Source organism: Microcoleus sp. PH2017_34_RAT_O_A (assembly GCF_020737885.1).
GTDB lineage: Bacteria > Cyanobacteriota > Cyanobacteriia > Cyanobacteriales > Microcoleaceae > Microcoleus.
Window position 1 is genome coordinate 1 of the sequence record NZ_JAEQDD010000005.1, and the last position, 57,671, is coordinate 57,671.

General features: G+C 45.1%; 53 protein-coding genes and 1 tRNA gene (1 of these 54 running past the window's edge). 33 read left to right on the plus strand and 21 right to left on the minus strand.

Features of this window, described 5'->3' with window-relative positions; genetic code table 11:
- The first annotated feature begins 154 nt into the window (after positions 1–154).
- Complete coding sequence (ndk, locus tag JGK11_RS03525) at positions 155–604, plus strand: nucleoside-diphosphate kinase (RefSeq protein WP_293182203.1); 450 nt, start codon at positions 155–157, stop codon at positions 602–604.
- A gap of 64 nt (positions 605–668) precedes the next feature.
- On the opposite strand, the gene JGK11_RS03530 is transcribed toward ndk, so the two are convergent.
- On the minus strand, positions 669–947 hold the full coding sequence (locus JGK11_RS03530; RefSeq protein ID WP_293210585.1) for a hypothetical protein: 279 nt from the start codon (positions 945–947) through the stop codon (positions 669–671).
- A 178-nt stretch (positions 948–1,125) separates the two neighbouring features.
- Positions 1,126–2,199 carry a radical SAM protein gene (locus JGK11_RS03535; protein WP_293182205.1) on the minus strand — a complete coding sequence of 358 codons (1,074 nt, stop codon included), beginning with the start codon at positions 2,197–2,199 and terminating at the stop codon, positions 1,126–1,128.
- A 461-nt stretch (positions 2,200–2,660) separates the two neighbouring features.
- On the opposite strand from JGK11_RS03535, the gene JGK11_RS03540 reads away from it, so the two are divergent.
- The 3 genes from JGK11_RS03540 to JGK11_RS03550 all read left to right on the plus strand — a co-directional run bounded on the left by JGK11_RS03540 (position 2,661) and on the right by JGK11_RS03550 (position 5,599).
- Positions 2,661–3,455: an ABC transporter permease gene (locus JGK11_RS03540; RefSeq protein WP_325315485.1), complete on the plus strand. Its 795-nt coding sequence runs from the start codon at positions 2,661–2,663 to the stop codon at positions 3,453–3,455.
- A gap of 429 nt (positions 3,456–3,884) precedes the next feature.
- Positions 3,885–4,748, plus strand: coding sequence for an aldo/keto reductase (locus tag JGK11_RS03545; RefSeq protein ID WP_293210588.1), 864 nt, complete (start codon positions 3,885–3,887; stop codon positions 4,746–4,748).
- 170 nt (positions 4,749–4,918) lie between these two features.
- Complete coding sequence (locus tag JGK11_RS03550) at positions 4,919–5,599, plus strand: GIY-YIG nuclease family protein (RefSeq protein WP_293207879.1); 681 nt, start codon at positions 4,919–4,921, stop codon at positions 5,597–5,599.
- A gap of 236 nt (positions 5,600–5,835) precedes the next feature.
- Here JGK11_RS03550 and JGK11_RS03555 read toward each other — a convergent pair whose 3' ends face one another.
- Positions 5,836–6,690, minus strand: coding sequence for a DUF3598 family protein (locus JGK11_RS03555; protein ID WP_293210590.1), 855 nt, complete (start codon positions 6,688–6,690; stop codon positions 5,836–5,838).
- An 18-nt stretch (positions 6,691–6,708) separates the two neighbouring features.
- Between JGK11_RS03555 and JGK11_RS03560 the strand changes: the two genes are divergently transcribed.
- On the plus strand, positions 6,709–7,557 hold the full coding sequence (locus JGK11_RS03560; protein ID WP_293210592.1) for an SAM-dependent chlorinase/fluorinase: 849 nt from the start codon (positions 6,709–6,711) through the stop codon (positions 7,555–7,557).
- 61 nt (positions 7,558–7,618) lie between these two features.
- Here the strand turns inward: JGK11_RS03560 and JGK11_RS03565 are convergent, their stop codons facing one another.
- Complete coding sequence (locus tag JGK11_RS03565; RefSeq protein ID WP_293210595.1) at positions 7,619–8,515, minus strand: alpha/beta fold hydrolase; 897 nt, start codon at positions 8,513–8,515, stop codon at positions 7,619–7,621.
- Positions 8,516–8,549: 34 nt separating this feature from the next.
- On the minus strand, positions 8,550–9,554 hold the full coding sequence (locus JGK11_RS03570; RefSeq protein WP_293193029.1) for a site-specific DNA-methyltransferase: 1,005 nt from the start codon (positions 9,552–9,554) through the stop codon (positions 8,550–8,552).
- A 183-nt stretch (positions 9,555–9,737) separates the two neighbouring features.
- On the opposite strand from JGK11_RS03570, the gene JGK11_RS03575 reads away from it, so the two are divergent.
- Positions 9,738–10,541, plus strand: coding sequence for a helix-turn-helix domain-containing protein (locus JGK11_RS03575; RefSeq protein ID WP_293175231.1), 804 nt, complete (start codon positions 9,738–9,740; stop codon positions 10,539–10,541).
- Positions 10,542–10,629: 88 nt separating this feature from the next.
- Here JGK11_RS03575 and leuS read toward each other — a convergent pair whose 3' ends face one another.
- The 3 genes from leuS to aat form a co-directional block, all read right to left on the minus strand.
- Positions 10,630–13,227 carry a leucine--tRNA ligase gene (gene leuS, locus JGK11_RS03580; protein WP_293210597.1) on the minus strand — a complete coding sequence of 866 codons (2,598 nt, stop codon included), beginning with the start codon at positions 13,225–13,227 and terminating at the stop codon, positions 10,630–10,632.
- A 435-nt stretch (positions 13,228–13,662) separates the two neighbouring features.
- A complete protein-coding gene (locus JGK11_RS03585) occupies positions 13,663–14,406 on the minus strand; it encodes a Uma2 family endonuclease (RefSeq protein WP_293210599.1) in 744 nt (247 codons plus the stop codon).
- A 104-nt stretch (positions 14,407–14,510) separates the two neighbouring features.
- Positions 14,511–15,089, minus strand: coding sequence for a leucyl/phenylalanyl-tRNA--protein transferase (gene aat / locus JGK11_RS03590; RefSeq protein ID WP_293193042.1), 579 nt, complete (start codon positions 15,087–15,089; stop codon positions 14,511–14,513).
- 65 nt (positions 15,090–15,154) lie between these two features.
- On the opposite strand from aat, the gene JGK11_RS03595 reads away from it, so the two are divergent.
- A complete protein-coding gene (locus JGK11_RS03595) occupies positions 15,155–15,484 on the plus strand; it encodes a hypothetical protein (RefSeq protein ID WP_293142731.1) in 330 nt (109 codons plus the stop codon).
- Between the two features lie 257 nt (positions 15,485–15,741).
- Here JGK11_RS03595 and rpsN read toward each other — a convergent pair whose 3' ends face one another.
- The 4 genes from rpsN to rseP form a co-directional block, all read right to left on the minus strand.
- The gene (gene rpsN / locus JGK11_RS03600) at positions 15,742–16,044 is read right to left on the minus strand and encodes a 30S ribosomal protein S14 (RefSeq protein ID WP_265235916.1); all 303 of its coding nucleotides are present in this window, start codon (positions 16,042–16,044) and stop codon (positions 15,742–15,744) included.
- A 378-nt stretch (positions 16,045–16,422) separates the two neighbouring features.
- Complete coding sequence (gene nth, locus JGK11_RS03605; RefSeq protein ID WP_293128024.1) at positions 16,423–17,067, minus strand: endonuclease III; 645 nt, start codon at positions 17,065–17,067, stop codon at positions 16,423–16,425.
- A 166-nt stretch (positions 17,068–17,233) separates the two neighbouring features.
- A complete protein-coding gene (locus JGK11_RS03610; protein WP_293175223.1) occupies positions 17,234–17,992 on the minus strand; it encodes a Uma2 family endonuclease in 759 nt (252 codons plus the stop codon).
- Positions 17,993–18,267: 275 nt separating this feature from the next.
- Positions 18,268–19,368, minus strand: coding sequence for an RIP metalloprotease RseP (gene rseP / locus JGK11_RS03615; RefSeq protein ID WP_293210601.1), 1,101 nt, complete (start codon positions 19,366–19,368; stop codon positions 18,268–18,270).
- A 305-nt stretch (positions 19,369–19,673) separates the two neighbouring features.
- Between rseP and JGK11_RS03620 the strand changes: the two genes are divergently transcribed.
- The 5 genes from JGK11_RS03620 to JGK11_RS03640 all read left to right on the plus strand — a co-directional run bounded on the left by JGK11_RS03620 (position 19,674) and on the right by JGK11_RS03640 (position 26,588).
- Positions 19,674–20,351: an ATP-dependent Zn protease gene (locus JGK11_RS03620; protein ID WP_293175219.1), complete on the plus strand. Its 678-nt coding sequence runs from the start codon at positions 19,674–19,676 to the stop codon at positions 20,349–20,351.
- A gap of 119 nt (positions 20,352–20,470) precedes the next feature.
- Positions 20,471–21,022: a hypothetical protein gene (locus JGK11_RS03625; RefSeq protein ID WP_293142754.1), complete on the plus strand. Its 552-nt coding sequence runs from the start codon at positions 20,471–20,473 to the stop codon at positions 21,020–21,022.
- A 535-nt stretch (positions 21,023–21,557) separates the two neighbouring features.
- Positions 21,558–22,985, plus strand: coding sequence for an MFS transporter (locus JGK11_RS03630; RefSeq protein WP_293210603.1), 1,428 nt, complete (start codon positions 21,558–21,560; stop codon positions 22,983–22,985).
- A 762-nt stretch (positions 22,986–23,747) separates the two neighbouring features.
- Complete coding sequence (locus JGK11_RS03635; protein ID WP_293175215.1) at positions 23,748–23,894, plus strand: hypothetical protein; 147 nt, start codon at positions 23,748–23,750, stop codon at positions 23,892–23,894.
- A 330-nt stretch (positions 23,895–24,224) separates the two neighbouring features.
- Positions 24,225–26,588 carry a tyrosine-protein kinase domain-containing protein gene (locus JGK11_RS03640; RefSeq protein WP_293210606.1) on the plus strand — a complete coding sequence of 788 codons (2,364 nt, stop codon included), beginning with the start codon at positions 24,225–24,227 and terminating at the stop codon, positions 26,586–26,588.
- 189 nt (positions 26,589–26,777) lie between these two features.
- Here the strand turns inward: JGK11_RS03640 and JGK11_RS03645 are convergent, their stop codons facing one another.
- The 3 genes from JGK11_RS03645 to JGK11_RS03655 all read right to left on the minus strand — a co-directional run bounded on the left by JGK11_RS03645 (position 26,778) and on the right by JGK11_RS03655 (position 30,532).
- Positions 26,778–29,237, minus strand: coding sequence for a CBS domain-containing protein (locus tag JGK11_RS03645; RefSeq protein WP_293193037.1), 2,460 nt, complete (start codon positions 29,235–29,237; stop codon positions 26,778–26,780).
- Positions 29,238–29,472: 235 nt separating this feature from the next.
- Positions 29,473–30,381: an RNA-guided endonuclease TnpB family protein gene (locus JGK11_RS03650; protein WP_366053373.1), complete on the minus strand. Its 909-nt coding sequence runs from the start codon at positions 30,379–30,381 to the stop codon at positions 29,473–29,475.
- Positions 30,338–30,532 (minus strand): helix-turn-helix domain-containing protein, encoded by a 195-nt coding sequence (locus tag JGK11_RS03655; protein ID WP_366053354.1) that lies wholly within the window; start codon positions 30,530–30,532, stop codon positions 30,338–30,340. Before JGK11_RS03655 ends, JGK11_RS03650 begins: the two co-directional genes overlap by 44 nt.
- Positions 30,533–30,816: 284 nt before the next feature.
- On the opposite strand from JGK11_RS03655, the gene JGK11_RS03660 reads away from it, so the two are divergent.
- The 20 genes from JGK11_RS03660 (at position 30,817) to urtE (ending at position 50,301) form a co-directional block, all read left to right on the plus strand.
- A complete protein-coding gene (locus JGK11_RS03660; protein ID WP_293142775.1) occupies positions 30,817–31,491 on the plus strand; it encodes a HEAT repeat domain-containing protein in 675 nt (224 codons plus the stop codon).
- A gap of 236 nt (positions 31,492–31,727) precedes the next feature.
- On the plus strand, positions 31,728–32,192 hold the full coding sequence (locus tag JGK11_RS03665) for a hypothetical protein (protein WP_293195973.1): 465 nt from the start codon (positions 31,728–31,730) through the stop codon (positions 32,190–32,192).
- 75 nt (positions 32,193–32,267) lie between these two features.
- On the plus strand, positions 32,268–32,396 hold the full coding sequence (locus JGK11_RS32805) for a hypothetical protein (protein WP_293206257.1): 129 nt from the start codon (positions 32,268–32,270) through the stop codon (positions 32,394–32,396).
- Positions 32,397–32,480: 84 nt separating this feature from the next.
- Positions 32,481–32,735, plus strand: coding sequence for a hypothetical protein (locus tag JGK11_RS03670; RefSeq protein ID WP_293175203.1), 255 nt, complete (start codon positions 32,481–32,483; stop codon positions 32,733–32,735).
- 316 nt (positions 32,736–33,051) lie between these two features.
- The gene (locus JGK11_RS03675) at positions 33,052–33,411 is read left to right on the plus strand and encodes a metalloregulator ArsR/SmtB family transcription factor (protein ID WP_293206260.1); all 360 of its coding nucleotides are present in this window, start codon (positions 33,052–33,054) and stop codon (positions 33,409–33,411) included.
- A 176-nt stretch (positions 33,412–33,587) separates the two neighbouring features.
- The gene (locus JGK11_RS03680; RefSeq protein ID WP_293175199.1) at positions 33,588–34,295 is read left to right on the plus strand and encodes an MIP/aquaporin family protein; all 708 of its coding nucleotides are present in this window, start codon (positions 33,588–33,590) and stop codon (positions 34,293–34,295) included.
- A gap of 7 nt (positions 34,296–34,302) precedes the next feature.
- Positions 34,303–34,956: an arsenical resistance protein ArsH gene (gene arsH, locus JGK11_RS03685; protein WP_293203300.1), complete on the plus strand. Its 654-nt coding sequence runs from the start codon at positions 34,303–34,305 to the stop codon at positions 34,954–34,956.
- Positions 34,957–35,224: 268 nt separating this feature from the next.
- Positions 35,225–35,620: an arsenate reductase, glutathione/glutaredoxin type gene (gene arsC, locus JGK11_RS03690; RefSeq protein WP_293191475.1), complete on the plus strand. Its 396-nt coding sequence runs from the start codon at positions 35,225–35,227 to the stop codon at positions 35,618–35,620.
- 279 nt (positions 35,621–35,899) lie between these two features.
- A complete protein-coding gene (gene arsS / locus JGK11_RS03695; protein ID WP_293210610.1) occupies positions 35,900–36,886 on the plus strand; it encodes an arsenosugar biosynthesis radical SAM (seleno)protein ArsS in 987 nt (328 codons plus the stop codon).
- 174 nt (positions 36,887–37,060) lie between these two features.
- Entirely contained in the window at positions 37,061–37,786 is a 726-nt protein-coding gene (locus JGK11_RS03700) for a TVP38/TMEM64 family protein (RefSeq protein ID WP_293175191.1), read from the plus strand.
- A gap of 696 nt (positions 37,787–38,482) precedes the next feature.
- Positions 38,483–40,975, plus strand: a complete 2,493-nt coding sequence (locus JGK11_RS03705) for an ATP-binding protein (protein ID WP_293210612.1) — start codon at positions 38,483–38,485, stop codon at positions 40,973–40,975.
- A gap of 56 nt (positions 40,976–41,031) precedes the next feature.
- Complete coding sequence (locus tag JGK11_RS03710) at positions 41,032–41,931, plus strand: class I SAM-dependent methyltransferase (protein WP_293175187.1); 900 nt, start codon at positions 41,032–41,034, stop codon at positions 41,929–41,931.
- A gap of 314 nt (positions 41,932–42,245) precedes the next feature.
- Positions 42,246–42,965, plus strand: a complete 720-nt coding sequence (locus tag JGK11_RS03715; RefSeq protein WP_293210614.1) for an HAD family phosphatase — start codon at positions 42,246–42,248, stop codon at positions 42,963–42,965.
- Positions 42,966–43,094: 129 nt separating this feature from the next.
- A tRNA-Ala gene (locus tag JGK11_RS03720) sits at positions 43,095–43,167 on the plus strand.
- Between the two features lie 342 nt (positions 43,168–43,509).
- Positions 43,510–44,838 carry an urea ABC transporter substrate-binding protein gene (gene urtA, locus JGK11_RS03725; RefSeq protein WP_293175183.1) on the plus strand — a complete coding sequence of 443 codons (1,329 nt, stop codon included), beginning with the start codon at positions 43,510–43,512 and terminating at the stop codon, positions 44,836–44,838.
- A gap of 256 nt (positions 44,839–45,094) precedes the next feature.
- A complete protein-coding gene (locus tag JGK11_RS03730) occupies positions 45,095–46,255 on the plus strand; it encodes an urea ABC transporter permease subunit UrtB (RefSeq protein WP_293195978.1) in 1,161 nt (386 codons plus the stop codon).
- Positions 46,256–46,281: 26 nt separating this feature from the next.
- A complete protein-coding gene (gene urtC / locus JGK11_RS03735; protein WP_293195980.1) occupies positions 46,282–47,424 on the plus strand; it encodes an urea ABC transporter permease subunit UrtC in 1,143 nt (380 codons plus the stop codon).
- Positions 47,425–47,631: 207 nt separating this feature from the next.
- A complete protein-coding gene (locus tag JGK11_RS03740; protein ID WP_293210617.1) occupies positions 47,632–48,378 on the plus strand; it encodes a TIGR00266 family protein in 747 nt (248 codons plus the stop codon).
- 407 nt (positions 48,379–48,785) lie between these two features.
- Positions 48,786–49,532, plus strand: coding sequence for an urea ABC transporter ATP-binding protein UrtD (gene urtD, locus JGK11_RS03745; RefSeq protein ID WP_293175173.1), 747 nt, complete (start codon positions 48,786–48,788; stop codon positions 49,530–49,532).
- A gap of 70 nt (positions 49,533–49,602) precedes the next feature.
- The gene (gene urtE, locus JGK11_RS03750) at positions 49,603–50,301 is read left to right on the plus strand and encodes an urea ABC transporter ATP-binding subunit UrtE (protein WP_293195982.1); all 699 of its coding nucleotides are present in this window, start codon (positions 49,603–49,605) and stop codon (positions 50,299–50,301) included.
- A 117-nt stretch (positions 50,302–50,418) separates the two neighbouring features.
- On the opposite strand, the gene JGK11_RS03755 is transcribed toward urtE, so the two are convergent.
- Entirely contained in the window at positions 50,419–51,123 is a 705-nt protein-coding gene (locus tag JGK11_RS03755; RefSeq protein ID WP_293175169.1) for a pentapeptide repeat-containing protein, read from the minus strand.
- A 148-nt stretch (positions 51,124–51,271) separates the two neighbouring features.
- Between JGK11_RS03755 and JGK11_RS03760 the strand changes: the two genes are divergently transcribed.
- The gene (locus JGK11_RS03760; RefSeq protein ID WP_293175167.1) at positions 51,272–51,877 is read left to right on the plus strand and encodes a hypothetical protein; all 606 of its coding nucleotides are present in this window, start codon (positions 51,272–51,274) and stop codon (positions 51,875–51,877) included.
- 3 nt (positions 51,878–51,880) lie between these two features.
- Here JGK11_RS03760 and JGK11_RS03765 read toward each other — a convergent pair whose 3' ends face one another.
- The 5 genes from JGK11_RS03765 to JGK11_RS03785 all read right to left on the minus strand — a co-directional run.
- Positions 51,881–52,357 carry a chemotaxis protein CheW gene (locus JGK11_RS03765; RefSeq protein ID WP_293175165.1) on the minus strand — a complete coding sequence of 159 codons (477 nt, stop codon included), beginning with the start codon at positions 52,355–52,357 and terminating at the stop codon, positions 51,881–51,883.
- A gap of 141 nt (positions 52,358–52,498) precedes the next feature.
- Positions 52,499–55,318 carry a hybrid sensor histidine kinase/response regulator gene (locus JGK11_RS03770; protein ID WP_293191482.1) on the minus strand — a complete coding sequence of 940 codons (2,820 nt, stop codon included), beginning with the start codon at positions 55,316–55,318 and terminating at the stop codon, positions 52,499–52,501.
- Between the two features lie 234 nt (positions 55,319–55,552).
- Positions 55,553–55,870, minus strand: coding sequence for a hypothetical protein (locus JGK11_RS03775; RefSeq protein ID WP_293175161.1), 318 nt, complete (start codon positions 55,868–55,870; stop codon positions 55,553–55,555).
- A complete protein-coding gene (locus JGK11_RS03780; RefSeq protein ID WP_293175159.1) occupies positions 55,867–56,160 on the minus strand; it encodes a type II toxin-antitoxin system RelE/ParE family toxin in 294 nt (97 codons plus the stop codon). The genes JGK11_RS03775 and JGK11_RS03780 overlap by 4 nt, the downstream gene beginning before the upstream one ends.
- A gap of 193 nt (positions 56,161–56,353) precedes the next feature.
- Positions 56,354–57,671 carry the final stretch of a PAS domain S-box protein gene (locus JGK11_RS03785; protein WP_293210619.1) on the minus strand. It continues 4,874 nt past the right edge of the window, so 1,318 of the gene's 6,192 nt are visible here — the last part of the coding sequence; its start codon lies beyond the right edge, outside the window; it ends in the stop codon at positions 56,354–56,356.

Consider the following 57,671-nt stretch of genomic DNA (forward strand, 5'->3'; position numbering starts at 1 on the left):
TCAGTTTCATGATAGATTTTAGAGACATAAGATACGCTGCACACTGAAATTATCTTTGGGTCATTATAGGATCAATCATTCTGTGGTGCTCCCTTAGGTGCATTGTGAGCTACTCTGTCTTTTGGATCGGTTAAGAAAACAATAGGAGTTAATCTTGGAACGGACTTTTTTAGCGATTAAGCCCGACGGCGTACAGCGCGGACTCGTCGGCGAAATTATCGGTCGTTTTGAAGCCAAAGGCTTTACGCTAGTTGGGATGAAGCTAATCACGGCGAGTCGCGAACTAGCCGAACAGCATTACGCCGTACACAAAGAAAGACCGTTTTTTGCGGGACTGGTAGACTTCATCACTTCCGGGCCGATGGTGGCGATGGTGTGGGAAGGGGGCGGCGTTGTGGCGTCGGCGAGAAAAATGATTGGCGCGACAAATCCTCTGAATTCTGAACCGGGAACAATTCGCGGCGATTTGGCTGTGAATGTTGGCCGCAATATTATTCACGGTTCTGATGCTGTCGAGACTGCAAATCAGGAAATTAGTCTCTGGTTTAAACCTGAAGAATTAAGTGCTTGGACTCCTTGTTTGAGTCCTTGGACTGTGGAGTAGTTTTGATGTTCTCCCGATTGTTAATCGGGAGATATTCTTATTTTTCATAATAATCAAGTCGCATTTATATATTTTTTTTGACCACCCAAATCCCAGAAACCGGGTTGATTCCCTTATCTCTCGTAATCCACCGAAAATTGTCGAAGAAACCCGGTTTCTCGCCACGCAGCGAGAGAATTAAACGCACCCAAATCCCAGAAACCGGGTTGATTCCCTTATCTCTCGTAATCCACCAAAAATTGTCGGAGAAACCCGGTTTATCGCCACGCAGCGAGAGAATTAAACGCACCCAAATCCCAGAAAACTGTGTAAAAATGGTAGAAAAGGGTGCGTGAAAATTCATAGTCCCTGGTATGTATCAGGATTTTTCGCGGTCACACACACTACAACTATAACTCTTTAAAAAATTGAGGACTAAAGTTTTTACTACAAACCTCAAGACAATTCATCAAACAAAAAACCGGGTTTTTTACCAAAACCCGGCTACCATGAACACCAGCAATTTTAACACTGCTCAAACCTCAATTCTTTAATAACTTCATGCCCATTTTCACCTTGTCCAAAATCGTCTTTTGCGACACACAAGTAATCAGACAAAGCTTGCCACAATTCAAAGTATCCCGGCGGACTTCCTGAGCTTTTTCGCCGTACCAAATCTCGCGGGCACTGGTCTCTTTCACATTGCCAATCACCGGATATTCATCGCACAATTTTACATCGCCGCGCGTATCAATCCAGTAATTGCGGAGTCCAACACGACAAGGCCGAGTCGAATCAGGAGCTTTTTGTTCCTGGAAGTGAGGAACCATCAAACGCAATACTTCATCGCTGTTCATAATTGGTGCGCCGTTTTTCTTCATATCTATTAAGCGCTCAATTACCTGTGAAAATTCTTCCCTGTCTTCTTCTTCTACCCACAATTCCGAATAGGTTTCTGGTGTCCAGCGGTTGACTGGTTGGAAGTTCACCGTCGTGGCTCCAATTCCTTTCGCCCAGGTTACAATTTCCTCTAGGTGGCGGAAGTTGAGCCGATTGATAGTTGGTTTGACGTTGATTGGAAACAGGACGTTTTGTTTTTCTTGTTCTTCGCGCAGATAAACGATTCCTTTGGAAAGTCTGTCAAACAATCCGGGTTGACCGCGCAAATAATCGTGCAATTCTGCGTTCGGCCCGTCAACGGACATATTCACATTAAAAGGACGCGCCGCTACAGTTTTCGCTGCATTTTCCCGAGTCATACAATAGCCGTTTGTGGTGACACCGGCGTGGATGCCGTTTTTGTTGGCAAATGTCAGCAAGTCTAGAAAACCTTTCTTAATATAAGGTTCGCCACCGCTAAAGTTGATGGAAAATTCGCCGATAAATTCTTTGACACTCAACAGGGCATTTTGCCAATCTTCGATCGTCATTTCGTCTTTATATTCTTTGAGGCGCCAATACTCGCATTGACGGCATTTCACGTTGCAGTGCTCGTTGACAATTCCGTAAAAAGTAACTGGGGTTGTCATGTCTAGCCCTGTATTGATCCGCAGCGATTCGGCTACTGCACTCTTGGTGTGTTTGACGCCCAGTCTGGATAAAGTTAAAGCATCCATGTTTTTGTTCCCTTACGTGTTGTTACTTAAGTCAATGTTATGAAATCGAGCTTGGTAAGTAGGGTTACGTATTTCTCCTTATTCCTCGTTACCTATTCCTCGTGAGTACGTATGCACCATCCTAATCGTCTCTTTGGGATATAGGTAGATGATTTTTAAAATTTTATAATATGAAGTATTGTAACATATTAGTATTTCAAATGTATCAAGCGATTATTTGTGTTTAAAGATGAATCCTGCTTAATAAGTGGCAGAAAGTATCAGCCTGAAATTGACTTAAATCAATAAATTGTAAATCTTACTGAAAATTTGTTAAAAAACTTAATAATTTGGCTCAGTAAAATTACTTAAGTATGCAGTACCAATAACTTAAAGTTATAATGAAATAAGGTGTCCGTACAGCATTTAGCTTCACACAACCTTTAAAATATGAAGGAATTTAAGTATTTCAACGGAAAAAAATGGCGATAAACATGGGACGATATTTGCACGTACTGAAATTGTTCTGGGGTGCAGCGATCGCAGCGGAGCTCGAATACCGGATCAACTTTGTCCTCGCAACCCTCAGCAGCCTCGGAAACCTTGCTGGTAGTTGGTTTGGCCTGTCGCTGTTTTACCGTACTGGCTACAGCTTTTCTGGCTATTCGTGGGAAGAAGCTTTAGTTGTACTCGGCATTTTTACGGTTTTGCAGGGGTTTTCGTCAACTTTTCTGGCGCCCAACCTCAGCCGTATTGTCGATCGAGTCCAGCAAGGTACTCTCGATTTTGTCCTCCTCAAACCCATCAGTTCCCAATTCTGGCTATCTGCAAACACAGTTTCCCCTTGGGGAATCCCGGATTTAATCTTCGGCACCGTATTGTTGCTGTATGCTGCTAATAAATTGGGAGTAGGAATAGGCAACTATTTTTTAACAGCAATACCGTTGTTATTTGGCACTATTACTCTTTACAGTATTTGGTTTATGCTGGGTGCAACCAGCATTTGGTTTGTCAAGATTTATAACGTTACCGAAGTCCTGAGAGGATTGTTAGAAGCGGGTAGATTTCCGATGGCAGCTTATCCCGCAGCTTATCGATTTTTCTTCACTTTTGTAGTGCCCGTTGCCTTCTTGACTACTGTGCCGGCAGAAGCCATGCTGGGCAGAGGTGACATGGTTTGGATCGCAGGGGCGGGAATTTTGGCGATCGGGCTTTTATTTTTCTCCCGGTACTTCTGGCAATTTGCACTCCGCTTTTACACCAGCGCTTCGAGTTAATTCATTCAGTTGACAGTTGACAGTTGACAGCGCTTAAGCTGGAAGGAAGAGGATTGGAGTAATGAATCGTCTTTTTTTGATTTCTCCCGATCGGGGTTCCCGTTTTAAACCAATTATTTGTGGTGAAAAACGAGAGAGGGATCATCTCAGTTTTGCATTTACAGTGCTGTCCCCGCTCGCGTGTTGTACAATACGCGAGCGGGGACAGCACTACAATAAAAAAATGCTTTTTACAAAACTGAGATGATCCCAACGAGAGAAGGTTTGACCAGTCGGGAATAGTACATGAAAATATACAGTTTGAATGCAGTACAGCGGACGGATAAATATTTTTCCCCCTATCTAGTTATATTCTCAAAAAAACAGTAAAATTTCTACATATCCTTGAAATCTAAACTCTCAATCAACTACGCAAACGAGGGCCAACGAATGAAAAGAAAAAAACTGGGCAACAGTAATTTTAATATCAGTGCGATCGGTCTGGGTGGTATGCCTATGTCGTTAAGCGGCCGGCCGCCAGAAGCGCAAGCAATTGCGGTAATTCACCGCGCCCTCGATTTGGGCGTTACTCTGATTGACACCGCAGATTCTTATTGCCAAGATGAATCTGACAAACACCACAACGAGCATTTGATTGCCAAAGCTTTGCAAGAGTATACGGGAGATATTCGGGCTGTTACTGTGGCAACGAAAGGTGGTTTAATGCGCCCTCAAGGTGCCTGGACGCGCAACGGTAATCCCCACCATTTACGGCAGACAATTCGCGAAAGTTTTGACGCTTTGGGCGGTCAAAAGCCGATCGACCTTTGGCAATATCACTCGCCCGATCCAGCCTATACAATCGAAGCAGCCCTAGCACCCGCAAAAGAAGCAGTAGAAGCAGGAATGGTTCGATTTATCGGAGTTTCCAACTTTTCTGTAGAGCAGATCAAACGCGCCCGCGATACAGTAGAAATTGTCTCGGTGCAGAATCAGTACAATCCGTGGCACAGACAGCCGGAATCCGACGGTGTACTGGAATATTGCGAAGCCGAAAAACTGACATTTTTCCCCTGGAGTCCTTTGGGGGGAAGCCGTCGGGCCACTAGCTTGCAAGATATGCCTGCGATCGCCAAATTAGCTGCCGAAAAAAACGTTTCAGTTTACTGTATAGTATTAGCTTGGTTGATGGCAAAATCGCCCTGTGTCGTTCCGATTCCCGGGGCTACAAAATTATCGAGCATTGAGGACTCCGTAAAGGCGATCGAAGTTAAATTGACTGATGAAGAATTGCAACAAATTGCAGCAAGTTAGAAACTTCACTGATAAGCTGTTACGCATTTAAGTTGCATATTTGGGGTGATGCTCTGAGTATCGCCCCACAAGATTTTGATAATTTCTTGATATATAATTTGAATGCAGAGTAGCTTATAATACGACAGATTTAATTAGTAAAATTACCCCTTTGTGAGGAATTGAGTTTTATGGAAGCTAATCAAGTGAATGCCGATCGAGACGTAGCAATTGAACATCAAAACGTACCTGTCGCCCATGAAGGACTGCACAATTTTTTATACAGTTCCGACTCAGAACATAGCGCATCGACTGCTATTTCTGAATTAGAAAATGACGGTACGCAAGTAATGTCGATCGATACTTGGCGGATGATAGCAAGTAATGCGAAAGTTGCCGGTGTTTACGCTGTCACGGACTCTTCTCGCAACACTCAATATGTAGGTTATTCGCGAAACATTCTGCTTTCAATCAACGGTCACATTGCCCAAAACGGCGCGGAAAATTGTGCTTTTGTGCGGGTGCAAACTTTTAAATTCCCAAAGCGGGAAGAAATGGAAAGTTTGCGGGATGCTTGGATTGCAGAAATCGGCAGTATTCCGCCTGGAAACGGCGCCCAGAGCGAGATGTGGGCGAGTACGGTGGGTCAAGCAGCGCGATCGGCAATGTCGGCGGCTGAGCAACAAGCTTATGAGGAAAAGAAGCTAAAATTGCGTAAAGCAATGGCAGATTCTACTCTTAGCAAAGAGTTGGAAACAGCGGCTAAAAGTGATGGGGAAGGACACCAACATCTGGAAGCTGTTGTTAATAATGATGATGATTGGAGTGCCGTGATTCAATCGCAAACTCAGGAAACAAAGTCTGAAAAATAATATGCGGTGCTAGATAAAGTTTCGTTTGTTGTAAGTAAGCGATCGAATTTCTATCGTTGGGTAGCGAGAAACCGGGTTTCTTCGACAAATTTGCGTTGAGTACGATAAATCTAGAAAGAAACCCGGTTTCTGAGATTAGGGTGCGTCCAATTCTTTGTTGGGTGGCGAGAAACCGGGTTTCTGCGACTATTTTTGGTGGAGTACGAGAAACATCGGAAGAAACCCGGTTTCTGGGATTAGTACGATAGACCTTTTTTGCGTTCAGTAACTAAAGTCAAACTTACCCATTCACCCTTGTCATTGTAACTGCGAATCATCCGAAATCGCAAGTCAGGTTCTACCAACCAACCGGCCTCAAAAAATATAGGTTTTCTGGATTCAATTTTCACCGGACAAGTGCAAGAACCTCCATCGGGAAGCAACAAAACCTGCACGGGTGTTGCACCTTCGTTAAAATTAATCACAGAACCATCTATGCTGCCGCTAGAACTGATAAGGTTAGGATTACTGCCAAAAGTAATTTTTTGCATGAGCCGATCGCCATTTTGCAAATCCAATTGCAGTTTGGTAGAATAACGATCGGGTGAACGCCAGTCTGGATACATCGTCACAGCCTCGCCCTCCCATTCTCCCAGCAAATCCCCAACAGTTAAAGGCGGACGTTCGGGGACATTTTTATCGGGCTGCTTTTCGCGAATTAAGGTAAGTTGGGATAAATTGCCGTCGGTATTGTAGAGCTGAACGAAGCGCAACCGGCGATAATTGTAGATAAAACCAAACTCGGCACCCGACTCAGAATAAGGCGCTAGTTGAATAGTTCCCTGACAAAAATTTCCATTCTCAAAAAACAGGATATCTCGTCCCAAACTCTGATATTCTCGAACCAGTTCGCTGACTTCCGGTTCGCCGACACCGCTAGGATTGGGAGAGAAACGGCGCAGTTTCAACCGCACAGTTTTGTTATCGTTGAGTCCTTCGAGAGAAATAATGCTGGGAGTATCTTGAAGTATCTCTCCCCGCGTTGATAGCTGAGTGAAGGAACCGTGCCATTCTCCTAAGTTTTGCAGAAAGTTTTCCCACTGCGCTACCATATTCTTACCTTTGGATATATGTCTAAAAATAGAATTATAACTCTGCTGACGGATTTTGGATTGAGCGATGTTTATGTGGGAGTGATGAAAGGTGCGATCGCCCAAATCAACCCGCAGTTACAAGTGATTGACATTACGCACCAAATACCCTCTCAAAATATTGCGGCGGCGAGGTTTTGTTTGATGGCTGCTTTTGCTTATTTTCCAGCGGAAACTGTACACGTTGCTGTCGTCGATCCGGGTGTGGGTAGCAACAGACGCGCGGTGGCGGTGAAATGTGCTAGTTGCTTCCTTGTCGGGCCGGATAACGGGTTGTTTAGTGGGGTGTTGAGTCGCGAAAATGCGTTAGCGAAGCCCGTCCCTACGGGGGCTACGCCAACGAAGAGGATCGCCGTTGTGGAGCTCACCAATCCGCAATATTGGCGTACACCGGAACCCAGCAGCACGTTTCACGGTCGCGATATTTTCGCCACAGTGGGCGCTCATTTGGCGAATGGGGTGCCGCTGGAAGAGTTGGGAAGGGCGGTAAGCGCTGCAAGTTTAGTGCAGCTAGAGATACCAAATTGCGCCGTTACAGCCACAGGTGCGACAGGTTGCGTTCAATATGTCGATCGCTTCGGCAATCTAATTACCAATATCCCCAATAATTGCATTATAGGTAACAATTGGTCAGTGATAATTAGCAATAGTTGCGATCTAATTCGCATCCCCAGCGGTAAGACGTACAGCGACAGCAAGCCTGGTGATTTAATAGCCATAATTGGTTCTGACGGTTGGCTAGAAATTGCCGTTAACGGCGGCAGCGCTCAATCCGTTTTACAGCTAGAAGTTGGAGATAAAATAGAAATAATATTATCAGGTTCGTAGTGAGGACTTTAGTCCGCATCAAAGCAGACAGGACTAAAGTCCTTACTACGAACCTATTTATTCATCTAATTTTAGATTTTTTGGCAAAATCAACAATAGTTTTGCGGTATTCGCTGCTGTTAAAAAAAGCATCTCCATTATTATGCTTAGCATTAGGAACCAGCAAAATTTGCTTAGGTTCACCAGAAGCAGCATACAACTTTTCACTCATCGCCGCCGGAATCAAAGGATCAGCAGTTCCGTGGGCGAACAAAACCGGAATTCGCAGCAATTTAACTTTGTTCAAAGAATCAAACTTTTGCGTTAGCAGCAGCCGCACCGGAAACAACCGCATCAAACTTTGGCGTTCTACCATATCCAGCATGGAAGTGAAAGAACTTTGAACAATTAAGCCCGCAACTTTAGGATGTGTAACTGCTAATTCTACAGCAACAGCACCTCCGAGTGAATGGCCGTACAAAAAGATTTCGCTAGGCGACAATTGCCGCTGTTTGACTAAATAATTATAAGCTGTTTCCGCATCTTCATATATCCGCGCTTCGCTGGGAAAACTGCCTTGACTGCGCCCGTAACCCCGATAATCCATCAGCAATACAGAAAAACCCAATTCCCGAAAGCGGTAAGATTGATTGATATTCGTACCGATGTTAAAGCCCTTGCCGTGCAGGTACAATAGGGTTCCTAGTGGCTGTGGATTGGCGGTTGGCAGCCACCAACCGTGAATTTTGTCTGTTTTTGCGGTTTTGGGCGATCGCCCGTTAACTGGCAACCAAACCTCTTCGTAGGGGATTTTAAAGGCATCGGGTGTTTTGGCGATCGCAGGTGTGGGACTAAAAATGAGACGAGTTTGCAGACTAAACAAGAGTATACAAGAGACGATGTAGGCGATCGTCCAAAATTTCACCAAAGACGATAGCCACTTATAAAAATGTATGTATTTATTTGGTAATTTATTCATTACGGCAAACTCAATAATCGGCGATTTAACAACATTAACAACAATAATTATTGATATCAAACAGTAGCAGAGTCTGAGGTAATATAAATCCCGATGGTTCCTCTGTCAAAAGCTTGTTATATATTTCATCGGCTTTGTCAAAGGATTCTTGAGGTAAAAATCTCAAGGTTGAGGCAGCAATATATTGTTTTTCTAGTTCAAAACTAATCCACTTTCTTGATAATTCTTCTGCTGCGTGACCAGTCGTATTAGAACCAGAAAAAATATCTACTACTAAATCTCCCGGTTCAGTAAGAAAGTTGACAAAAAATGACGGTAACTTTTTGGGGAAACGTGCCGGATGCACCTTAACATTAATCTCTTTGCACAAGCGCAGGTATTGAGAATTGCTATCGGCATTAGAATATTCTAGCAAATTAGATGGCAGAGCGCCTCCATTATCTTTGGCAAATTTATCACTAATCTGATGACCGGAAGGACGTTCCTTGGGAGTATAAAATTCATCAGCATTTTTCAAGAGTTTTTTCATTCTCTCAGAATACTCTACTTTAACTTTAGTAATATTTGCTTGAGGCTGATTAGTTTTGGAAAGCCACCAAACAGGATTTACAGAATCTTTTGCCCGAATTTTTCGTTTATTCACCCACTCTATAGGAGATGGAAGTTTTGAAGGATTAAACCAGAAAAACTCTTGAGCAAGTTTAAATCCATACTCGTCGCATAACCTAATAAGCACGCGGTAATTATACAGCGACCTTACGGGTATCCCTTTTTGATAAGCACCGCCAAGGTCTATCACAAAACTTCCCGTATCCTTGAGAACTCTTTTAATTTCCGGTGCAAATCCCAGCAACCAGTCAACATATAAGTCTTGTTCTTCATTACCGTAACTCTTTTTCCGTTGCAGTGCAAAAGGAGGGGATGTCATCACTAAATCAACAGAATTACTAGCCAGACAATTGAGGAGATGAAGAGAATCTCCCAGATAAGCTTGACCGTACTTGGTGCTATAAACTGGGGCGGGCAAAATATTACTCATATCTAATTGAACATTATTGCAAGTTACAAAATACAGAGTGCGATCGATTTTATAGTCATTCTAGCTTAACTCGTACTGAAAGTACGATCTAATCCGTACTTTCAGTACCTTCTTTAAAATGTAAATTCTTCGTAATATTCACAAATCGGACTGTGAGTACGTTTTTTTCAAATAGTGAAGGGTATGAATTACAAGGAAGCTAGACAACTGTTTGCCGCAAAGGTAAGTCAGTTGCGCCGAGAAAAAAGGATGACACAGGAGGAGTTAGCCGAACTCACAGATAAGACTACTGACTATATCAGTTTATTGGAGCGGGGTGAAAGATCGCCATCCTTTGAAGTCATTCTGAATCTCGCTGAAGCTCTAGACGTACCAGCTAGTTATTTATTGAGCTTTAGCCAAAGCGGTGAAAGTACGGCTATCCTGAATACCCTGATAGCTGAGCCAGTTTCTCCCTCGGTAGTGGAGCCGGTTGAAGAGCCTATTACTACAGAAAACGAACGCAGCTCAGATGCTAAACGGCTAGAAGATGCGATGAAAAGCATCCAAGAATTGCAAAATCTGGCTAGTGAATATGGTATTGCGGATATTTTTCAAGATAATGGGGGAAAGACTTTACAATTATTAATCCTTTTAGGGCTGCGGATATCGCCTGGAAGAGAAGGAAACGATGCTATTGACGCTGAAGGAAAAGAATACGAACTTAAAACAATAAATATTGCCCTCAATAGAAGCGGTGGGGTCACGACTCACCATCATTTAAATGAAATTATACTTAACAAATATCGCAGAGTTGAAGCTTGGTATATTGGACTGTATGAAGGCATAACTCTCAAAGAGATTTATAAACTTACACCTGAAATGCTGGAACCTAAATTTAAAGAATGGGAAGAAAAAGTGAGGCTCAGAAACGAACCGCTAAACAATCCTAAAATTCCCTTAAAGTTAGTTAGAAAAGGGCAACTTGTCTACTCTCATAGTAAATAATAGTTGCCCTGTCAATCTTTAAAGGAGATTAGGTTGTATTTGTGTAGCGTAGCAGTGATATATGACTGACAAGTACAGACTTTTACACTCAAGCTACCACGAAATTAACCAACTTTCCAGGAACCACAATTACCTTTTTAATCTCCTTACCCTCCAGGTGGCGCTTCGCCAAATCCGACTCGCGGGCGTAATTTTCCAAAGCAGCTTTATCCGCACCCGAAGGCACTTGAATAGTGCCGCGCGTCTTACCCATAACTTGAATTACCAGCGTAATTTCATCAGTAACTAAAGCAGATGGATCTGCAACAGGCCAAGTTTGCAAATGTACTGATTCGCTGTTACCAATCAAATGCCACAATTCATCAGCAATGTGCGGCGAAAAAGGCGCTAACAGCAAAATTAAAGTGTTAATTCCCTCGGCATAAACGGGCGAATCCTTACATTTAGCATCAGCCAGCGCATTGTTCAACTTCATCATTTCGGAAACAGCAGTATTAAACTGATACTCGCCCTCCAAATCTTCTCGCACTTCCTTAATTGCCGTGTGAATCGCCCGCCGCAAATCCTTTTCAGCTTTACTTAGCAACTCTTTCTCCCCCCCTTGGGAAGGAATAGCAGAGGGTAAATTATCTTTCTCCCCCCCTTGGCAAGGGGGGGCTGGGGGGGGTGAAGCAAACTCTGTCACCACGCGCCAAACCCGATTTAAAAAGCGGAATTGTCCTTCCACATCAGCGTCATCCCACTCCAAATCCTTCTCCGGTGGCGCCTTGAATAAAATAAACATCCGCGCCGTATCAACCCCATATTTCCCCATAACTTCCAAGGGGTCAACACCGTTGTATTTAGATTTGGACATCTTCTCATAGAAGACTTCCAAAACTTCACCAGTTTGCGGATCTTTAGGATTTTCGGGGTCTACATCTGATGCGGAAACATATTTGCCAGTCACAGGATTTTTGTATGCTTTGGCTTGCACCATTCCTTGAGTTAACAAGCGTTTAAATGGTTCGTCGCAATCAATCAAACCCCGATCGCGCAAAACCTTCGTAAAGAACCGCGAATACAGCAAATGCAGGATTGCGTGCTCGATGCCGCCGACATATTGGTCAACAGGCATCCAATCATTCGTCTTCGCAGAATCGAAGACTTGCGCTTGATTTTGAGCATCAGGATAGCGCAAAAAATACCACGATGAATCCATAAAAGTATCCATCGTATCCGTTTCGCGCTGCGCCGGAGTGCCACAACTCGGACAAGGAACGTTTACCCATTCCGGCATCTTTGCCAAGGGCGAACCTTTGCCAGTAAATTGTACATTTTCCGGCAACAATACGGGTAAATCCGATTGTGGGACAGGCACTGTTCCGCATTTAGGACAGTGAATTACCGGAATCGGAGCGCCCCAATAACGCTGTCTAGAAATCAACCAATCTCTCAAGCGATATTGCACTCGCGCTTTGCCACAACCTGAATTTACGGCAGCTTGAATAATGGCGGCTTTGCCTTTAATTGAATCCATCCCGTTGAAGCTTTCGGAATTAATCATAATTCCTGGTTCGGTGTAAGCTTCCGTCAGCGGAACTTCATCATCATCCACAATTACTACTTTAATCGGTAGTTCATATTGATTGGCAAACTTGAAATCTCGCGTGTCGTGGGCGGGTACTCCCATGACTGCGCCGGTGCCGTATTCGTACAACACGTAATCCGCAATCCAAATCGGAATTTCTTCATCGTTGAAAGGGTTGATTGCTTTGCCACCTGTGGGGATACCGCGCTTTGGTTTGTCATCAGCCGTGCGATCCATTTCACTTTGCAATGCAACTTCTTTGATGAACGTATCAACAGCGGCTTTTTGGTCTGCCGTGGTCACTAGCTGAGTTAACGGATGTTCCGGCGCTAAAACAACATAACTCACGCCATAAATTGTATCGGGACGAGTGGTAAAAACGGCGACTTTTTCATCCATGCCGACAATGGGAAATTCTAAGTAAGCGCCGACAGATTTACCAATCCAGTTGGCTTGCATTAATTTGACTCTTTCGGGCCAATCTGGCAATTTATCTAAGTCGTTTAATAACTGTTCGGCGTAATCGGTAATTTTGAGGAACCACTGCCGCAATAATTTGCGCTCGACTTTGGCACCGGAACGCCAGGAACGACCTTCGTTGTCTACTTGTTCGTTGGCTAAGACGGTTTGGTCGATCGGATCCCAATTAACTGCGGCTTCTTTCTGATATGCTAATCCTGCTTCTAAAAATTGCAAAAACAGCCACTGAGTCCACCGATAATAATCGGGAGAACAGGTTGTAACTTCTTTTGTCCAGTCGAAAGAAATACCCAGGCGGCGAAACAAGCCTTTCATCTGGGAAATGTTTTGATATGTCCATTCTGCGGGGGGAATTCCGCGCTCGATGGCCGCATTTTCTGCCGGCAAACCAAAAGCGTCCCATCCCATGGGATTGAGTACGCGATAGCCTTGCATCCGCTTGAGTCTGGCAATTACATCGATGATTGTGTAGTTGCGGACGTGCCCCATGTGCAGGCTTCCCGACGGGTAGGGAAACATGGATAAGGCATAAAATTTAGGCTTTTCGGTATCTTCTGGCATTTGGTCTAAGTTTTGCTCAGCCCATGTCTGTTGCCATTTTTCTTCTATGGATTGGGGGTTGTATCTGGAGTCCACAGTAATTGCTCCGTGCAGAGTTTAATAAAGTTGGCTTCAGTATTTTTGCACATTCATGGGGCCGCGATTAGGATTCTTTTGCACCCCCAAGGATTTTGGCTCTAATATCTGTATTATATATTGTAGTATATGAATTTTGAGTTGGGGGCGATTTCTAGGTTAAAAGAATCAGACTTATGTACGGGTGGTCAGAAACCGGGTTTTTACGAGAATACTTGGTTACAGTCGATAAAACCCCAAAAAACCCGGTTTCTTGGGTCGGAAAATGGTGTTCAGAAACCGGGTTTTTACGAAAATAGTTCGTTACAGTCGATAAAACCGCAAAAAACCCGGTTTCTTTGGTCATAAATGCGTAAGTCCTAAAAGCATAAATAACTGCAATTGCCAGAAAGCAGATTTATTTGATAAATCTGCTTTCTTAGCATTTATTCCTGCTTAGATGCTATCAGGATCGATGTTCAATTCCCGCAGTTTTGCAGCTAAAAGTTGAGACCTTTGAGCTGCTTGTTGAGCCTTGAGAGCTTCTTGTTCGGCACGCTGAAATTCTTGTTCGGCACGCTGAAATTCTTGTTCTGCACGCTGAAATTCTTGTTCTGCGCGCCGTCGCTCTAATAGCCGCTGTGCATTTATTTCGGAATAGGAAAGAAATCTTTCTCCATCAGGGCGATAGATTTCCAAACCTTCTTCTGGCAACTCAAATCGCACTCCCAGTCTGGGACTTGTCCATCCCTCCATTGGTTCAATTGGTTCTAAGATTCCTTCAAGTCTTTGCCAACCTTCCAGCTCATTTGTTTGCGGATCGTAAACGTAATACTCGTCAACTCCATAACGCTGGTAAAATGAAAATTTTTTATTCATTTTAGTTTGGCTGTCGTTGTGGGAGCGAATCTCAAAGACGACTTGGGGAGCAATATTGTCTTCGCGAGATTGTATGTAGGAAAGTCGATCGCCTTTTGGTCGGCCAAATATCACCATCGTATCTGGTGCTTGAGAAATATCTGGTCTACCTTCAACCGGATACCAGAGTAAATCTGCTGCTACAAACACGTTGGGGTCATCTTCAAACAGCGATTCGCAACCTTCTTTGATTGTGACAATTAATTTGTATTGAATTGTACTTTCTGCCATTGGTTGACCGTCGCTGGATGGATAAATAATTTCTTCGGTTGTGACTTGCATTGTGGTTGTCTCCGAGAAGTATCTCAGCTTAATTATACTATTGTTGGAAGCAGGGATATCGGGTGAGGAATTAGCCAAAGCCTAAGTTCCTCAAGATAGAAGATTCAAAAGAGGGAGCAGCGGCGCTTTAAGGCTTGTTGTAAAATCGTGTTATAGAGTTTTTCCTTAACAGTATAAGCTCCGAATCTTTCCAAGTGGGGATTGTTCATTTGAGCGTCGAATAGTAGATAAGATCGATCGCGCAATCTCTCCACCAACTTCACCATCGCCACCTTAGAACCCTCGGGAATCCGGTAAAACATCGATTCCCCGATAAACGCGCCACCTATAGACAATCCCAAAATACCGCCCGCCAATTCGTCGCCGCACCAAGTCTCGAAGCTGTACGCCCAACCAGCCTCATACAATCCCCAGTAAATCTGCTTGAGTTCCTTAGAAATCCACGTCGTTTCTCGATCGGCACAACCCTCAACCACCGCCCCAAAATCGCGGTTTACAGCCACCGAAAACCGTTCTTGATTCAATGCCCGGCGGAGCGATCGCGGATAGATAAATCTCTCATCCAGGGGTATCAGCGCCCGCTGGCGGCTCGAATACCACCCCAAACTCTCCTCGCCGTCATTCGCCATCAAGAAATAGCCTTGCGCGTATCCCTGTATAATTGACGGTATATCATATTGCATAAATTTATCAGTTGTCATGTTTGCCGCTAACTTTTCAAAGTCAACATTAGCAATTACGAATAATCATGTCTGAAACCATCCAACCTATTACCTTGCCGCCCGCCCAAAACCCCGAGCAAGAAGGCCAATGGCTCCAAGAAACGCTGCTGGCATGGCTAGACTCCGAGTTTATCCCAGAAGCAGCCAACCAGCAAATAGCTAAAAGAGCAGCCCAAATCTACCTCCGCCAGCGCATGGAAGGCGAAAACGATTTGGGCAGCCTCGTAATTGCGATCGTCACCGAAATGCAGGCCTATGATTTTTCTAAAAGCTTTTACGGCGAATTTGCGATCGCCAATGCCGTCAGCGACTTATTACTCGAAAGTCTCGGTATCGATAAATGCTGCGGCCAATGAAGCAAGAAGGTTCGGCAACGGATTTTGTAACCGATGTAACGGATGTCTAAAGGAAGAAGTAGGAAGAAGCAAGAAGGACAAAGCAAGAAGGAAGTTTGAGCTGAAATCTGAAACAAAAATAAACCCCAAACATAATCTTGCAGATTATTTATAAGTTTTTTTCCTTCTTCCTTCTTCCTTTTTCCTTCTTCCTTCAGACTAATGACAACTAACAAATATTAACTGTCAACTGTCAACTGTCAACTGTCAACTGACTTCTACCAGCTAGACTTCACAACACCGGGCAAAAGACCTTCGTGAGCCATTTCTCGCATCATGTTCCGAGACAGTCCGAAATCGCGGTAGTAACCCCTGGGGCGACCTGTAGCCCAGCAGCGGTTCCGCAAGCGAGTCCGCGAACTGCCGCGGGGTAGCTGTTGCAGTTGGCGGTGAATCGCCATTTTGTCCATCTGGTTCGCTGCTTGGTCGAACTGATCTTTCAGGTCTTCGCGCTTGTCAGCGTACTTGTCTACGAGTCTTTGGCGCTTTTTCTCGCGCTCGACCATGCTCTTTTTAGCCATAATCTGTTGATATCCTTAGATAAATCACAATCTACTATTTTACTATATTTTGGTGGTTTTAGATCATTTTTATTTTAATTACTTTTTTTGTTGACAAGATTTTTGCAACAGGTAAGATGCCTTTTCCACAATTATTTAAGCTTTTTTGCAACAGGCAAGATGCCTGTTCCACAATTATTTAAGCTTTTTTTGCAACAGGCAAGATGCCTGTTACACAATTATTTAAGCTTTTTTTGCAACAGGCAAGATGCCTGTTCCACAACTATTTAAGATTTTTTGTGGGACAGGCAAGATGCCTGTTCTTGAAATTAGTGCCACAATTATTTAAGCTTTTTTGTGGGACAGGCATCTTGCCTATTCCTGAAACTGGTGGAAAATCTAACTATTAGCAGAAGGACATAAATCTGCAAGTTCGCAAATATTGCAAATCGGCTTTCTCGCATTACAAACTGCTCGGCCGTGATACACCAACCGAATTGACCAATTTTCCCAATCCGGCTGCGGCAACAATAGCATCAAATCCCGCTCGATCCGAATTGGATCGGCGTGTTCAGTCAATCCCAACCGCTGACTCAAACGCTTGACGTGAGTGTCTACCGTCACGCCCTGATGAATATCAAAAGCGTGGGCGAGGACGACATTAGCGGTTTTGCGGGCAACTCCGGGCAATTCTAGCAGCAGTTCCATTTGCTGCGGCACTTGATTGTTGAATTTATTGACGATCGCCCAACAAGCAGCTTTAATATTTTTAGACTTATTCCGGTAAAAACCAGTCGATCGCACCAGACGCTCCAATTCATCCAAATCAGCATTTGCCAAAGCCTCCGCATCCGGGAAACGCTCAAACAAAGCCGGCGTTACCAGATTTACGCGCTCATCCGTACACTGAGCCGCCAGAATCGTCGCCACCATCAACTGCACGGGAGTTTCGTAGTTGAGAGTGCAAGGGGCTTCTGGATACAGCCGTTTGAGGCGAATCAGAATTTCGAGCGATTTTTGTTTTAAACTTAACTTTTTAGTCATCAGTCATTGGTCATCAGTCATTGGTCATCAGTCATCAGTCATTAGTTATATTCTTGCCGGTGACATCGGAATTATACAGTGCTGTCCCCGCTCGCGAGTCGCGATCGCGAGCGGGGACAGCACTATAAAATCAAAACTGAGATACTCCCAATTTAATCTTAGTCATTTACAACTGATTGAGGTCAATTCCCATGTCTCGGAGCCGAGCTTCTAAAGCTTGCGAGCGCGATCGTTCTTGCTCCAGCAAAACTTCTGCCTGTTCGGCCCTTTGCCGTTCTTGTTCGGCCCTTTGCCGTTCTTGTTCAGCCCTTTGCCGTTCTTGTTCGGCCCTTAATTCTGCTTGTTCTCGAAGTTGAGCGAGTTCCACAAAACTCACAAACGGTGTTCCATCAGGGCTGAATATTTGTAGTTCAGTTTCTGATAGTTGAAACCGCACTCCCATTCTTGGACTTACCCAGCCGTTTACTTCTTCGATTGGTTCTAACCGTTCCTCTCGGCGCTGCCATATAGTTAAATCCACATTCGCCGGATCGTACAGATAATATTCTTCTACGCCGTACTGTTCGTAAAATCTCAGTTTTTGGAGCATCGGAGTCAGCCGATTTCCCGGCGACCAAATTTCAAACGCCACTTGCGGCACAATGTTCTCTTCATGCCATTGTTGGTAGGAGCCTCGATAACCTTTCGGTCTTCCGAAGACTACCATCGCATCTGGCGCTTGAGAAATCTTGTTATTTCCTTCTACTGGATACCACAGTAAGTTTCCCGCTACAAAAACATCAGCCATGCTGGCAAATAACAGTTCTAAATTTTCTTTGATCCACACGATCAATCTAAACTGTTCGGTATTATCTGACATTGGTTCGCCGTTATCATCTGGATAGATAATCTTTGCTTTTTCGGGAGATTGCAGTTGTGTGACCATTGCTATTTCTCCAATTTTACTGGTTAATTTATAGCCTTTCTCAGAAAGATGAGGTACGCATGGGCATGGGGCATAGGGCATGGGGCATAGGGCATAAGATTAGCGGGCATACCTCACTTTTTTGAGAAAGGCTGTATATTAGTCAGCAGTCATCAGCTATGTAATAACTAATGGCTGCTGACTGCTGTTCGCGAGCGGGGACAGCACTATGACTGCTGACAACGAACAACTGTCAACTGTCAACTGTCAACTGCCAATTGACAACTACCAACTGACTACTGTTGTCGGAGAGTTCGCATCAAATCAAAGCCTGCCAAATTAGCAGTATCGCGAACAATCAAGAAAATTCCCAAACCCAACAACAGCACCAAACCAGTCTGCATCACATTTTCTTGAATGCGGTTTGGCAGAGGCTTGCCCCGCAGTCCTTCTATTAACAGAAAAGCTAGTTGACCGCCATCTAAAGCAGGCAAAGGCAAGATATTAATCACAGCCAAATTTATACTAATTAATACCGCAAACTGAAACAAATTCGCAGCATCCGATCGCGCAATTCCTGCACCAATGGCTACAATTGCCACAGGCCCGGACAACTTTTCAGCAGTCTGACTGAAATTGCTAAGTAACTGCCCGAAACCTTGAAACGTCAGCACTACAATTCGCTCAAACTCAGTTGCAGCCTTGCTAAATGCCTCTACAATTCCTGCCCGTTCCCGCACGACGGTACCGTTAGAAGTTAGCTGCACGCCAATCTTACCTTTACCGTCGGGGGACAATTCGGGAGTAACTGTCACCACAAATTTTTGTTCTTCGCGCTGAATTTCTAGGGCCAGGGGTTGATTGGGATGATCTTGGATGGCTGAGACTAAAGATTTGATTGCTTCGCGGTTCGCGCCCAATTCCTTGCCATCAACGGACAGAACAATGTCGCCCGATCGAATTCCCGCTTGGAAGGCCGCCGAACTAACTTCCGCAGCGACTTCCGGGACTTTAACTCCCGGTAGGTAGTTCATAGATGCAGCGCCAACCGTGGTTAATTGCACCACCAGCAGGAAGTAAGCAAAAATTAAGTTGGCAATTACTCCTGCACTAATGACGATCGCCCGATCGATCACAGGGCGGTTCCGCAGCAAATTCGGGTCATTGGGGGGAATAGTGCTGTCTGGATCGTCATCCGGGAAACCCACGAAACCTCCCAGGGGAAAGGCGCGGAGGGCATATTCAGTTTCCGGGCCTTGGTACTTCCACAAAATGGGCCCGAAACCGATGGAGAAGCGGTTGACGTGAATGTGTTGAAGTCTCGCCGCCAGGAAGTGGCCGAGTTCGTGAACGACAATCAAGATACCTAAAACTGCGATCGCTGCCAAAACTGACATGAAGGATTCCACTAACACTTTTACTTGACTTTGATTTATTTTAATATCTTTTTAATGTAGGCGGCTTGGGATCGACAATTTTCAGTCAAACTGGAAGATGGCATTTTAAGCTAACGTCCGGGCCAGATCGCGCGGGCCCTCGCGATCTGGCTTGTGTAGATTTTGGTCAAATGTGCGATATACACTACGAAACTAAACATTAGTCCGTAGTCAGTTGTTAGTTGCTAGTTGTTGGTCTAATCACAAATAACCAATTCCCCATTACCAATTCCCCATTACCAATTCCCCATTACCAATTCCCAATAATGAAAGACACTTCTTTGAATATTATCGCTATTTCTATCTTCGCCATCACCGTTTCGATAATATTGGGCCCCCTATTCAACCTACCAGAGGCCGTACCTGCGATCGCCACCTTTTGCCTGTTGGGGCTAGCCACCCTCGACAGTTTCCAGTGGCAAGGTCAAGGCGGTACAATATTAGTAGATTTGCTGGGGGGAAGTTCTAAAGAAAAGCGCGATCGTATCCTCCACCACGAAGCCGGACACTTCCTCGTCGCCCACCTGTTGGGAATTCCCGTAACCAGCTACGCCCTCAACGCTCTTGAAGCATTCAAACAAGGTCAAACAGCCCAAGGCGGCGTCCGATTTGCAGACCAACAACTAGCATCTCAACTCGAAAACGGCACTCTTTCCGTCCAACTTTTAGACCAATACTGCACCGTCTGGATGGCCGGAATAGTCGCCGAAAAAGTTGTTTACGGCAACGCCATAGGAGGAGCAGAAGACCGTACAAAAATCAGCGCAATTTTAACACAACTACGCCGTCCCGTTTCCGAAATTCAACTCAAACAAAACTGGGGCTCGCTGCGAGCAAAAACCCTAATCGAAAGCCATCAATCCGCTTACCAAGCCCTAGTCGCAGCCATGGAAAAAAGAGCAACCGTCGCTGAATGCTGCGACATCATCCAACAAAATTTGTAGCACACAACTTGTGCACTCTGGCTTCTTGAACCCAGTTTATTTGTAGGTGTCTCACTCAAGCCCGGATTTTGCCTAGAAATCTGGTTTAATAGCATTAATTTTATCGCAATTAAAAAATCATGTCACAATCAAAACTTTTCGCAACCAAACTGCAAACAGCCAACCCCAATCAAGAAAAATTGCTGCGGCTGTTAGGTTTCCGCATCGACCCCGACACCGAAGTACCTAATCTGTATACTCTCATTGTCTGTGGAGAAGAAGAACCGCCTTTAGTAGCTGGCGGTCAACTTGTATTTTTTACCCGTCCACAACTAGCGATTAATGCTCTCAAACTGTGCGATATCGATGTCAGCGAACTGGGAACACCACCCACACAAATAGACGCTATTTGCGACATTGCAGAAACCCTGTACTTGCTCGATGCAGAAGATATTGACGAATCAGGGATTATGCTTAACTGTTTGAACGCGCTGTTAAATTTAGTAAAAGTCACATTAACACCCATGCCCACAAATTACAAACGCGTGCTTTATGCTTTTGCAGACCACCTGAATATTGATGAAGAGTTTGCCAGTTTTTTAGCTGAAGAGGACATCCAGCGTTCGGAGATGGTTAACGCTATTTTATGGTGTGTGGGAGCCATTACCGTCAAATCTAGATTGCTAACCTAGTAATTTTAGATTTAGAATTTTCAATTGAATAATTCACAACATTCAAAGATTTCAACTTATTACTTTCAACCAGGTCATTCCTAGATGCCACTGTCACATTAAATCAAGGTACGTAGTTGCGCTTGGGCGCTCTTATATTTAAGCGCTCAAACGCAACAAGTGACCCAAAAAATAGTTCCATAAAAGTTCCAGTTGCGTCCAGGACTCAAGGATTGCTATAGGTGCATAAGTCCAATTATCAATGGCAAATTCTCAATTGCCAATCACAAATCATTCAAATGTGCGATCGAATTTCTGTCGCTTGGTGCGGGCGGGTTTAGTTCGATTGTTGGTGGGAATTAAAGATTGTTGGTAAAACCTGCCTCTACTATTCAATTACCAATTACCAATTACCAATTACGAAATCTTCAGAAAAGTCCCGATCGCAAAAAAAAACTTAGTATTACAGCTTAACGCGAGTTATACTCCTATTGGAAAGACTGCGATCGCCCAAAAATCCCGAAATCATCGCCCAAAAATCCCGACATAAAAGTTTATGAGCAACATTTCCCCCCCTGAAAGGGCCGCCGACAACCCCGAAGCAAAAAAACTCAGTTTCTCCACAAAGTTAGCATACGGCGCGGGAGACCTCGGCCCCGCAATTACTGCGAATGTGCTGGTGTTTTTCCTGCTGTTTTTCTTTACCAACGTGGCGGGTTTGGCTGCGGGGACTGCTAGCAACATTTTGCTGATCGGCAAGGTTTGGGATGCTGTAAATGACCCGATTGTGGGGGTTTTGAGCGATCGCACCTCTCACCCCTGGGGCCGCCGCTATCCTTGGATGGTTTACGGCGCAATTCCTTTCGGCATCTTCTTCTTTTTGCAGTGGATTGTTCCCAGCAAAGATCCTACGATATTGTTTTGGTACTATGTGGCGATCGGCATATTGTTTAACACAGCCTACACCGCCGTCAACCTGCCTTACACCGCCCTCACCCCAGAATTAACCCAAGACTACAACGAACGCACTAGCCTTAACAGTTTCCGGTTTACTTTCTCGATCGGCGGCAGCATTTTGTCATTAATTATCGCGCAAATTATCTTTGCCTTAGTTAAAGATGACACCCAAAAATACTTAATATTAGGCGCCATCTGTACAGTAATTTCAGTATTGCCTTTGTACTGGTGCTTTTTCGGAACCCGAAAACACGTCCTCTCTCAATTGCAAGACAATCCCGTAGAAGACAATTCAACCTCTTTGCCGATAGGAGAACAGTTGCGGATTGCATTTAACAATCGCCCTTTTTTGTACGTAATTGGAATTTATCTCTGTTCTTGGCTGGGAGTGCAATTAACTGCTTCGATTTTGCCTTACTTTGTCATCAACTGGATGAATCTGCCGCCAGCAACTTTTACCCAAACTGCGATCGCAGTTCAAGGCACCGCACTCGCCATGTTATTTGTTTGGAGTAGAGTTAGCGAACGCTATGGCAAAAAAGCTGTTTATTTTATGGGCATGAGTTTGTGGATTATCGCCCAAGCCGGACTGTTTTTCCTACAACCCGGACAAGTCGTCCAGATGTACCTGTTAGCAGTTATGGCTGGTGTGGGAGTTTCTACTGCTTATCTTGTACCTTGGTCGATGATACCGGATGTGATTGAACTCGACGAACTCCAAACAGGCGAAAGACGCGAAGGCGTGTTCTATTCGTTTATGGTGTTGCTGCAAAAAATTGGTTTGGCGATCGGCTTGTGGTTGGTAGGTCAAGCATTAGAACAAGCTGGATTTCTCGCTACTGTTCAGGGACAGGCTGCGCCTGTACAGCCCGATTCTGCCCTGTTCGCGATTCGAGTTGCGATCGGGCCACTGCCCACAATTGCTTTAATCTGCGGCATGATTCTTACATATTTCTATCCGATTACCCGCGAAGTTCACGCAGAGATTTTGTTGAAACTTCGAGAAAAGAAAGCACATAATCTGTAATATTCAATAGACTTTAATTGCATTTGTGCGCTCTCTAATCAGCGTTAATGAGCGGTTGTTGTATCAAGGGAATATTTATGCAATCCAAGTCTAATGAGTATCACAAAATAACACTTGTCAAAAGCTCATACGGCTGAGATTCCAGAACAATTATCGGATTGCTTGCCAACTATTTGTATCCTCTTACCCGAAAGAATTGGTTGAAAGCCGGAACCCTTGTATGGAGAAATTAAAATCCGACTATTCATTAATCCAATCCTCTTCCTTCCTTTGTCAAGTGCTGTCCCAAGTCAACTGTCAACTGAATGAAGAACGTGTTATAAACCTCTTTCATCGGTTAATCCCAAAAAACACCCCGTTGCGGGTTTCCGGCTAATATTGATATAGCTCTCATAGTAGGATGGCGAATCATAGCGATGGTTTTAGCAAGAGTGGAAAAGCCCAGAAACCCCATGTTTCAGCGACAAAACATCACATCGCCCAGCGCCATCCGCCCGGTAGCAAAACCCAGAAGCCTTGAGTTTTTCCAAATGTCGATCGACTTTGTATTAACAAAATATTAATTTTTATGTCGTTTGCCCATTATATAGATCCGTGGGTGATATAATGTTAGCGCAGTTTAATTATATAAACTTAAAAAGCAATCCAGATCTTAAAAAAGTTGACAATTAAAAGATAAAGACAGATTTTTGTCGGAAATTGATTGGATTAGTTGTCGTTCCACAAATCGGCCCAATGGTGTTAATTATATCTACGTATAAAATGCAAAACTTTTTAGCCGATCGGTTCGTGGGTAAGTTAACAGGTAGTGCTGCTATTGGTGGCGATCTCAAAAATGGCAGAGATGACAAGGCAATACCAGGGCGATCGGCCCCCCGCGTGTGGCGTAAAATTGTAAAATTTTGGTAAAGTTATGGCGCGAGCTGCGGTGAAGGTCAGGGATACCAGAAAAACTTGGTAGAGTCACCGATAAACCAGGAATACAAGCAGAACACAGCCGCCAGAAATACAGTCGGAGACAACTCTCTCTTGAGTTAGTAAAACAACATTTGCAGCCGGCACAAGATATGAATTTAGTTATTTTTGTATATTATGTGAAAGTAGTGAGAACTATTGGCAGGAAATAGAACCAACCAACCCAGAATCTCCTGTGATATCCTGAAGTCAAGGGTGAAAGTATCAACCAGAAGGCTCGCAGAACCAAGCTGATTTTACCAAAACAATATGAAAGAGGTCAACATGGAAAAAGAACATGACGCTCATATCGTACCAATTAGCAACCAGAGCAGACAGGTGCAGCAATTTCCCGTTGACGAGGGAGAAGAGTTAAGCGGGGCACCCCAGAAAGGATTGAATCTAAAGCCCTTGTTCAGGACTTTTCAACGACAAGCCCTAGTCATCATTGCGATTGTAGCCCTAGCAGGCGGTGCAGTTTATTATAAGGTCAAGGGAGGCAAGAAAACATATCAAGGCGATTTTCGGATACTGGTGGAACCCGTGACAACGGAGGCAAGACTTACCGACGCATCTGCCCTCGCCAATCGCGGTGAGGGGGGTGGAGTGCCTAATCGAGAATTTTTTAGTTTGGACTATCCAACTCAGCTTCAAATTCTCCAGAGTCCTCAGATGCTGTCGGCTATTACCAAACAAGTCCAACAAAAATATCCAAAAATGACCGAGGAACTTCTTAAAAAAGGATTACTCGTGTTGCGCCTCGGAGAAAATGAGTTGACGCAAACTAAAATTTTGGAAGTTCGTTTCCTCGGGCAAGAGCCTGACTTAGTTCAGTTCGTTTTAGAAGAAACTAAAAAGAAATATTTAAAGTACAGCCTTGACGAACGCAAGACTCGCATTGGTCAAGGTGTTAATTTTATTGAAAACCAGCTTCCGGCACTCAACAAGCGCGTAAATGACCTGAAGTCTGAGTTACAGATGATACAGCAGCAGCAAAAAATTACCGATCCTAAAGAACAAGGCGCGCAATTGATCGTGCAAGTTCGCGCTATGGAAACTTTAGAGTTAGAAACTCAAAGGCTACTCCAGGAACAGAGAATGCTGTACGCTAACTTGCAAAAACAATTAGATTTTACACCAAATGAAGCTATTGCGGCTTCAGCTTTAAGTGAAGAACCTCAATATAAAGAGTTGCTGACCAAGGTTAAGGAAGTAGAAGGTCAGATTGCTGTAGAAACAGCTCGTTTTAAATCTGCTAACCCTATAGTAGAAGCTTTAGAGCGCAAGCGGGCAAATTTAGTAGCTTTGCTCAACAAGCAAACCGATCGCATTTTGGGGCAAAATTTGGTAGGCTCTCAAGCCAATTCTAAAGTTCAGAATTTTCAAAACTCGATTCGCATAGGCTTGATCAAACAATTGGTGGATACTGCGAACCAAGTTCAAGTCTTAGAAGCTCGCAGTCAGGCGATCGCCCAAAGTAAAGAAGAGTTGACCCGAAAATTAAGAGATTTTCCGATTGTAGCTCGTCGCTACAACGAACTGCAACAGCAATTAGACATAGCCTCCACCAGCCGCCAGCAACTTTTAACTCAGCGGGAAACTCTGCGCGTCCAAGCAGCCCAAAGCCAAATACCTTGGGAAATTATTTCTCAACCCCAGATACCCAAAGATATCAAATCAGGCAAATTTATTCCAGTTGCATCGAAAAGTACAAACAACTTTGTGATGGGAATTTTTGGAGGACTCGTGTTCGGTCTGGGAGCGGCTATTCTTATTGAAAAAATCCGCAATGTTTTCTACTGTGCTGATGACATTAAAGATGCGTTTGATGCGCCTTTATTGGGAGTAATTCCTCGTGACAAAAATGCTAAAAAATTTCCGCCTTCTATTGCTAATGCCTATGCTTATCTTGAAGGCAAACAGGGGAATCATAAAAATGCTTCGGAATTTATAGAAGCTTTTGACTCTCTTTATACTAATATCCGCTTTCTTTCTTCAAATCGAACGATTAGCTCTTTGGTAGTTGGTTCGGCTACAGTTGGCGAAGGCAAATCTACCGTTGCTTTAAATCTAGCCCACGTGGCAGCGCTGGCGGGTCAGCGAGTGCTGTTGGTAGACGCGAACTTGCATTCACCCAGCCTGCATAGGCTGTTGGAACTGCCTAATGTCAATGGATTGAGCAACTTGCTCGAAAATAAAAATGAACCGGATGAAATTATCCAGCGATCGCACCTAGCAGATAATCTGTTTGTATTAACAGCCGGTATTCCTGTCCCCGGTACTGCCAGACGGCTTGCCTCATCTCAAATGCAGTATTTAATGGAAGAACTGCACGCAACATTTGACTTAGTTATCTATGATACGCCACCGCTGGTTGACAGTAAAGATACGAATTTTTTAGCAGCGCGCACAGATGGAATACTGATGGTTGTATCAGTTCGCCAGGTGAAGTTTTCTGTAGTCAAAACAGTTTTTAGTCAATTAGAAAATTTTGGCATACCCTGCTTGGGCACCGTTGCTAATCACCCCACCAAAGGCAAGAAGTATCAAATATCTAAATCATCATCACTTGTGGAAGATAAACATGAATATTTGAATTTGGCACCAGTACCGTCAGGCATCCACAAACTAGCTCCCAAAAAAGAATGAGATTCTGTTGACTGTTGACTGTTGACTGTTGACTGTTGACAGTTGACCGTTGACCGTTGACCGTTGACCGTTGACCGTTGGTATAAGAGTAAAAAAGATGACCCACCCCAAAATTTTACACTCCTGTTCAAGTTCCCAGATTCTCTGCGCTGCAAGTCAATCTCAAATCTAAAATCGGCTGGTAGCGGACTAATTCGCATCTGGCTTGGTAGGAAATGTGACAGTAAAATTAGTCCAGCCCTTGCTGCTTTCAACCTCAATTTTTCCCTGTAACTGTTCCACAAGTTTTTGAACCAAAGCTAAACCCAAACCTGTACCTCCTTGTTTCCAGGGATCGGCATTGGGAACTCGATAAAATTTATCGAAAATTCGAGGCAATTCTTCGATCGCAATGGAAGATTGATTGCTGAATGTAAATTGAATTTCCGAAGCCCTAACACTTGCTTGTGCGGAATTTTTCCCGCTTTCTGCTTTTTCCCCGTCTCCCTTTTTGCACTCAACTTTCAAAGAGATTTCGCCCTCATTGGCAGTATACTTGCAGGCATTGTTGAGGAGTTCTGCTAAAATCCGTCCCAAACTAGCGCGGTTGGAACTGATCGTGGGGAGGTGGCGATCGCACTCTACTCGCAAATGCTGGTGGCGGTTCTGGGCTCGCGTGTAAAACGGGTCGATAATCGTAGGCAGCCACACATCTAAGTTTACTGGTTCGAGGTCAATCGGACAAGTTGCTGCTTCGAGCCGCTGCAAATCGAGCAAAGCATTAATCAAATCGGTTTCTCTAGTACATTCTGTTTCTAAAATTTCTAAATAAATCTGGCGTCGGTCTGGGGTGGGAGAAATTCTCAGCATATGAATAGCCATTTTCATATTAGATAAAGGCGTCCGCAATTCGTGAGAAACCGTGCTGAGAAATTCATCTTTTAGAACGTTTAAATGCTGGAGTTCCTGCACTTTTTGTTGCAATTGGGTGGTGCGTTCTTGGACTTGGCGTTCGAGGTCGGCATTGAGATTTTGTACTTGCTGGTAGAGTTGGGCTTGCTGAATGGCGATCGCGATTTGAGTTGCCAGTTGCAGCAGCAAATCCAATTCCGAAGCCTGCCACTTCCGGGATTTGGAACACTGATGAACCCACATCATCCCCCACAAATTGCCGTCTTGCAAAATTGGTACAATTAAATAAGATTTGATTTGCGCTTGCTGCAACCGCGCATATTTTTCGGCACTCAAACTAGCTTTGTCGATGTCTGAGACGGCATAGATCTCCTGTTCGATCGCAAATGCAGCTTCCTGCCAAATATTGTCTGGCATGATTTCTCCCAAGATAGAAGACCACTTGGGGGCAACGGATTCTGCCACAAAAATGCCAAAATTGCTCGACTCCCAACGCACGATCGCTACTCTGTCGGCTTGCAAAACTTGCCGGACTTCATCGACGCTGGCGTTGAGAATTTCTTCGAGGTTTAAGGATTGGTGAATCCGGAAGGAAATTTGAGTTAACAGCCGATCGCGCTGCACCTGTTCGTGGAGTTTGGCAGTCCGTTCGCGCACCTGCTGTTCCAATTTAGCATTGCGGCTTTGCAGCAGTTCCAATTTTTCCGATTGCAGTTGATAAACCGACTGCTGCAACTGTTTGACAACTCGGTACATTTCGGTCGGATCGAGAACTCTGAGCAAGCTGGTTTGAGTAATAATTCCCAGCAGTTCTCCGCGCCCGCCGCACACGACCAACCGCTGCACTTGTTGCTGCTGCATTTGTTTGTGCGCCGTCCACAGGGAATCGGAAGGTTCCAGAAATTGCAGGGGAGTTCTCATGACTTTTTGAGCTGGAGTTTGCTCGAAATTTAGTTCGAGATACTGTGCTTGCACGATGTCGTATTCGGTAACAATTCCCAAAGGTTGGTGAAAGGAATAGTGAAAAACGGAGGTAGAGTCCTCTTTGGGCTTCTCCATTGTTAATTCTTTGTTTTTGGTAATGACTACGCAACTGACTTGATGCTCGGACATCAGTTCGCTTATGCTCAGCAGCGAGGCGGTGTGGGGCGCTGTAATTGGCGTAGTCATCAATTCTGCTACCCGCCGCAATTTGAGAATGTTGGAAGGTTGCAATACTTGGCGAATTCTTTCCCGCGTCAGCACTCCTACCAAGTGCCGGAATTGATTGACAATAGGCAAATAGCGAATTCGGTGCTGGCGAAATAACGATAAAGCGGTAAACACGTCTTGATCGTCGGATTCTGTGAGGGAAACCGACACGGGGGACATGACTTCGGCAATTGGTATTTTGTGGAGGGCTACTTTTTGCAGGCTGTTTATTTTGCCAGAAGCAATCAGCCTCACTAAGTCGGCGGGGGTTAATATGCCGATTAACAGCCCGCGACTGGGGTTTTCGGATAAGTTGCCTGTGGTGATAGTCTGCTGGTTCTGCACGACGAGGACGCAGCGGGCCCGCACCTTGTCCGGCGGTGATGATTCGGTCATCGCCCCCTTGTCTGAGGGTAAAGGCCCTTTGACTAGGGGACAACTGTTTTGCAACTGACTCATCAGGGCGATCGCCACTGCTAAGGAAGTTTCTGGCCCGGCAGTTAGGGGGTAGCGGTCGATCGCTTGTTCTAAGGCTGAGGAGTAAAAGGGCGGGTGATAAAAGGGCATAGTTAATTGCAGGTGATCGGAGGACGGGTAATACCATTTTCGATTTTTGATTTTCGATTGGGAATAGCTTATTACATAACGGTTTGGAGCTTCCCTAGAGTTGCATTATTTTGTGAAAATGGTATAACAATTGGGCAAAGCCTTAGGTAAGGGCCCAAACACCTCGCCTGTGGTTGAATTTTAAATAATAGACTTGCTGCTATACAAATCCTAGACAAGTCTAGACATTTGCTTCTTACTTCATCGGGAGCATGGGAGCGGTTATCCCTCGGTAAGCTTTCACGATGAAAGCCAAGCGCGATAAATTAATTGCTGCGTTCAAATCCCTGTCCATCGAATGACCGCAATTTCCACAGTTGTAAGTCCTTTCTGCCCGTGGCATATCTTGAATATGTCCGCAGTTTGAACAAGTTTTACTCGAAGGAAACCAGCGATCAGCAATGATTACTTCACAGCCAAACTTTTTAGCTTTGTATTCCAGTTGACGTTTGAATTCATAGAATCCACAATCCGCGATGACTTGAGCTAGCTTGTGATTAGACAGTAACCCAGAAACATTTAAATCTTCTACTACTATCGTTGCGTGGTTTTTGCCTAAGTAAGTAGTAATTTGATGGAGAGTATTTTTTCTGAGATTCGCTACTTTAGCATGATGTTTTGCTAACCTTTGTTTCGCCTTAAATCTATTGCTAGAGCCTTTCGTCTTTCTCGATAATTCCTTTGACAGTCTACGCAACTTACTGAGATGCGTTTTGTAATGCTTTGGGTTAGGGAAAACAACTCCCGTCGAAAGGGTTGCCAACTCTTTAACTCCTAGGTCAACACCCACGACATCGTGTTGCTTTACAGTTGGTTCATACTCCTGTTCGTAGGCAAAAGCAATAAACCAACTGTCGGCGGTACGTGAAATAGTGATTGACTTACAGGTAGTGTGAGGCAATCCTTCGTAGGTTTTTACCCAACCGATTGTTGGTAGCTTTATGGACGTACCACCTACCGGGATTGGTTTACCACCTGCATCTATCGTGAAAGAATCATGATGACCCTTTTTCTTGAATTTGGGATATCCAGCTTTTTTTGAGAAAAATAAGGAGAAGGAATCACCAAGATTGTCGAAAGCATATTGAGTTATCTTCTGGCAAATGGTATTTGTTGGGCTTCAATCCATCTTGATAAAGGTGGCTCCAAGTAGCCAATCCCCAGTTATAAGTAAACCTCGCTATTCCAGCGTGTTTGCTCATGACTGTTGCCTGACTCTTGTTTAGCTTTAACTTTGTTTTGATGGATAAAAGCATTGTTCGACCTCAACACTGTATTTCTTTGTTCAATTTAGCGAGGCGATCGCATGGTACACCAGGATTTTGTCTATAAGTGTACCACTTTGTCTATTTAATCGCTAGCTAAGGACTAGCTCATTGATTATTTTCATGCAATTTGAGCTTTAGATTAATACTCTCACTAATCCGTAATTTCACTGAGTTCAAATCCTGGGTCGGTTTTTACTCCCTGCTTTTTTCCTGAGACTCCCCTATAATCAAAATAAGCCGAATGTAAAGTTTTACTACAAAATTTACCGATAATGACAACTTTAAGCTTAGAGCAAATTGCAGCCAAGTTAGAAAGCGAAAACTCAGCCGATCGCATGGTGGCTTTGGCTAACTTGCGAAACGTGTCGGCTGAAACGGCTGTACCTTTGATTAAAAAGGTGTTGAACGACGAAAGTTTGCAAGTGCGATCGATGGCTGTGTTTGCTCTGGGAGTCAAACCGACAGCAGAGTGCTATCCCATTCTAGTCAAATTGCTAGAAACTGACCCAGATTACGGGATTCGCGCTGACGCTGCTGGTGCTTTGGGCTATCTGGAAGATATCAGAGCTTTTGAGGCTTTGGTGCGCGCTTTTTACGAAGATACTGAATGGCTGGTGCGCTTTAGTGCGGCGGTTTCTCTGGGAAATCTCAAAGATCCGCGGGCTCGCGACGTGCTGCTGAAAGCTCTCGACTGCGAACAAGTGGTGATCCAGCAGGCGGCGATTTCGGCTTTGGGGGAAATTAAGGCAATTGACGCGATCGATCGCATCCTCAACTTTGCTCAGTCAGAAGATTGGCTGATCCGTCAGAGGCTGGCTGAAGCTTTGGGCAATTTGCCGAGTGTGAAGAGTGTTTCGGCTTTGAAATACTTAGAAAAAGATAAAAATTCTCAAGTAGCTGAGGCCGCAACATTTTCTCTCAATCGCTTAGAGAAAACAGAAGCCTAAAATTTTTTAGAGGCGGGTTCACCAAAAATCTGTAAAAGCAGTAGAATCAGATAAACCCGCCCAGCCCTCTTTGCGATGTTTTAAACAAGTTATTAGACTTGAATTGCCTAAATCTTTGATTGATAGAACAACCGCAGATGCTCTTGGGATAAACACAGATAAACGCAGAGGTTTTTCAAGGCCAGAGAGTGAATGAGGGCGAGAGGTTTTTTGATTGTGTTGGAAGAGGGAGTTAAATGCCGTACAGTCAATTTAGCCTCGAACAAATTAAGAGAAATTTTGGCATAACTTTTACTAGGAGGGTTGGCTTGTTTGCCGACATTCCCGAAATAGAACCCAGCATTTTTTTGCAAGAAACTTTGCAATTTAATCTACCTTTAGCACTAGAAAATAATTCCGATAAAGCTCGCTCCGAGCTAATTGTCGCGCCGATATTAGTTGAAATCAAAAAACGGCTGCCGGAACGGATGAGTTTATTTTCAGGTAGAGAGTTTACTGTAGACCCTGCTAGGGGTTTGAGCGGTTATTGCGATTTTCTAATTAGCCGATCGCCCGAACAGCTAGTCATCGAATCCCCAGTCATCGCTTTGGTTGAAGCAAAAAACGACAACATTCTATCCGGCTTAGGGGAGTGCATGGCAGAAACGATCGCAGCCCAAATATTTAACCAGCGTCAATCGATTTTAGATTTTAGATTTTAGATTTTAGATTTTAGATTAACCCCACGGATAAATTCGGGGGAAGAGAGGATTTTAGATTTTCGATTTGGGGGAGTTGTGACAACAGGAAGTATCTGGAAATTCTTTAAGCTAGAAGGAATTGCGATCGAGATTGACACCGACGAATATTTTATCAATAATGTTTCTAAAATCCTCGGTATCTTAATAAATTTTATCGAGTGTTGAGTAAAATTCTGAATGTATGATGTAAGCTGTGATGGCAAATCGCAAGTTAAAATAGTTGTTTACATCCTTTAACCATAACTAGCCATGAATCAAGCACCGAATCCTTTTAACTCAAATCCCTCCGATCCGCTAGACCCCTTGGAGCAACAACCTGACGATCGAGGTGAAGAGTTGCCGAGACAGTACCACCCAGCTACTAAAAAAACTCTCCAAAAATTATTTCTGATTCTGATAGTTGTCGGGGTAGTGATTGGTGGGGTTCTATCTGTAGGTGTGATTTCGCTGATGCAAAAAGCCGGATTGACTGATGTGCCGGCGCGGGTACAGAATCCGAAGTAATATCTACTCGGAAGAATCTATCGATGCTAAATTCAGCAGTTTTCAGGGATGAAGCCTGACAAAATATGATGGTTTGTATGGATTTTTTTACAATAGACTTGAATTGTAAAAATACTGAGGACGGGCTAGAAGCCCATCCCACAAACTTTTTTTTCTTGTGGAATGGGCTTCTAGCCCGTCCTAAAATTTGATTGAAAGAACTTTTGCACTTCAGTTCTAATATAGCAACCACGCCCGACAGTGAGGACGTTCTTAATTGCTGAAACCGTTGCTTTTCTTGCTTCTTGCTTCTTGCTTCTTCCTTCGCCTATAATTGATGATTAAAAATTCGACAGCCAAGCCCGATCGCATTCCACAGCCCCCAATTGAGCAAAAATTGGTCTCCGCTGGCTTTCACGCTCTTTCTGACCCCCTGCGGATTCAGATTCTGGAGTTGCTGCGGGAACAGGAGTTGTGCGTTTGCGACTTGTGCGATCGGCTTGGAGTCCCTCAGTCTAAACTCTCTTTCCACCTCAAAACCCTAAAAGAAGCCGGTTTAGTTCGCAGTCGCCAAGAAGGCCGCTGGATCTACTACAGCCTCAATCTAGCTCAGTTTCTCGCCCTGGAAGAGTACCTGTCGGACTATCGGCGCTTTAGCCAGATCCTGCCGGCGCGCCCTTGTTCCGATGCGGGTTGACATATCAATATTTCTTGATTAGTAATATCGTGTCCGGTAAAGTAACCGCTATTGGTTCGATCGTTCCGACGAAGAGTCCTGGCTTGATGCGGACTAAAGTCCGAAGGATCGAACCAATAGACTTGACACATCAACTTTTTTTGATATGATGATTTGGAACCAATGAGTTGAGAGCGATGGGTGCAGCAGCAAAGAAGTTAGCTTCGGGCGAAAATCGAGATTGCAGTCGAGAAGCGATCGCGGAATGCCTCGGCACGTTTATTCTAGTTTTTGCAGGCACCGGCGCGGTGATGGTGAACAAAATTAGCGGTGGTGCTGTCACTCATTTGGGCGTTAGTTTTGTATTTGGTGCAGTTGTAGCCGCGATGATTTATGCGATCGGGCATATCAGCGGCGCGCACTTTAACCCAGCCGTAACTTTAGGATTTTGGGCGAGCGGTTTTTTCCCAAAATACAAAGTTTTGCCTTACATTTTGGCGCAGTGTGCGGGGGCGATCGCAGCTTCCACACTGCTACTAATTAGCTTAGGAAAAGTGGGAAATCTCGGTGCAACTATCCCTCTTAACGGTAATTGGTTGCAGTCTCTAATTTTAGAAACAGTTCTGACTTTTATCCTGATGTTTGTGATTCTGGGTTCGGGGCTTGACAGGCGCGCTCATATCGGTTTTGCGGGGATAGCAATTGGCTTGACCGTAGGCTTGGAAGCTGCATTTATGGGGCCAATTACGGGAGCGAGCATGAATCCGGCGCGATCGCTCGGCCCGACCTTAATTGGTGGCATTTGGGAACACCACTGGGTTTACTGGGTTGCTCCAATTTGGGGCGCGCAGTTAGCCGTCGCTGTTTACCGACAAATATCTAACGGATTTCGGGATTTTAATTGAAAGGATTATGGCAAATTTCACGCATAAACCGAGAATTCTGTTTTTATATGGCTCGTTAAGAGAGCGTTCTTACAGCCGCTTGTTGGCGGAAGAATCGGCTCGAATTATTGACGATTTCGGTGCAGAAGTTCGGTTTTTCAATCCTCTAGAATTGCCGATTTATGGCAGCGTTCCCGATACGCATCCGAAGGTTCAAGAATTGCGGGAATTGAGCCTTTGGTCGGAGGGTCAAGTTTGGTCGAGTCCAGAAATGCACGGCAATATTACGGGCATTATCAAAAATCAAATTGACTGGATTCCTTTAAGTATTGGGGCTGTCAGACCGACTCAAGGCAGAACTTTGGCGGTGATGCAGGTTAGCGGCGGTTCTCAGTCTTTTAATGCTGTGAATACTTTGAGGATTTTGGGCCGCTGGATGCGGATGTTTACGATTCCTAATCAGTCTTCGGTGGCTAAGGCTTATCAGGAGTTTCATGATGATGGGACGATGAAGGATTCTCCTTTTCGCGATCGCGCGATCGATGTCATGGAGGAACTGTACAAGTTTACCTTGCTGTTGCGGGAGCACACTGACTATTTGACCGATCGCCACAGCGAACGCAAGGAACAAGCGGCCAAGGAGGCGATCGCAGTTGCAAATCGCGCCCTGGAAGTTAATTAAGGCGATTGAAATCGCGGAGAATCACCCGGCGATTGAAATCGCGGCTACACAGACAAAACCCGCCTCCGCGGGTTAAAGAATCACCCGGCGATTGAAATCGCGGCTACACAGACAAAACCCGCCTCCGCGGGTTAAAGAATCAAGGATTTTTCTTCAGTCCACGGAGGTGGACTTCGCTTGTGTAGCCGCGGTTTCTAACCGCCGGGGCCCTAACTAACAACCAACAACCAATAACTAACAACCAATAACCAACAACCCAAAAAACACCATGAAAAAAGTAATGTTCGTTTGCAAAAGAAACTCCTGTCGATCGCAAATGGCAGAAGGATTCGCTAAAACCATCGGCAAAGACAAAATAGCCGTCACCAGTTCCGGTTTAGAATCAAGCAGAGTTCACCCGACAGCAATTCAAGTCATGTCAGAAATCGGCATTGATATCACCGATCAAACATCTAACGCCTTAAGCGAATTCAACGCCGAAGATTACGATGCAGTAATTTCTCTCTGCGGCTGCGGCGTGAATTTACCTGAAGCGTGGGTATTGCGAGAAGTATTTGAAGATTGGCAACTCGACGACCCCGACGGACAACCAATCGAAACTTTTCACCGCGTTCGAGGTGAAATCAAAGCAAGAGTTGAGAAATTAGTTGAAACCCTCAAATAAGACTTCTCCGAGCTATCTGAGTTGTAGAATTACCCGGCGATTGAAATCGCAACTACAAAAACACTCACGCGCCTGCGCGGGTTGAACAATCAATAATTTCTCTTCAGTCTGCGGAGGCAGACTTTGCTTGTGTAGCCGCGGTTTCTAACCGCCGAGGCTTTGTACCGAATAATTCAAATCTGTCGCTGTCGCTTCCCTTGAATTCATGCTAAATTATCAGAGACGTTCCACCAGAACGCCTCTAAATTCGTTGCGAGCACAGACTAAAAAATTTAGCACATGATTCAGACCGCAATCACGCCTTTCAAAAATAAACTCAACTCAGCTTTAACTAAAAAGCCGATCGCAGTTTTACAAATTAATCTAGGCAAACGCTGCAATCTCGCTTGCACTCACTGTCACGTAGAAGCTAGCCCAACACGAACTGAAGAACTTTCACCGGAAATATGCGAACAATTAATTGAAATCATTCGCCGTTTTCCTCAAATTCAAACTGTTGATCTCACGGGCGGTGCTCCCGAGATGCTTTACGGTTTTAAACCGCTGGCGGAAGCTGCAAGGGTGGCAGGTAAAGAGGTCATTGTTCGTTCTAATTTAACGATTTATTTTGAGAAAGGCTTTGAAGATATTCCCGAATACTGCGCGCAACACCAACTCAGAATTGTGGCGTCGCTTCCCTGTTACCAAGCTGACAATGTTGACAAAATGCGCGGCAGCGGTGTTTTTGACAGTTCGATTCGGGCGCTGCAAAAGCTAAATCAGTTGGGCTACGGAAACAACCCAAATTTAATTCTAGATTTGGTGTACAATCCGCAGGTTCCGACAACAGATAAGTTTTCGCTGACGGCGGAACAGGGCAAGTTACAGCAAGATTATCAGGTGTATTTAGCCGAACATTTTGGGATTTGTTTTAATCACTTGTTCGCAATTACTAATTTGCCTGTGGGACGGACTAAGTTTCATTTGGAACACAAAAAACTGCACAAGCCTTATCTGGGGTTTTTGGAAAATAATTTTAATCCTGGTACTCTGGATCATTTAATGTGTCGGAACGAATTGTCGATCGACTATTTGGGCAATGTTTACGACTGCGATTTTAACCAAATGGAAAATCTGCCGGCGAAAACTGGCAGCGGGGAAACTATAACTGTTGCTAAATTGCTGGAATCTGGTAGTTTAGATGTAATTCAAGAGGTGCAAACTGCTGCTTATTGCTACGGCTGTACGGCGGGTAGCGGTTCTAGTTGTGGCGGTACGTTGATTTGAGAAATACAGGACATGGCAGTGCCATTTCCCTACCCTAGAAAATGAAATACAGTAGGGACACGGCACTGCCGTGTCCCTCCCTACACGGCACTGCCGTGTCCCTCCCTACACGGCACTGCCGTGTCCCTACCCTGGAAACGACGATGTATGCAATTTAGACGGGGAGTTTAGGTAATGAATGATTTGCGATCGCCCGATGACAAAAATCCACCATCAAATAAGTGGAAGCTGTTTTTAGGGATTGGTTTAGCTGTGGCTTTGATTGTGGCGGCCAAGTTTTTCAATTTTCAAGGAATTCTGACAAATGCCCTGGAGTCGATCGCCAATCTCGGCCCTTGGGGCCCCGCAGCTTTTATTCTAATTTACATTATAGCAACAGTTTTATTTATCCCCGGTTCCTTGCTGACTCTCGGTTCTGGCGTTTTGTTCGGAGTTGTTGGTGGCACGGTTTGCGTTTCCATCGGATCGGTTTTGGGCGCTACTTGCGCTTTTTTAACAGGTAGATATTTAACTCGCGATTGGGTTTCCAAACAGATAGCAGGTAATCTCAAGTTTCAGGCGATCGACTCCGCCGTTGCTTCAGAAGGATGGAAAATTGTACTCCTGACGCGACTGTCGCCAATTTTTCCGTTTAATTTGCTCAACTATGCTTTTGGAGTCACGCAGGTATCTCTGAGAGACTATTTTTTCGCATCTTGGATCGGCATGATTCCCGGAACCGTGATGTATGTTTATATCGGTTCCCTGGCTGGTAGTTTGGCTGCAATTGGATCGCAAGGGCGATCGCGCACTACTGCTGAGTGGGCTTTGTACGGCATTGGTTTAATAGCAACGATCGCCCTCACCGTTTATGTAACCCGCTTGGCCAAAAAAGCTTTAGACGCAAAAATTTCTCCTTGAAGCCATAGCGCAAATTTGTCAAATTGTCAACAGGGATTTCACCCTACATTATAATACATTGCTAATTTAAAAAACTCCGTATTTTCTCTGTGTTATTTACAAGAATTTTGTTATAAAAACGAGATAGATATTAAAGATATAGCAATTCTCAAGTGATTCAGGTCACAGATTGGCAATTCGTAAGATCACTGACAAGTACCTCACGAAAATTGACAACCACTATATCTTAAATCACTAATATCAAGTAAGCAAAGGGAAAGTCTGAATATCAAGTTGATGCTAAAACCGAATGCTATCGCGCGATCGGAATTTATTTGTCAAGTCAGAAATGTAATGCCATTTCTCTCAAACAACCTCACTTTCAACAGTTGACAGTTGACAGTTGAAAGTTGACAGTTTGAGAGCGACCTCTACCTAGAAGTCAGAGGATTGGAGTAATGAATAGTCTGATTTTCATTTCTCCCGATCGGGGAGAGGCTTTCAACCAATTCTTTCTGGTAAACTCTGTTCTTCATCCCAAGATTAATCAGTCATTTTCAATTGTCTAATCAAAAATCTAAAAACAAAAAGTGGTATAACCCCTGATTGGTATAACCAATGAGGACTCAAACCCTCACTATTTATCTAATATTAATTCTGCCGGATTACGAATAACAAATGCCGTTTGATCTATTAGACTCTCGACGAGAACATTTGATGATGCAAAACCCAGCAAATCAAGCCCGAACTGTGTCTGTGCAGCCACCCCATCAAACAAAAAAGCTGCGCCGCTTGTGGCAAAAAATAAGTAATTCTGCTCAATTGCGGTGGCAGCAAGCGCACAGTCTTTGGCAGCACAGACGGCAGCGCCGCCATTTGCTGACCCTACTAATACTGGGCAGCACGGCTTTAAGCATTAGCACCACTGCTTGCATTAGCTATTTCGTAGTGCGCGGACTAATCCTCGACAATTTAAAGGCAATAGCACTATTAAAATTAGAAAAAGGCAGTGAAGAAATCGATAAGTGGCTCAGCAGTCGCAAAGCAGAAATAGAAACCATTGCTTACTCTCCTACTGTTCGCACTCTCGATTGGAAATTAGTTGAACCAATTTTGCAAGGAGAAACCTACAGGTTAAAAGAGTATTTCTTATTGTCATTAGTTCAAGCCGATGGATCGGTGCAGAACACTTTAGGCACTAACACCAACACCAAAGACCGCCAACACTTTCAAAAGGCGATGAACGGAAATGTCAACGTTTCCGACCCGCTGATCGGACGCAGCAGCAAGCTTTCAGCAATCATTATTGCAGCTCCACTTTGGGCATTGCCCCCCAATCCCAACAAAGTAATTGGAGTTCTTGCAGGCAGCATTAAAGTAGACCGAGTAGCCTCTGTAGCTAACAGCTTGCAATACGGTTCTGACAGCTATGCTTTTGTGCTTAATTCAGCAGGAGTGCCAATTATTCATCCCAACAATAAATTAATCGGAACTATCGACCTGCCAGCCCCAACTTTTTTAAAATCACAAGACCCAGGATTAGCAGCAATTGCGCGCAATATGACCAGCCATCAGACGAATATCGAACTGGTAAAAATAGATGACAAATGGGTGTATGTAGCCTATGCTTCCCTCAGCGAAGTTAACTGGTCAATGGCTCTAGTAATTCCCCGCGAAAATATTGAATCCCAACTCCAAGCATTAAATTTGCTGACATCCGTCGTCGGCGGACTGCTCGTCCCGGCAATGCTAGCAGCAATTTGGCTAATTTACTCCTCCGAAAACAATCGCGTTCAAGCGGAGCGAGAAGCCATGCTAAACCGCATTGCCGGACGCATTCAAGATTCCCTAGAATTAGACAAAATTGTGCAAAGCACCGTGGAAGAAATAGTGAATTTGCTGCACCTAGAACGGGCGGCTTTTGGTTGGCACGAACCGCAAAATAAAACCTTACAAATTTTGTGGGAATCCTGCGAATTTGAGTGTCCCAAAGAAGCGATCGAGTTCGATCCTTACTTTTCGGAAAATTCGTCACTCCGCAGCGATAAATGCGAGCTAATTATTCTGTCGAATGACACTGGGAGCCAGAGTGCAAGTCAACCGATCGAACTTAAAGCTAATAGCTATTTAGCCGTCCATGTCGAGACTAAAAACGAGCGACAGGGTTATTTAATTTGCAGTCATGCTACCCATTGGTTTTGGAGCGGGGAGGAGATCCAATTGTTAAAAGCTGTGGCAGACCAACTGGCAATTGCCATAAATCAATCTCACCTTTACAGTCAAACCCAAGACCAAGTAAAACTGCTCAATAGTGCCTTAGATGAACTCAAAAAAACACAAACTCATTTAGTGCAGAGCGAGAAAATGTCATCCCTGGGTCAAATGGTGGCCGGGATAGCTCACGAAATCAACAACCCGGTTAACTTCATTTCGGCTAATTTGCCTCACACCACCAAATATACTAAAGATTTGTTAGATTTGGTGAGTTTATACAAAAAAACCTTCCCAGAAGTGACTCCGGAAATCGAAGAGTTTGCCGAAGCAATTGAGTTGGAATTTATCGAGGAAGATTTGCCGCATATGTTGAATTCTATGAAAATAGGAACCGAACGCATTCGCACCATAGTTCTTTCTTTGCGAAACTTTTCTCGCCTCGATGAATCTGACAAAAAACTGGCGGACATTCACGAAGGTATCGAAAATACCTTGCTGCTGCTCTCCAACCGGATCAAGAATGGGATTTATATAGTCAAGAGATACGGAAAAGTGCCTTCAGTCGAGTGCTATCCCTCTCAGCTAAATCAGGTGTTTATGAACTTGCTGAGCAATGCGATGGATGCTTTGAAGGAGATCGATCGCCTGGATAAAATCATTACTATTTCTACGGGAGTAGTTCGACAAAATGGCGGTAAGTTTCTGAAGGTGACGATTGCCGACAACGGCCCTGGCATTCCCGAAAGCATTCAAGACCAAATTTTTAACCCATTTTTTACTACAAAACCAGTCGGGCAAGGTACTGGTTTGGGATTAGCAATTAGCTACAAAATTGTAGTAGACGGACACGGCGGCAGTATCAAGATTGCTCAGCCTAAGGGCGGGGGGACGGAGTTTTTGATAAAAATTCCGATCGCGGAGGGGCATCAAGAGGCAAGCAGGAAGAGGGAAGTTCCGCCGCGGATGAGTGCAGCGCAGGTAAAGGAGCTTTATTGAATGCTAAGTTGGCTGGGTTTGGCTAAAATTAAAAGAGTTGTTGTGCAAGGAGTTTTATGGCTGTTGGCAAGGATACAATTTTTGAGCGCTTTTTGTCGCCCCTGATACGACTGGCGATCGACGAACAAGCACTGAAACGACTCTACGAAGGTATCGACTGGGAAACAGCGGGCGATCGCCACCGACAACCAGACCTAGTTTATCCCGAATATTACAGCAGCCAAAACTTTCACGGCATCGAAGGCGGCTACCTCAACCCCAGTGCAGCGGTTTCCTACGATCCAATTACGCAATACGTTTTGCCTCCCCACGAAACAGTCGTCAGACAAGGCTTAATAGACGGTGTGCGGGTGAAGCCGCGCCGAATCATCGATTTGGGATGCGGCACTGGCTCAACCACGCTGATGCTCAAACAAGCCTTTCCCGAAGCCGAAGTTGTCGGCCTGGATTTGTCGCCATATATGCTGGTAGTCGCCGAAATGAAATCGCAAAAAGCCGGCTTAAATATCGAGTGGTTGCACGGAAATGCCGAAAGCGTTGCTTTTGCTGACGGCAGCTTTGATTTAGTTGCAGCTTCCTTGCTGTTTCACGAGACGCCACCTGCGGTATCGCGGGCAATTTTGCGAGAAAGTTTCCGATTGCTGAAGGTTGGGGGACAAGTGGCAATTTTGGACGGAAACCAAAAAACTTTGCGGCAGACAGAGTGGCTGACTGATATCTTTGAAGAGCCTTATATTAAGTCTTATGCAACTGGTAGTATTGATGCTTGGGCGGGGGCTGCTGGATTCGCGGCGGTGCAAACTCAGGATCACTGGTGGGTGCATCAGGTAACGCAGGGTGTGAAACCTCTTGCTGGGGAAGATTTGGAACCGGTGCGGGCGGCGAAGGTGTGGAATCCGATCGATTTGGTTCCTGATTTGGATGGTGATTTACCGGGAATACCAGCTTACAGTTGACAGTTGACAGTTGACAGTTGACAGTTGACAATTGACAGTTGACAATTGACAGTTGACAGTTGACCTGGGACAGTTGACAGTTGACCTGGGACAGTTGACAGTTGACAGTGGACAGTTGACCTGGGACAGCTAACAGCTAACAGCTAACAGTTGAGAGTTGCTATTCAATAACGAATAACCAATAACCAATAACGAATAACGAATAACGAATAACCAATAACGAATAACCAATAACGAATAACGAATAACGAATAACGAATAACCAATAACCAATAACGAATAACGAATAACCAATAACCAATAACCAATGACTAATGACTCTAAAAGCAGTTTTATTTGATTTTAATGGCGTTATTATTAATGACGAGTCGATTCACGAGAAAATAATCGATCGACTGATGCTAGATGAAAATCTCCAACTCAAACGTGGGGAGTTTCGGGAAGTGTGCTTGGGAAGGAGCGATCGCGCTTGTATTACCGAACTGCTGAAGCGCCGGGGACGATATCTGACAGAAACATACCTCGATCGCTTGCTGCTACGCAAGGCCCAAGCTTATCAGGAAACAATCAATAGTTTGGAAAAATTGCCCATTTATTCGGGTGTGGCAGAATTTATTGACAAAATTCGGGTTTCCGGACTAAAAATGGCGGTAGTTAGCGCGGCAATGCGATCGGATATAGAATTGGTGTTAGATCGATCGGGTTTGGCTGCAAACTTTGAATTAATTGTCGCAGGCGACGACTTGATGGCGAGCAAACCAGCACCCGACGGCTATCTGTTGGCGGTGGAACTTCTCAACCAGAAATATCCCGGATTTAACTTGCAAGCGATCGAGTGTTTGGCATTAGAAGATACCTTTGCAGGGATAGAAGCGGCGAAAAAAGCGGGGATTCAGGTAGCGGGGGTGACTCACACTTACCCGTTTCACATGATCCAGCGCCAAGCTAATTGGACGGTGGACTATTTTGCTGATTTAGAGTTAGACAGAGTAGCCCAACTTTGCTCGATCGCCCCGACTCCACCAGCAGCATAAAACACTTGACGTTTTTAGCAGTTACGTGCTAACGTAGTTGACTGTCTGCCAAATTCAATACAAATGCGACCTGTAAGCCTTTGAGATTTGGCAATCGGGCATCTAAAATGTTAAATTAAAAGTCAATCAGGGGAATTAGCTCAGTTGGTAGAGCGCTGCGATCGCACCGCAGAGGCCAGCGGTTCGAGTCCGCTATTCTCCATAAAATCAGGGATATTTCTACAAATTTTGGGCGGGTGAGGTGGTTTGAGATTGGCTTGCGTGCGATCGAGCAATTTCTGCCTAACTCCCAACATTCATCAGGTATCGCTATAAAAAAAGCGGGTTTCTAATTTCAGACTGATTCCGGAAAAGACGTATTTGGGTTGACAAACGGGTTTCTGTCGCAGTTACTCTCAATCCCCACCAAACCTTCAATTTGTCAATAACAATAAGTTTTGTATCTAAAGGTACAACAGTCTTCTAAAACGAGTCTTAATATCAAGTCGCTATGTGTTATTATTCTCAATCATCTGACAGAGCTATTCAGGAGTAACTAGAAAAAATGACAAAGCGATTCGATCGGCGGAAATTTCTCTTATACAGTTCTGCTACCCTCACATCAAGTTTATTTCTAAAAGCTTGTAGAACTCCCACTCCAACCGCAACCCCAGCCGCTTCTCCCACAGCAGCAGGAACTACACCAGCAGCACCAGCAGCCAGCAGTGGGAACACGATCAAAGTAGGAATTTTGCATTCCTTGAGCGGCACAATGTCAATCAGCGAAAAAAGCGTTGTGGAGGCTGAACAATTAGCGATAGAAGAAATCAATAAAGCTGGCGGCGTCCTCGGAAAACAAATCCAAGCAATAGTAGAAGACGGCAACTCAGACTGGCCGACTTTTGCCGAAAAAGCCAAAAAATTGATCGATCAAGACAAAGTTGTCACCGTCTTTGGCTGCTGGACATCCGCCAGCCGCAAAGCAGTGTTACCAGTATTTGAAGAAAAAAATCATATGCTCTGGTATCCCGTACAATACGAGGGTCAAGAGTGCTCCAAGAATATCTTTTATACCGGGGCTGCGCCGAACCAGCAAATCGAACCAGCAGTAGACTGGCTGCTAGCAAATAAAGGCAAAAAATTCTTCTTAGTCGGGTCGGACTACGTTTTCCCCCGCACCGCAAACACTATTATCAAAGCACAGCTAGCAGCCAAAGGTGGCGAATTAGTTGGGGAAGATTACATACCTTTGGGCGGTACAGAAGTCACGCCAATTATTACTAAAATCAAGGCAGCTTTACCCGAAGGTGGTGTCATTTTCAATTCCCTCAACGGCGACAGCAACGTCGCATTTTTCAAACAGTTGCAGGGCGCAGGTTTGACCCCGGACAAATATCCGTCAATGTCAGTCAGTATAGCAGAAGAAGAAGTAAAGGCGATCGGCGTAGAATATCTCAAAGGCCATTACGCCGCCTGGAATTACTTCATGACTGTGGAATCTCCGGCAAATAAAAAATTTGTGGAAGCTTTCAAGGCAAAATACGGCAAAGACAGAGTGACTAACGACCCGATGGAAGCAGCTTACATCATGGTTTACCTGTGGAAGCAAGCCGTCGAAAAAGCAGGAACACCAGACGATTTGGAAAAAGTGCGGGCAGCAGCTTTGGGTCAAACTTTTGACGCCCCGGGTGGCAAAGTAACCCTGGAAGTTAACCATCACCTTTCTAAATTTGTGCGGTTGGGCGAAGTGAGAGAAGATGGTTTGTTTAACATCACTTTTGCTACGCCAGAAGCCGTGAAGCCGATTCCTTGGAATCAGTTTGTCGCTGAAACAAAAGGTTTTTCTTGCGATTGGTCTGACCCCGCAAAAGGCGGCAAATTCAAGGCACCATAAGTAGCCAAGACCAATTTTATTTAATGTTGGCAACAGATATTCGATCCCCCCTAACCCCCCTGGTGGGAGGGGGGACAATATCTTGATTTCAAAGTCAACCCCTACTCCCCTTATTAATTAAGGGGGATTTAGGGGGATCGAGACTTGGCTACCAGCGCTATTATACAGATGGTTTTAGTTCTAAGTTGAGACGCATGAAATAAAACCTACCTCTACAAAAAATATTTATTGTATGTAAAAAAGTAAGAGGAAAAAAATGGCGATCGACTTATTGGACGGTTTATTTAATGGCATTAGCATCGGCGCTGTTTTGCTAATTGCAGCCCTGGGATTAGCGATTATTTTTGGGCTGATGGGCGTAATTAATATGGCTCACGGCGAGTTGATGATGTTGGGGGCTTATACAACTTTTGTAGTGCAGAATTTCTTCAAAGGTATCGGAGGATTTGCCTTTGAAACTTATATTTTATTTGCCATTCCCCTCGCTTTTTTAGTGGCGGCATTAGTAGGATTAATTCTCGAACGGGGAGTGATTCGTCATCTCTACGGGCGGCCGCTAGAAACTCTGCTGGCGACGTGGGGCGTAAGTTTGATTTTGCAGCAGTTTGTTCGCAGCGTCAGTTGGGGGCTGGTAACGGGAATTGCGGTGTTTTGTTTGCTGTTTTTTGGCGGCTTGCAGGTGCTGAAACGGCGCCCCGATTTCGATCGCACTCGCAGCACATTTATCGCCATAATTTTGCCTCTGTCTCTCGGTATTTCCTGGGCAGTGAGCGCATTTTTAGGGGAAACTTACAAACTGGCAGTAACTCAACCTTGGTTTGGCGCTCAAAACGTTGATGTGACTGCGCCTGCATGGCTGCGCGGCGGCATCCCGCTGGGAACTTTTCAGTTACCCTACGCCCGACTTTTTATTATTGCGCTGACAGGCATTTGTTTGGCAGGAATTTACCTATTTTTGCAAAAGTCTGTGTGGGGATTGCGGATTCGCGCTGTGACGCAAAATCGCAGCATGAGCGCTTGTTTGGGAATACCTACCGAACAAGTAGATGCGCTGACTTTTGCTTTGGGTTCGGGATTGGCTGGTGTCGCTGGGTGCGCGATTAGTTTGATTGGTTCTGTAGGGTCAAATACCGGACAAAATTATATAGTCGATACCTTTATGGTGGTGGTTGTGGGCGGTGTGGGCAAGATTATGGGCAGTATAGTTGCTGCAATGGCGATCGGCACTGCAAATTATCTCATCGGATCGGGAACACTTGCATTAATGTTTGCTCCTGTCAAGCCTTTAGCTGATTTTTTCACATTTTTCGCCACCACCAGCATGGCAAAAGTCATGGTATTCGCCTTAATTATGGCTTTTCTGCAAGTGAAGCCGGGCGGAATTTTTCCGCAAAAAGGACGGACTGTTGAGAATTAAAAACTACAGCTTTGAGCGGCAAAAAAATGAAGAATACAGAAAAAAAGGCTCTGTTTAAAGAAGCAGCAATTGTAGGGGCGATCGCCATAATTGCGATCGCGATCGTCCCAGGAATACTTGCTGACGCTCGTCTCAACCAATTGGGACGATTTTTAGCACTAGCGATTGTAGCTCTCGGTATAGACTTAATTTGGGGATATACAGGTTTGCTCAGTCTGGGACATGGCGTATTTTTTGCGATCGGTGGCTACGCCTTCGCCATGCACCTAAAACTGCAAATTCCCCCAACCGCCAGCAGTCAATTACCCGAATTCATGAACCTCTACGGCGTCACCGAACTGCCCTGGTTTTGGCAACCATTCTATTCATTTCCCTTCTCAGTCATCGCCCTATTCCTCATCCCCGCCATCTTGGGCGGACTTTTAGGTTACTTAGTATTCCGCAATCGCATTCGAGGCGTTTACTTTTCAATTCTCACCCAAGCAGCCACAATTGTATTTTTCAACTTCTTTAACGGCCAGCAAAAACTGATTAACGGCACCAACGGACTCACCGACTTTAAAACCCTATTCGGAGCCACAGTAAACGGCAGAGATACTCAATATATTTTCTACATTCTCACCGTACTATTTCTAGCAGCAACTTACGCCCTCTGCCGCTGGCTGACAAGCGGGCGTTTCGGGCGCTTGCTACTAGCAATTCGCGACGACGAAGTGCGCCTGCGTTTCTCCGGCTACAATCCCACAGGATACAAAGTTTTAGTATTTGCAATTTCCGCCGGCTTAGCCGGGATTGCAGGCGCTTTATTCACCGTACAAACGGGAATTATTTCGCCAAAGGCAATGGATATAGCATTTTCCATCGAAATGGTAATTTGGGTAGCAGTAGGAGGTCGCGCCACATTATCAGGAGCAATATTGGGAGCGCTGCTAGTCAACTTTGGCAAAAGTTTCTTGAGCGAACAATTCCCCGAAGTGTGGCTGTTTTTCCAAGGCGCATTATTCCTAATAGTAGTCACCGTGCTGCCCGACGGCCTAGTCGGATGGGTGCAAAATCAAGATTTTGAGCAAATCCGTCGCTTGTTCAGAAAACCGAAGTACGCATCTACTTACCCCAGCCTGGAACAAGACCCCGAAGTGCAGCACGAAAAAGAAGAACTTGAACATTGATTGCAAAAATATCGTGTATATATAAGTAGGCGGACATAAATAAATGTCACCCGGAAGAGAGAAACGAAGCAATCGCCATAGACTTGACACCAGCTTTCCTGCGGCTCGCTTCGCTAACATGACTCGCTCCCCAGATGCAATATATATGTCCACCTACTTAGATATCAGTAGCAAGCAGCTTCGTTTTTTTAACTTGAGGGGAAACGTATGGCAGATATTATTGACTACAAAATCTACGGCGACGATTTGCAACTCATCGAGATTGAACTCGACTCCAAAGAAGGCGTCAGGGCTGAAGCTGGAACCATGACATACATGGAAGGCGACATCCAAATGCAAACATCCACAGGTGGTGGCCTATTTCAAGGTTTCAAGCGGATGCTGACAGGAGCGGGTTTTTTCATTACCACCTTTGTCAACGCCGGAAATCGCAAAGCCCGCGTCGCTTTTGCCGCACCCTATCCGGGTAAAGTAATTCCCCTCGATTTAGGCAAACTTGGCGGTAAATTTTTGTGTCAAAAAGACTCATTTCTCTGTGCCGCCAACGGGATTGAAATTGAGGTAGCTTTCACCAAGCGGCTGGGTGCCGGTTTCTTTGGCGGAGAAGGCTTTATTCTGCAAAAATTACAGGGTAACGGGTTAGCTTTTGTTCATGCGGGAGGAACAATCGTTGAGAAAAATTTGGGAGTTGGCGAAGTGTTGCGGGCGGACACTGGTTGTTTGGTAGCTTTTGCGCCGACGGTAGATTACGATATTCAGTTTGTGGGCGGCTTTAAAAATGCTTTATTTGGTGGCGAAGGCTTGTTTTTAGTCAAGCTAACCGGGCCGGGTAAAGTGTATTTGCAAAGTCTGCCACTCTCGAAGTTGGCTGAGCGGATTATGGCTGCAACTCCAGCTCCAGTAACGAGCACTTCTAACAGTATTTCGTTTGACTTTATGAGCAATCGCGGCTAGTGCTAATGTAGCCCATGTAGGGTGCGTCAGCCCGCAGATTTTTCGGTTTTTCCAGAGACTTTTTACTGACGCACCCTACAACTAAAATTCAGGACAAGTAGTTAAGCAAGGTGCGTCAGCCGGCAGATTTTTCGGCTTTCTCAGAGACGGTTTACTGACGCACCCTACAACTAAAATTCAGGACAAGCAGCAGTTATGTAGGGTGCGTCAGCCCGCAGATTTTTCGGCTAGCTCAAAGACTATAGGCTGACGCACCTTCCAAAGACAATTCAGGACAAGCAGTTATGTAAGGTGCGTCAGCCCGCAGATTTTTCGGTTTTTCCAGAGACTGTTTACTGACGCACCCTACAACTAAAATTCAGGAAAATCAAGAAAAATCAGTTGTTGTATATTGCGGAATTAAAGTTATGAAGGGAAAAGTATTAGAGATAGAAAATTTGACTGTTAGTTTTGATGGTTTCAAAGCCATCAACGGTTTAAATTTCAGCATGGATGCGGGGGAACTCCGAGTTATCATTGGCCCTAACGGTGCGGGGAAAACAACTTTTCTCGATTCGATTACGGGGAAGGTGCAGCCGACGGAAGGGCGAGTGATATTTAAGGGCAAAAATTTGCGCCAATTGTCCGAATATCAGATTGCGCGTCTGGGTATTGGCCGCAAGTTTCAAACGCCGCGAGTTTACTTGAATTTAACGCCGCGCGAAAATTTGGAGCTATCTTGCAACGGCAATAAAAATGTATTTCCAACTCTGTTTAAGCCTGCTCCTGCTGCTGAAAAGCGCACGGTGGCGGGTTTGTTAGAAACTATTGGTTTGGTTGCTAAGGCTGATGTTTTGGCTGGTTTGCTTTCTCACGGGGAAAAGCAGTGGTTGGAAATTGGGATGTTGGTGGCGCAATCTCCTGATTTGTTGTTGGTGGATGAGCCTGTGGCGGGTTTGACTGATGAGGAAACTGTGTTAACTGGAGAGTTGCTGATTTCGCTGGCCGAAAGTCATTCGGTGTTGGTAATTGAACATGATATGGAGTTTGTGCGGCAAATTGCGCGGCAGGTGACGGTGTTGCATCAGGGTGCTGTTTTGTGCGAGGGAACGATGGATGAGGTGCAAAATGACGATCGGGTAATTGAGGTATATTTGGGAAAACCAGAAGAGTGAAGAAGTTCGGCAACGGATTGTGTAACGGATGTAACGGATTACCGATTACTAATTACTAATTATCAAACATATGCTGCAAGTTTCTGATTTGAATGTTTACTATGGCGAAAGTCACATTTTGCGCGGTGTCGATTTAAGTGTTAATGCGGGGCAAATGGTTTGCTTGATCGGCCGCAATGGTGTTGGCAAAACTACTATGCTAAAAACCCTAATGGGCTTGCTGCAACCTCGCAGCGGCACAATTAATTTTGGCGGACAATCTATTGTCTCTAAGTTGACTCACCAGCGGGCTAAATTGGGGATTGGTTATGTGCCTCAAGGGCGCGAAATTATCCCGCGTTTGACTGTTAAAGAAAATTTATTGTTAGGGTTGGAAGCGAAACCAACTCTGACCAAAAATCCTGAAGTTCCTGATGAGATTTTTGAGTTATTTCCGGTTTTGAAGACTATGCTCGATCGCATGGGGGGCGATTTGAGCGGGGGACAGCAGCAGCAGTTGGCGATCGCTAGGGCTTTGATGGGTGAGCCGAAATTGCTGGTTTTGGATGAACCGACGGAGGGAATTCAGCCGTCGATTATTTTAGACATTGAAGCTGCTGTGCGCCGGGTAGTTGCGACTAGGGGAATTTCGGTTTTGTTGGTGGAGCAACATTTGCATTTTGTGCGGCAAGCTGATTGGTATTATGCTATGCAGAAAGGCGGGATTGTGGCTTCTGGAAGCACTAGCGAGTTGAGTGATGAGGTGGTTCAGAGGTTTTTGGCTGTTTGATTTATATTTTTGGACTTATCAATACCAAAGAAACCGGGTTTTTTATGCGATTAAGGGTTTTGATGCAGTAGCTTCGTAAAAAAAACCCGGTTTCTGCCTCTAGGAAAGATTTTGTGATTAATTTTTTCGGCCGTCTGGCATGGTTGTGCCGGCCATGCTGGCTCGATCGATACTAGCGCCATCTATATTAGCATTCCGGAGGTTCGCATTTGACAGATTTGCGTCTCTGAGGTCGCAAAATCGCAAGTCTGCACCGTCTAAATTGGTTCCTGTCAAGTTGGCTTTTCGGAGGTTGGTGTTGCTGATTCTCGCTCCGATTAACTGGGCTCCGCTTAAGTCTGTGCGAGCCATATTGGTGTTGACAAAATCTGAGATCTCGAAGGTACTACCGCTGAGGCTGGCGTCTGATAAATCTGCTCCTGTGACGATCGCATTTTTTAAGCGTATGTTAACTAATTTTATAGCTCGGAGGTCGCAACGGACGCAGCTTTGGGTTAGCAACAGCGTTTCGACGTTGGCGTTGATTTGGTCAATTTGTTGCTGGGAGAACCTTTCGGCAAATTCTGGGGAGACGTAACCGAGCTTTTTGGGATCTTCTGCTTTTGGTTGGGGTGTTGGTGTTTGGGGTGTTGGTGTTTGGGGTGTTGGTGGTTGAGTTGTCGGTGGTTGGGGTATTTGTGGTTGGATGATTGGTGGTTGAGGTGTTGGTGTTTGGGGCGTTGGTGTTTGCCCGATCGCCCTTAGTTGCAGCCCCACCTTCGGATATTCTAGAGTGGCGGCAGAAATTAGCAGGGCGATCGACAGTATTGTGATTTTTTTCATAAATAAATAACTTCTTGCTTGCAAGAATACCATTTACAGCAAATTCTCTGTAAAGATGGTACACTCAATCGAGTATATTAAGCCAAAAATAAAACATTCCTGATTTCAGTCAAAAGTGTTACGGTATGCGATCGCAAATAATTAACCTATGCCTTACAGTAAATTTACTCTCAGCAAAGCTGTAGAGGATTTCAATCTTACGATCGTTGAAGGCGCGCGTTTCTTCCCCGAAATTGCGCCAGTCACTCCTAGTCTTTTGCTTCAGGATACTCTTAAAGAAACGATTCCATGGGCGATCGCAGTCAGCAGTGAAAAAGCTCGATCTGAGGGGATTATCAATCCTGTGTTGCTGGAAGTCAAACGGCAGCTTCAAGGGCAGATTAGCGTTTTTTCCGGCGAAGAATTCAATGTAGAACCGGAGGCTGAACTCACAGGCTATGTGGACTTTCTCCTAAGTCGTTCCCCGGAACAACTATTTATTAAAGCCCCTGCGGTTGTCTTAGTGGAAGCCAAGAAAGAAGACCTTAAACCAGGTTTGGGGCAATGCCTTGCAGAAATGGTTGCCGCTCAACGTTTTAACCAACAAAAGCAACAGCCGATATCGACTATTTACGGAACCGTAACTAGCGGTACAGTTTGGCGGTTTCTTAAACTAGAAGAGCAATGCGTATCTATCGATCTTACTGATTATTCTCTGCTTCCGGTTGAGCAAATATTGGGCTTCCTCGTTTGGATGATGACTGAAAATTGCTAGATATTAGGTTGGGCTAAATAGAGCCAAATTCAGATAAAAAACTTCGGAACCGTCAGGGGCGCGAATCAACTTTTCTATTACCGCAGGTAGTTGCTGTTGGCGGTACAACTCTGGAATTTCGCAGAAACTTTCTTCGGCAATTTCCAAAATCTTCGGCATCTCAGGAATGGGAATTCCCAAGCGATCGCTTTTATTTAAGCTGCAAACAATCAGGTAGTTGCAGTCAGCAATACTCCGACTGCTAGGAAATATTTTAGATAAATTAATCAGGGTAATTAGTTCTTCTTGGTGCCGAACTAAACTTTGACCGCTATCTAAAAAACCGTAGGGATTAAAGTCTTTGACAACACGCTGCACTTTTTCTATAGGAACCGCATAATTAACGTTTCCCAGTTCAAAGGACACAAGTTTTCGAGGAGGAGTTCTGACAGCGCCTTGTTTCTTGCTGCGAAAGCGGCGATTGTAATTCGTGTGAGTCATGCGATTTTTGATTTTTGATTGGGAATCTATTCGTTACCAGGCACTGCTGGGAAATAGTATTTTTTTCTAGGTATGTAGTTGCGCTTCAGCGCTCTTTGTATATATATGAAAGAGCGCTAAAGCGCAACAACGTACCTTTATTTAATGTTTGATTAATTTTGGTATTGCTTCTAAAAGTTGAGATTCACTGTAAGGTTTCGTAAAATATTGATTGGCGCCTAATTCCATTGCCATTTGTCGGTGTTTTTCGCCGCTGCGGGATGTCAGCATGGCTACGGGAATCTTAGCAAACCGCTGGGTCGATCGCATAGAGCGCAATAATTCAAATCCATCCATCCGGGGCATTTCAATATCGACAATCGCCAAACTGCAATCAAGACCATTTTGCAGCTTTTCCAGGGCATCCAAGCCGTCTTTAGCCTGAACTACGCGGTAGCGGGCACGAGTCAGCATCAGAGACAACAACTGCCGAATTGTATAGGAATCGTCTACTACCAAAATCTGGGGCGACTGACTCGAAGTCGGCGCCACTTGTGGCACTTTACCAGACACAGGGGCGATCGAACTATTGGATAAAGGTTGACCCACCAAATCATCCACATCCAAAATAGTTACAACTTTACCGTCCCCCAAAATCGTACTCCCCAAAACCCCGCGAGGCTTGGATAGAGGTGGCGGCAAAGGTTTAACCACAATTTCCTGCTGGCCGATCAGGCGTTCCACGGCCACCGCCAGCATTCCTTCGGTAGAAGCCAAAACCAAGACGGGAATGTGATCTTGAGTCAAAGGGTCTGGAGAGGGGCCATCGGGCCCGACGACGCTGTATTCGAGCAAATCTTGCAGTCGCACCAAACGAATAAATTCATCCCGCCACCACAACATCGGCTGATTGCCGGCGGTGTGAACTTCCGAAGCTTTAATATGCAGAATTTCCTCGACTGCATCTAGCGGTACTGCTATTTTATTGCGATCGGTCTTTACCATCAAAGCCTCAGTAATTGACAGCAACAATGGCAGTTTGATGATAAAACTCGTACCTTTTCCCAGGCGAGAATCCACCTTCACAGTCCCCCGCACAGTCCGCAAATTTGTTCGCACCACGTCGAGTCCGACTCCTCGCCCGGAAAGATCGCTCACTTCCTCGGCAGTGCTGAAACCGGGCCAAAATAGAAAATCATAGAGTTCGGCAATCGAAAATTCTTGGGCTTGTTCTTCCGTCGCTAAACCCTTTTTAACTATTTTGCGGCGAATGATTTCCGGGTCAATACCTTTACCGTCATCGGCGACAGTAATAATAGTTTGGCCGCCTTGGTGGCGGGCTTCGATTTCAATTTGACCGCTGGCGGGTTTGCCAATTGCTTGCCGAACTTCGGGCATTTCGATGCCGTGGTCAAAAGCGTTTCTTACTAAATGTACCAAGGGATCGCGCAAAGCGTCGAGCAAACTTTCGTCAATTTTGGTATCCCTTCCTACTAACAGCAGGTTGACATCTTTATCGTAGGTGAGGCACATATCCCGAAGCGCCCTCGGTAAGTGGTCTACGGCGCGACTGAAACTCACGACTCGCAACTGCATGACGCGGCTGCGAAGTTGTTCGGTGATGCGGCGCAGTTGGTCGGTACTGCGCTCGAATTTCATTGCTAAGGTGTCTAATTTGGTGGCGGATTGAGAAATTGCTTCGGCGGTTTCGATGACTTCTGCGGCGGTTGAGTGGAACTCTGTATAACGATCCATCTCTAAGATATCGAAGTGAGAATGGTCGATCGAGGATTTGTCGTTAACAATCAGTGGAAATTCTGTTTCATATCCTGCAAGTTTTCCTAATCCCGAATTGCCGTTTCCTCCTCTCCAGTCTGCAAAACTCAGTCTGTCGTATTCTTCGCGCAACTGGCCGCCGAATTGATTTAAATCTACGATACTGCGGCGGATGCGTTTGACTTCGCCGCGCAATTCGGATTCTTGCAGTTCCAAATTTGTACGGTTGATGACTAATTCTCCGACCAGATTCACTAATTCTGTTAACCGTTCTAAGTCTACGCGGATTGTTGGTCGCTGCGGGTTGGGGAGGGGGGGAGAGGGAGAGAGGGGAGAGGGGGAGAGGGGGAGAGGGGGGGAGGTTTCGGATGTTTGTGATTCGTTTGGGGGTGGGGGGGAGATTTGGGGGAGTTCGTTAGCGCAGCCCTCGAAGAGGATCGCCCTTCCGTCTAATAGCTGCTGGCGTGCGGTTTGCAACGACTGGGCGATCGCCCAACCCTCGGACTGCAACCGCTGTAAAGTCAAATCTGGAGAGTCGATCAAATCTCTGAGGGGTTCAGCGACTTTCCCAAAATCCGGCAATTGCAGCATTCCAGCCAAGCCGGAGAGTTGGTAATAAACCTGGTTGAGGGCGGTGACGCTTTTTGGCAAATCTGCCTCCGAAGCTTGGGAAAGCTCAGTTTCTAGGCGATTGAAGATTGGCGGCAATTCGTGTTCAAAAATCAGTTTCAGGGTTTCCGGGGCTGCCGATCGACTGGCTGCGGGGACTGGCGGCGGCCCCGGCTTGCCGTACTTTGCCTCGAACTGGGCATGAATTTGGGCGATCGCCTCCAGGTTTGACCTTTGATCGGGAGTGCTGACATCCGAGTGGTGAATTGCTTCGGCCGCTATCTTTTTGAGAGCATCCACCCCTTGCAGCAAAACAGTTATAGTGACCGGTTCCAGGGCCGACAAGTCCGTGCGATCGCGCAAAATGACAAAACAGTCCTCCAGCGTGTGAGCCGCCGCCGACACGTCTTGAAAGCCCAACATCGAACCCGCACCTTTAATCGAGTGAGCGGCCCGAAACATTTCTTTAACACCCGCTTGTCGCCCTTTCAAATCTGCGCCTTCCATCGCCAGCAGGTGAGTTTCCATTGACTGGAGAAACTCTTGCGTTTCTGCGGTAAAAGCATCTATTAATTCGTTTAAATCATCATCATCCATATATAGCAGTTGACAGTTGACAGTTGACAGTTGACAGTTGAGAGCTTGCCGTGAGCGTAGTCGAATGGTTGACAGTTGACAGTTACAAGGTACGGGAATCAAACCGTTTATGCTATAGGGTTCTAAGCTCTATTCATCAGGTTATTTATGTGAGCGCCGGATGTGGCGGTTGCTATAAATATGAATATCGGTGCCCAGTACTTTTGAACTATTACCGATAACCTCGGTTTTTTATTAATCCTTTGAACTCAACAAAATTTCTTTCGTTATTTCCGATTGCAAGCCAAGTTGTTGCCGCACTGCTTGCAATGATTTTCCTCTTTTTGCCTTCGGACGATCGCTTGGAGCCGGCACATCGTCAGCAGAAATAACTGGCTTTTTTAGAGCAGCCAGGAGTTGGTTTAATTCTGCTTGAAGTTCTGCCAATGATTCTCCATAAGGTGCAGTTTCTTTTTCCGAGCAGGCTGCGATCGCACCCGTATCGTCATAATACACCGTGCGAATTGTGTACCCGCCATCCTCAAAAAATACTCGATAATCCCAGTTCATCATAGTTCTTCCTCTTCCCCTTGAAATATGTATTTATTCCCAGGCTTGCCAGCGATGCGCTCTATACTGACAATTTTAACTTGCTGCTCAACGTTGTACAAAACGCGATATAGCCCCACTCTCAATTCCCATTCTGCTGTATTGTTTGGACGCAGGGGTTTCCGGTTGCGCGTCTCCGTAGTGGGTTCATAACAAAGGTTAGCTTCAATACCGTCAACAATTACATTCTGTTCGTGTTTTTTAAACCACTGCAAATCCTCAATTGCTTGGTCTGTAAACTCGATTTCAAACACGATAGCTGCACCTTAAAATATTCCAAATACCGATCTATGCTAGCATTCATCATCGCACACTGTGACTTCTTAAGGGGAGCCTCTTAATATCATCTCCGAAAAGGATGACCCTAATAAGATTGGTTTGTAGTGAGGACTTTAGTCCGCATCCATAGAAGGACTAAAGTCCTCACTACAAACCTTTGACTAATAACTAACTGCGGAAATTAGCCACCGACTTTTGCAATTTGCTGACAGAACCGGATAAATCATCAAGCGATGCTTTGACATCGGAACCTTTTTGGGCAGTTGTATTTGCAATCTCATTGACTTGCTGCATACTGTTAGAAATCTCCTCAGCCGAAACAGTTTGTTTAGCCGAAGCGCGAGTAATATTCTGCACCAAAGCATTCATTTCTCGACTAACTTCGATGATGGCATTCAGGTGAGTTTTAGCTTCGCTTGCTAGCTTAGTACCTTCCACTACCTCCAGTGTTCCCGATTCCATTGCCTTCATCACGCGGCTGATTTCTTCTTGAATTGTACCCACAATTTCCGAGATTTCCTCAGTCGCGCCGGCCGATCGCTCTGCCAACTTCCGCACCTCTTCGGCGACAACCGCAAAACCTAAACCTTGTTCGCCGGCTCTGGCTGCTTCAATCGTAGCATTGAGAGCTAACAAATTGGTTTGGGAAGCAAGCTGAGAAATCGAAGTGACAATTTTGCCGATTTGTTGCGAAGATTCGCCCAAACGCTTCATCATTTTTGAGGTAGAGGCGATCGTCAACCGGAGCTCGTTAATGCCTTCGACAGCGCGATCGACCGCCATACCGCCGACTTCTGCGGTGTGAGAAGACTGCTGAGCAACGGTTTCGGCGCGCACCGAAACATCTCGCACGTCGCGGATCGAATTCACGATTCGCTCGATTTCCCGCATGATTGCAGATATTTTTTCTGCTTGAACTTCCGCCTGTTGAGTGAGTTCGCTGGTATTGTTAATTGACTCGCCAGTGGCAGATGTTACCTGTTCGGCTAAAGTTTGAATTCCCGTTACCACCTTCCGCAGAGAACCAATTAAAAAGTTAAAAGAGTCGGCGACAGCACCTAAAACGTCATTCGTTACTTCCGCCCTGACTGTCAAATCCCCTTGAGCTGCGCCTTTAATTTCTCCCAACAGTTTGAGGACTTGCTGCGTCATCGAATCGGCTTCAGCTTTGCGTTCGGCTGCAAATTTTTCCAGTCCTTCCTCTGCCTCTTTGCGCTCGGTAATGTCAAAGCGGATGGCGATATATTTGACTATGGTACCGCTAGTATCGAAGATGGGGGCGATCGTGGAATCTACCCAATAAAACGAGCCATCTTTGCGCCGATTTTTGATTTCCCCTTTCCACACCAAACCGCGAGAAATTGTCAGCCACATTTCGGAAAAAAATGCTTTGGGATGGTAGCCAGAATTGACAATGCGGTGGTCGCGGTGCAGCAGTTCTCCCATGCTGAAACCGGATATTTGGGTGAATCTTTCGTTAACGTAA

Coding starts and splice junctions, on each gene's coding strand:
- JGK11_RS03530 (WP_293210585.1), bottom strand. CDS start 947: ATGAATTTTCACGCACCCTTTTCTACCATTTTTACACAGTTTTCTGGG.
- JGK11_RS03535 (WP_293182205.1), bottom strand. CDS start 2,199: ATGGATGCTTTAACTTTATCCAGACTGGGCGTCAAACACACCAAGAGT.
- JGK11_RS03540 (WP_325315485.1), top strand. CDS start 2,661: ATGGCGATAAACATGGGACGATATTTGCACGTACTGAAATTGTTCTGG.
- JGK11_RS03545 (WP_293210588.1), top strand. CDS start 3,885: ATGAAAAGAAAAAAACTGGGCAACAGTAATTTTAATATCAGTGCGATC.
- JGK11_RS03550 (WP_293207879.1), top strand. CDS start 4,919: ATGGAAGCTAATCAAGTGAATGCCGATCGAGACGTAGCAATTGAACAT.
- JGK11_RS03555 (WP_293210590.1), bottom strand. CDS start 6,690: ATGGTAGCGCAGTGGGAAAACTTTCTGCAAAACTTAGGAGAATGGCAC.
- JGK11_RS03560 (WP_293210592.1), top strand. CDS start 6,709: ATGTCTAAAAATAGAATTATAACTCTGCTGACGGATTTTGGATTGAGC.
- JGK11_RS03565 (WP_293210595.1), bottom strand. CDS start 8,515: ATGAATAAATTACCAAATAAATACATACATTTTTATAAGTGGCTATCG.
- JGK11_RS03570 (WP_293193029.1), bottom strand. CDS start 9,554: ATGAGTAATATTTTGCCCGCCCCAGTTTATAGCACCAAGTACGGTCAA.
- JGK11_RS03575 (WP_293175231.1), top strand. CDS start 9,738: ATGAATTACAAGGAAGCTAGACAACTGTTTGCCGCAAAGGTAAGTCAG.
- JGK11_RS03585 (WP_293210599.1), bottom strand. CDS start 14,406: ATGCAAGTCACAACCGAAGAAATTATTTATCCATCCAGCGACGGTCAA.
- aat (WP_293193042.1), bottom strand. CDS start 15,089: ATGCAATATGATATACCGTCAATTATACAGGGATACGCGCAAGGCTAT.
- JGK11_RS03595 (WP_293142731.1), top strand. CDS start 15,155: ATGTCTGAAACCATCCAACCTATTACCTTGCCGCCCGCCCAAAACCCC.
- rpsN (WP_265235916.1), bottom strand. CDS start 16,044: ATGGCTAAAAAGAGCATGGTCGAGCGCGAGAAAAAGCGCCAAAGACTC.
- nth (WP_293128024.1), bottom strand. CDS start 17,067: ATGACTAAAAAGTTAAGTTTAAAACAAAAATCGCTCGAAATTCTGATT.
- JGK11_RS03610 (WP_293175223.1), bottom strand. CDS start 17,992: ATGGTCACACAACTGCAATCTCCCGAAAAAGCAAAGATTATCTATCCA.
- rseP (WP_293210601.1), bottom strand. CDS start 19,368: ATGTCAGTTTTGGCAGCGATCGCAGTTTTAGGTATCTTGATTGTCGTT.
- JGK11_RS03620 (WP_293175219.1), top strand. CDS start 19,674: ATGAAAGACACTTCTTTGAATATTATCGCTATTTCTATCTTCGCCATC.
- JGK11_RS03625 (WP_293142754.1), top strand. CDS start 20,471: ATGTCACAATCAAAACTTTTCGCAACCAAACTGCAAACAGCCAACCCC.
- JGK11_RS03630 (WP_293210603.1), top strand. CDS start 21,558: ATGAGCAACATTTCCCCCCCTGAAAGGGCCGCCGACAACCCCGAAGCA.
- JGK11_RS03635 (WP_293175215.1), top strand. CDS start 23,748: ATGCAAAACTTTTTAGCCGATCGGTTCGTGGGTAAGTTAACAGGTAGT.
- JGK11_RS03640 (WP_293210606.1), top strand. CDS start 24,225: ATGGAAAAAGAACATGACGCTCATATCGTACCAATTAGCAACCAGAGC.
- JGK11_RS03645 (WP_293193037.1), bottom strand. CDS start 29,237: ATGCCCTTTTATCACCCGCCCTTTTACTCCTCAGCCTTAGAACAAGCG.
- JGK11_RS03655 (WP_366053354.1), bottom strand. CDS start 30,532: ATGCTTTTATCCATCAAAACAAAGTTAAAGCTAAACAAGAGTCAGGCA.
- JGK11_RS03660 (WP_293142775.1), top strand. CDS start 30,817: ATGACAACTTTAAGCTTAGAGCAAATTGCAGCCAAGTTAGAAAGCGAA.
- JGK11_RS03665 (WP_293195973.1), top strand. CDS start 31,728: ATGCCGTACAGTCAATTTAGCCTCGAACAAATTAAGAGAAATTTTGGC.
- JGK11_RS03670 (WP_293175203.1), top strand. CDS start 32,481: ATGAATCAAGCACCGAATCCTTTTAACTCAAATCCCTCCGATCCGCTA.
- JGK11_RS03675 (WP_293206260.1), top strand. CDS start 33,052: ATGATTAAAAATTCGACAGCCAAGCCCGATCGCATTCCACAGCCCCCA.
- JGK11_RS03680 (WP_293175199.1), top strand. CDS start 33,588: ATGGGTGCAGCAGCAAAGAAGTTAGCTTCGGGCGAAAATCGAGATTGC.
- arsH (WP_293203300.1), top strand. CDS start 34,303: ATGGCAAATTTCACGCATAAACCGAGAATTCTGTTTTTATATGGCTCG.
- arsC (WP_293191475.1), top strand. CDS start 35,225: ATGAAAAAAGTAATGTTCGTTTGCAAAAGAAACTCCTGTCGATCGCAA.
- arsS (WP_293210610.1), top strand. CDS start 35,900: ATGATTCAGACCGCAATCACGCCTTTCAAAAATAAACTCAACTCAGCT.
- JGK11_RS03700 (WP_293175191.1), top strand. CDS start 37,061: ATGAATGATTTGCGATCGCCCGATGACAAAAATCCACCATCAAATAAG.
- JGK11_RS03705 (WP_293210612.1), top strand. CDS start 38,483: ATGATGCAAAACCCAGCAAATCAAGCCCGAACTGTGTCTGTGCAGCCA.
- JGK11_RS03710 (WP_293175187.1), top strand. CDS start 41,032: ATGGCTGTTGGCAAGGATACAATTTTTGAGCGCTTTTTGTCGCCCCTG.
- JGK11_RS03715 (WP_293210614.1), top strand. CDS start 42,246: ATGACTCTAAAAGCAGTTTTATTTGATTTTAATGGCGTTATTATTAAT.
- urtA (WP_293175183.1), top strand. CDS start 43,510: ATGACAAAGCGATTCGATCGGCGGAAATTTCTCTTATACAGTTCTGCT.
- JGK11_RS03730 (WP_293195978.1), top strand. CDS start 45,095: ATGGCGATCGACTTATTGGACGGTTTATTTAATGGCATTAGCATCGGC.
- urtC (WP_293195980.1), top strand. CDS start 46,282: ATGAAGAATACAGAAAAAAAGGCTCTGTTTAAAGAAGCAGCAATTGTA.
- JGK11_RS03740 (WP_293210617.1), top strand. CDS start 47,632: ATGGCAGATATTATTGACTACAAAATCTACGGCGACGATTTGCAACTC.
- urtD (WP_293175173.1), top strand. CDS start 48,786: ATGAAGGGAAAAGTATTAGAGATAGAAAATTTGACTGTTAGTTTTGAT.
- urtE (WP_293195982.1), top strand. CDS start 49,603: ATGCTGCAAGTTTCTGATTTGAATGTTTACTATGGCGAAAGTCACATT.
- JGK11_RS03755 (WP_293175169.1), bottom strand. CDS start 51,123: ATGAAAAAAATCACAATACTGTCGATCGCCCTGCTAATTTCTGCCGCC.
- JGK11_RS03760 (WP_293175167.1), top strand. CDS start 51,272: ATGCCTTACAGTAAATTTACTCTCAGCAAAGCTGTAGAGGATTTCAAT.
- JGK11_RS03765 (WP_293175165.1), bottom strand. CDS start 52,357: ATGACTCACACGAATTACAATCGCCGCTTTCGCAGCAAGAAACAAGGC.
- JGK11_RS03770 (WP_293191482.1), bottom strand. CDS start 55,318: ATGGATGATGATGATTTAAACGAATTAATAGATGCTTTTACCGCAGAA.
- JGK11_RS03775 (WP_293175161.1), bottom strand. CDS start 55,870: ATGATGAACTGGGATTATCGAGTATTTTTTGAGGATGGCGGGTACACA.